The organism is Atlantibacter sp. MEI4A-1023 (genome assembly GCF_056155425.1).
Genome location: NZ_CM149568.1, coordinates 3278031 through 3334484, shown reverse-complemented (window position 1 = coordinate 3334484; position 56454 = coordinate 3278031). Strand labels below are relative to the sequence as shown.

The window sequence follows — 56454 nt, the reverse complement described above, 5'->3', positions numbered from 1 at the left end:
CACGCCGAGCATGCGGTTGGCTTCCTGTAAACTCAGGGTTTTTTCCCGCACGTTTTCTTCCAGCGAGCGATACAGCTTTTGCAGTTCGCCGGACATGCGGGTAAAGGAACGGCCCAGCAGGCCCAGTTCATTATCCAGTTCGGTATTGAGCGGCGGGTAATCAAACTGCTGCTGCTCTATGCTGCGGCTGGCGTGCACCAGGCTGTTCAGCGGTTCCACCACCTGCTGGCGAATGCGCCGCAGGGTAAAGAAGACCAGCGTGAAAATCGCCATAAAGCCAAACAGCGAGGTCAACACCACCAGGATTACTTTCCGCTCGGCATAGTGTTGCAGGGCCAGAACAAACAGATCGATTTGGTGCACGTAGCCGGAAATATTGTTGTGGTACCAGGTCAGATCCCGCGCCAGCAGGCGGTTGTTCATCTCCTGCCAGTTCTCGTGCAGCGCCGCATAGCGCTCCCGCACTTCGCCTGGCACATACCAGCGGTTCAGCAACATCAGCACCGGCGAATTCAGCGCGGTGTCATACTGCTGCCGATGGCTCTCAAGCTGCGGATCGTTGGCCTGCAACTCATAGCCGAGGCGGTAGCTTTGCATCCGTAGCGAACCAGCGATATTCACCGCTTCGGCATCGCGCAGGCTGCTGGCGAGGGTCAGCAGGGCGACGCCCGTCGACAAGAGCGACAGCAGCATGATGTAAAAAAAGGCGCGTGCAAGGCTTGTGGATACCGGACGTTGAACAATCACCGATCTGTTCCCTCACTGCAAAGGTGGTCGCAACCTACCAGAATCTAACGGGACGTGAAACAGCCTTTCAGGAAACTTTCGCGCCAGCTAGCAGCATTTTTCTATCTATAACCAGCCGCTAAAACACTGCTGACATCCTGATAACAAAAATTTCAGCAAAACGGGGTTTCAATTTCAGCAAAATAAATTGATCTGGTTCAGCATACCGGGCAATTTGTTCTCTTTTCGTGCAAACGCCCGTTGCGCCGCCGCCCCAGACTGGTTAAGAAATACCCCCTATAACAATACGAGTATCGACGGGGTGAGTATGATGAACCGGTTTGTGTTTGCAGATGCGTCGCGCTGCATTGGATGCCATGCATGTGAAGTGGCTTGCGTGATGGCACATAATAACGAGCAGCACGTGCTGACGGCATCAGCTTTTCGCCCGCGTATTACCGTGTTGAAACAAGGGAACCTGCGCAATGCGGTGACCTGCCATCATTGTGAATCCGCACCCTGCCTGCGCAGTTGCCCCAACGGCGCGCTGACCAAAACCCAGCAGAGCATCCTGCTTGATGAGCGCAAATGCATCGGCTGCAAATCCTGTATGCTGGCTTGCCCATTTGGCGTAATGCAGATGGTGGAAAGCGCGTGCGGCCCGCACGATACCGTTACGACTCACGCCCATAAATGCGATCTGTGCCATCAGCGCGACGCTGGTCCGGCCTGCGTGGAGCAGTGCCCGTCTAATGCCCTGCGCGTGGTGGGCGGCGAGTCGCTCCAGAGCCTGGCGCGCAGCCGCCGCGTGGACACCGCCTGTCGCGAAGCGCAGTCGCCCCACGGCGGGTTGGCATTACGCCGCGTGCCGGACGTGGGTGATAAAGTGCGTCAGATGGCGGCGACACCGCCACGCGGCGAGCCGGACAAACTGCCCCTCGCGCAGCGTAAAACCGGTTTCGATGAGATTTACCTGCCGTTCAGCGCACAACAGGCGGGCGCAGAGGCTGAACGCTGCCTGAGCTGCGGCGAACACAGCATCTGCGAATGGACATGCCCATTGCATAACCACATCCCGCAGTGGATTGAGCTGGTGAAGCAGGGCCGGGAAAGCGAAGCAGTCGAACTGTCCCATCAAACCAACTGCCTGCCGGAAATCACCGGGCGCGTCTGCCCGCAGGACCGTCTGTGCGAAGGGGCCTGTACGGTACGCGATGAGCACGGCGCGGTGACCATCGGTAATATCGAGCGCTATATTTCCGACCGCGCCTTTGCCCGCGGCTGGCGGCCCGATCTCTCTCACGTACAGCCGAAAGCGGGACGGGTGGCGATTATCGGTGCGGGCCCGGCGGGGCTGGCGTGCGCGGATTTACTGGCGCGCAGCGGCGTTCAAACCACGGTTTACGATCTGCACCCGGAAATCGGCGGCTTGCTGACCTTTGGCATTCCATCTTTCAAGCTGGATAAAAGCCTGATGCAGCGGCGGCGGGAAATCTTCACGTCGATGGGCATCACCTTCCAGTTGAACTGCGAAATCGGTAAAGACATTCCGCTCGCCGCGCTGGTGGAGGAGTACGACGCGGTATTTATCGGCGTTGGCACCTATCGTTCAATGAAAGCCGACTTGCCTAATGAAGACGCGCCGGGCGTGTATGATGCGCTGCCGTTCCTGATTGCCAACACCAAACAGGTGATGGGCCTGGCGGAACTGGATACCCAGCCGTATGTCGATATGGCGGGTAAAGCGGTGGTGGTGCTGGGCGGTGGCGATACCGCGATGGACTGCGTGCGCACCTCGCTGCGCCACGGGGCGGCGAAAGTGACCTGCGCCTACCGTCGCGATGAGAAAAACATGCCCGGCTCGCGCAAAGAGGTGAAAAACGCGCGGGAAGAAGGGGCGCAGTTTGAGTTTAACGTGCAGCCAGTGGACGTGGTGCTGGATGAATCTGGTAAGGCCTGCGGGGTACGGTTTTTGCGTACCGCGCTGGGTGAGCCAGACAGCCAGGGCCGCCGCCGCCCGCAACCGATCCCCGGCAGTGAATTTGTGATGCGCGCTGATGCGGTGGTGATGGCGTTCGGCTTCCATCCTCATGCGATGCCGTGGCTGGAAGCCCAGGGCGTGAGGCTTGACGACTGGGGTCGGATTCAGGCGAATGTGGAGAGCGAGTATCGGTATCAGACGACCAATCCGAAGATTTTCGCAGGGGGCGATGCGGTGCGCGGGGCGGATCTGGTGGTGACGGCGATGGCGGAAGGGCGCCATGCGGCGAGGGGGATTTTGAAGTATCTGGCGTTGGAGGAGCAGGTGGCCCATTGAGAACGTTCCGTTCGGTGGAATTGTTCCGTTCGCCTGGGCTTTTGAGTCAATCTTAAGCGCAGGTGTACGCGAGCGTCCCTGACACGTTCGCCGTCACTGAAGCTGCATAGTTGAACTTAGTTTGAGCGAACGGAACAATTCCACCTTACAAAAGAAACGGAACCCTTCCACCAAACAAATAAATACCTCTGGCTTCAACCAAAAAGCCGCCCCCAGCCCCAAACCCACCTCATCCTTGATCCAACAACAGGATTTACCCCCTTAGAGTGATGCCCCCTCTACCCCTTGTCACATATTGTTACCACACTCCTATAACCGCATCGTTAATGCGGACACCCTCTTTATAAGTACGACTGGATTGCAAGGATTGCCAATGGCAGAAGTGTCGAGACGACGTTTATTAACGGGCTGGCGTACCCACGCACCCGAATTTCGTCCGCCCTGGAGTGGCGGCGAAGATCATTTCGTCGAGCACTGCACCCGCTGCCAGCAATGCGTTACCGCCTGCCCGACCCGCGTCCTGACTATTGGCGCGGGCGGTTACCCGAAAATGGATTTCGACCAGGCGGAATGCACATTTTGCTACGCCTGCGCCGACCATTGCCCGGAAACGCTGTTTTTACCGCAAAGCGCAACGCCCTGGGATTACCAGTTATCTATTAGCGAACGCTGCCTGGCGCACCGCCGGGTGGAGTGCCGCTGTTGTCAGGACGCCTGTGAAATTCAGGCGATACGTTTTCGCCCAACGCTGAACGGCATCGCCCGTCCTGAACCTGATGTGTCTTCGTGTACCACTTGTGGGGCGTGTATTCCGGCCTGTCCGGTCTCAGCTATCACCCTAAGGAGTCGTCATGAGTAGTGAATGGCACGTATCCAGTTTATTCGTCCAGACGCGCCCTGACGCCACCGAAAGCGTGACGCAGTTGCTCAACGCCATGGCGAATACCGAGGTCGCAGCCAGTGAAGAAGCCACCGGGAAACTGGTGGTTGTGATGGAAGCCGCCAGTAGCGCGGCCTTAATCGAAAGAATTGAGTCGGCACGTAATCTCGCAGGCGTGCTGGCGGTGTCGCTGGTTTACCACCAGCAGGATGAGCAAGGTGAGGAAACACCATGAAACTCAGTCGTCGTAGCTTTATGAAAGCTAACGCCGTCGCCGCGGCCGCTGCGGCAGCGGGCATCACTGTACCGTCCGTGGCCCGGGCGGTCGTCGGACAACAAGATGCCATTAAATGGGATAAAGCCCCGTGCCGTTTCTGCGGTACCGGCTGCGGCGTATTAGTCGGTACCCAGAATGGCAAAATGGTAGCCTGCCAGGGCGACCCGGACGCACCGGTCAACCGTGGGCTGAACTGCATTAAAGGCTACTTCCTGCCGAAGATCATGTACGGCAAAGACCGGTTGACCCAGCCGCTGCTGCGCATGAAAGACGGCCAGTATAGTAAAGAGGGTGAGTTTACCCCGGTCAGTTGGGAACAAGCTTTTGATGTGATGGAACAAAAATTCAAAACCGCCATCAAGGAAAAAGGCCCGGATTCCGTGGGCATGTTCGGTTCCGGCCAGTGGACCGTGTGGGAAGGCTATGCGGCCTCGAAACTGTTCAAAGCCGGTCTGCGCACCAACAACATCGACCCGAACGCGCGTCACTGCATGGCGTCAGCGGTGGTTGGCTTTATGCGTACCTTTGGCATGGATGAGCCGATGGGCTGCTACGACGACATCGAGCAAACTGATGCATTCGTGTTGTGGGGCTCGAATATGGCGGAGATGCACCCGATCCTGTGGTCGCGCATCACCAACCGTCGTCTGTCCGATCCGAACGTGACCGTCGCGGTTCTCTCGACCTTCCAGCACCGCAGCTTCGAGCTGGCGGATAACGGCATGGTCTTTACCCCGCAGAGCGACCTGGCGATCCTTAACTACATCGCCAACTACATCATTCAAAATAACGCGGTTAACGAGTCGTTCTTCAAACAGCACGTCAACCTGCGCCGTGGCGCAACGGACATCGGTTACGGCCTGCGTCCGACCCACCCGCTGGAAAAAGCGGCTAAAAATCCGGGTTCTGATGCGTCTGAACCGATGACCTTTGACGAGTACAAAGCGTTCGTTGCGGAATATACCCTCGAAAAAACCGCCGAAATGACCAGCGTGCCGAAAGATCAACTGGAAGCGCTGGCGCAGCTGTATGCCGATCCGAAGAAGAAAGTGATTTCTTACTGGACTATGGGCTTCAACCAGCACACTCGCGGCGTGTGGGCCAACAACCTGGTGTACAACATCCACCTGCTGACCGGGAAAATCTCCCAGCCAGGCTGTGGACCGTTCTCCCTGACCGGCCAGCCATCCGCCTGCGGCACTGCGCGTGAAGTGGGTACTTTTGCTCACCGTCTGCCTGCCGACATGGTAGTGACGAACGAGAAACACCGCGATATCACCGAAAAAATGTGGCAGATCCCCACCGGTACCATTCCGGCGAAAATCGGTCTCCACGCGGTGGCGCAGGACCGCGCGCTGAAAGACGGCAAACTGAACGTCTACTGGGTGATGTGTAACAACAACATGCAGGCCGGGCCGAACATCAATGAAGAGCGTATGCCGGGCTGGCGCGATCCGCGCAACTTTATCATCGTCTCCGATCCGTACCCGACCGTGAGCGCGCTGGCAGCGGATTTGATCCTGCCGACCGCCATGTGGGTTGAGAAAGAAGGGGCCTTCGGCAACGCCGAACGCCGCACTCAGTTCTGGCGTCAGCAGGTTCAGGCACCGGGCGAAGCAAAATCCGACCTGTGGCAGTTAGTGACTTTCGCTAAGCGCTTCAAAGTCGAAGAAGTCTGGCCGGAAGAGCTGCTGGCCCAGAAGCCGGAATACCGTGGCAAAACCCTGTTTGACGTCCTGTTCGCGAACGATAACGTCAAGAAATTCCCGGTAAGCGAACTGGCGGAAGATCAACTGAACGATGAATCCCGCGAGCTGGGCTTCTATCTGCAAAAAGGTCTGTTCGAAGAGTACGCCGCTTTCGGACGCGGCCACGGTCACGACCTGGCGCCGTTCGACGATTACCACAAAGCGCGCGGTCTGCGCTGGCCGGTGGTTGACGGCAAAGAAACCCAGTGGCGCTACAGCGAAGGCCACGACCCGTACGTGAAAGCGGGCGAGGGCTACAAATTCTACGGCAAGCCGGATGGTAAAGCGGTGATCTTCGCGCTGCCGTTCGAGCCTGCGGCAGAAGCGCCGGATAAAGAATACGATCTGTGGTTGTCCACCGGCCGCGTGCTGGAGCACTGGCACACCGGCAGTATGACCCGCCGCGTGCCGGAACTGCACCGCGCGTTCCCGGAAGCCGTGCTGTTTATCCATCCGCTGGATGCGCAGTCTCGTGGCCTGCGTCGCGGCGACAAGGTGAAAGTCGTTTCCCGTCGCGGCGAGTTGGTTTCCATTGTGGAAACCCGTGGACGTAACCGTCCGCCGCAGGGACTGGTGTACATGCCGTTCTTCGACGCCGCACAGCTGGTTAACGTATTGACCCTCGACGCCACTGACCCGCTCTCGAAAGAGACGGACTTCAAGAAGTGCGCCGTGAAGGTTGAGAAGGTGTAACCACCGTGGCCAGGGAAAACGCACCACGACCGGCTCGCCGCCGCTTCCTGCGCGATATGGCGCGGGCGGCGAGCGGATTGACCGCCGTCGCCGTGGTGCTGGGGCTTGGGCAGCAGCGTAGCCACGCCACTGGGGTGCGGTTACGCCCGCCAGGCGCGCTGGGCGAGCCGGGGTTCTCCCGCGCCTGCGTGCGTTGCGGGCAATGCGTCCAGGCCTGTCCTTACGACACGCTCAAGCTGGCGACGCTGGCATCCGGCCCTGAGGCCGGAACGCCGTACTTCGTGGCGCGGGATATTCCGTGCGAAATGTGTGAAGACATTCCGTGTGCCAAAGCCTGCCCAAGCGGCGCGTTGGATAAAGAGATCGCCTCGATTGACGATGCGCGCATGGGGATCGCCGTCCTGCTCGATCAGGAAAACTGCCTTAACTTCCAGGGATTGCGTTGCGATGTCTGTTACCGGGTTTGCCCGTCGATAGACACCGCCATCACCCTGGAGCTGGAACGCAATACCCGTACCGGCAAACACGCGCGTTTTTTGCCGACGGTGCACAGCGATGCCTGTACCGGCTGCGGAAAATGCGAGAAAGCCTGCGTGCTGGAACAGGCCGCCATCAAGGTGCTGCCGCTGGATTTGGCGCGCGGCGAGCTGGGGCATCACTACCGTTTCGGTTGGCTGGAGGGAAACCATGGCAAATCGTAAACAGGACGCCGGGCGCGATGCGCTGGCGGTAAAAGGGGTGTTTGGCGCTTACGGCTGGCTGATGGCGCGCCGCGTGACGCAACTGCTGGTGCTGGCGCTGTTCCTGAGCGGTCCGTGGTTCGGGGTGTGGATCTTACGCGGCAACTACAGCAGCAGCCTGCTGCTGGATACGGTGCCGTTAAGCGATCCGCTGATGATTGCCCAGAGCCTGTTGAGCGGTCATCTGCCCGGCGTGCTGGCATTGCTTGGCGGCGTGCTGATTCTGGCGCTGTATGCCCTGGCGGGAAAACGGCTGTTTTGTAGCTGGATCTGCCCGGTGAATCCGTTGACCGATCTGGCTGCCTGGCTGCGCCGCCGCTTCGACATCACGCCGTCCGCCACGCTGCCGCGCTGGCTGCGTTATCTGATTCTGGCGATGGTGCTGTTAGCCAGTGCGCTCACCGGTTCGCTGCTGTGGGAATGGGTGAACCCGGTATCGCTGATGGGGCGCGGATTAATCTTCGGGTTTGGTGCGGGGATCTGGCTGCTGCTGGCGCTGTTTCTGTTCGATTTGCTGGTGGTGGAGCACGGCTGGTGCGGCCACGTGTGCCCGGTAGGCGCGATGTACGCGCTGGCGGGGCAGAAGGGTGTTTTTACGGTGAGTGCGGCGGGTCGTGAACGTTGTACGCGTTGTATGGATTGTTTTCACGTTTGCCCGGAGCCGCAGGTTTTACGGTCGCCGGTGCTGAATAAGGAAAGCCCGGTAGAGATTTCGGATCGCGATTGCATGACCTGCGGTCGTTGCGTCGATGTCTGTGCTGAAAAGGTTTTAAAAATGACAACAAGATGGAGTTCGGGAGCAAAATCATGAAAAGCCAAGTCCTGAAAAATGGATTCTTTCCCTGGATGACCGCATTGATGCTGTTAATAAGCGGTGCGGCGTGGGCGGCAGATTCGGTCGACTTTAAACAGTCGCCGGAAGTGTCGGGCACGCAGGAGGGCTCCATACGTATGCCTAAACAGCAAGAGAAAATGGCGCTGAACTACGTAAACCAGCCGCCAATGATCCCCCATAGCGTGGACGGGTATCAGGTCACCACCAATACTAACCGCTGCCTACAATGCCACGGTGTCGAGCATTATCGCACTACCGGCGCGCCGCGTATCAGCCCGACCCACTTTATGGACAGCGACGGCAAAGTGCTTTCTGGTGTAGCGCCGCGTCGTTATTTCTGCCTGCAATGCCATGTGCCGCAAACCGACGCGCCGGCAATCATTGAAAACACCTTCACGCCTTCGAAAGGCTTTGGTCAGTGAGGGATGATATGGAAAACAAACGTAAACCTGGCCTGATCCGCCGGATCTGGCAGTGGTGGCGACGTCCGAGCCGTCTGGCGCTGGGGACGCTGCTGCTTATCGGCTTCGCGGCGGGGATTATCTTCTGGGGCGGTTTTAACACCGGTATGGAAAAAGCCAACACCGAAGAGTTCTGTATTAGCTGCCACGAGATGCGCAATAACGTCTACCAGGAGTATATGGAGACGGTGCATTACAACAACCGCAGCGGCGTGCGCGCCACCTGTCCGGATTGCCACGTGCCGCACGAGTGGGGCCCGAAAATGATCCGTAAAATTCAGGCCAGTAAAGAGCTGTACGGCAAGATCTTCGGCATCATCGATACGCCTGCGAAGTTTGAAGATCACCGCTTACAAATGGCGCAGAGCGAGTGGCGGCGTATGCAGAACAACAACTCGCAAGAGTGCCGTAACTGCCATAACTTCGATTATATGGATTTCACCGCCCAGAAAACGGTCGCCGCCAAAATGCACGACCAGGCCATTAAGGAAGGGCAAACCTGTATCGACTGCCATAAAGGCATCGCCCATAAACTCCCGGATATGAGCGACGTGAAGCACGGCTTCTGATGCCGCTAAGCCGCCCGTAACGGGCGGCTTTTTTTCTGCGCTTTTCAACGTACACTAGACGCCTGTCTTCCCGACCTGGTGGTAAATGTGTCGCTTAAAATCAACGTTATTAAAGATAAAATCCTTTCCGATAATTATTTCATTCTGCGCAATGTGACCTACGACATCGCCAAAGGCGACGAACCGCCGGTACGCCATATCCGCGAAGTGTATGACCGGGGCAATGGCGCGACCATCCTGCTGTATAACCGCCACAAAAAAACCGTGGTGTTGACGCGCCAGTTCCGTATCGCCACATGGGTGAACGGCAATCAGGACGGAATGCTGATTGAAGCCTGCGCGGGGCTGCTGGATGATGACGAGCCGGAAGTGTGCGCCCGTAAAGAAGCCATCGAAGAGACCGGCTTCCAGGTGGGCGAGGTGGAAAAAGTCTACGAGCTGTATATGTCGCCAGGCGGCGTCACTGAGCTTATCTCGTTTTATTTTGCCGAATATGACGATTCACAGCGCGCCAGCGCAGGCGGCGGTATTGATGATGAAGATATTGAGGTGCTGGAAATCCCCTTCACTCGTGCAATGGAAATGATGAAAAACGGTCAAATTCGCGATGGAAAAACCGTGATTTTGTTACAGCTTCTGGCGATGCGTAACATTATGTCTTGATATACAGGCGGTTATGTTGCACAAAATTAGAATAAAGCTATCCGAAAAATCTGATTGAGTGATGGCCCCCCGGGAACGAAGATAGGCGCGGAGAGTATTCTCTGTTTCTTCTTTCTCGTCAGGGTATCTGTCCTCATGTTGCTACGCGTCTTAATGTTGGTCATAACGAGCCTGTTTTGGGCTACGCACGCTTTTGCCGCCCCGGTGCAAAAGCAATTCGATGACTGGCAGGTCACGTGTAACAATCAAAATTTCTGTAAAGCCCGCAATACCGGCAATCACGATGGGCTGGTGATGACCCTGAGCCGTAGCGCGGGCGCGCATACCGATGTTGAAATGCGTATCGAAAAGGGCAATTTTTCCCAGCCTGCCAGCGATGCGCAGCCTATCGCCCCGCGTCTACTGCTCGACGACAAACCGTTTTTCCCCACTGGCGCAAAATGGCAAATTACCCCGCGTCGGTTAATTAATAACGAGCCGCTCACCATCACCGCTTTCCTGGCCCAGATCCAGAACGCGAAACAAATTACCCTGGCGCAAGGCACCGGCAAGATCTCCCTCGCAGGACTGAAAGACGCGGTGACCTTTATCGATACCCAGCAAAAGCGCGTAGGCAATGAAACCGCGTGGGTGGCTAAAGGGGATGAACCGCCGCTCAACGTGCCTCCCGCGCCTGCGCTAAAAGCCGTGGCGGTGAAAAACCCTACGCCCACGCCGCTCGGGAAAGAAGAACTGAACGAGCTGCTGGATTACGGCGGCTGGCAGATGAACAACACCCAGTGTTCTCTCGACCCGATGCGCCGTGAAGTGCGGGTCTATGCGCTTACCGACGATAAAGCGCTGATGATTATCAGCTGTGAAATGGGCGCGTATAACGTGGTGGATTTAGCCTGGCTGGTGGATCGTAAAAAGCCGCTGAGCGCACGGGCAATTCGTCTGCGCCTGCCGTTTACCCCCGCCAATGACAGTACCGATGTCGAACTGATGAACGCCAGTTTTGATGAGCGCAACCGTGAACTGGTGACGCTGGCGAAAGGGCGAGGCAAAGGCGACTGCGGCGTATCCACGCGCTGGCGCTACGACGGGCAGCGTTTTCGGTTGGTGAAATATGCTGAAGAGCCGAGCTGCGACGACTGGAATACGCCAGACGCCTGGCCGACGCTGTGGGTCACTAAATAAAAAAAGCCTGCCCATGTGGGCAGGCTTTTTGGTTTATTTCCCCAGCACCTGTTTTGCTTTCTTCACCACGTTCTCGGTGGTAAAGCCGAAGAACGGGAACAGCTTCTCGGCGGGAGCCGATTCGCCATAGCTGGTCATCCCGACAATCGCGCCGTCGATGCCCACGTATTTGTACCAGTAGTCGGCAATTCCGGCTTCTACCGCCACGCGCGCGCGTACGTCACGCGGCAATACCGATTCTTTATAGCTTTCATCCTGGGCTTCAAACACATCAGTGGACGGCAGTGATACCACGCGCACCTTGTGGCCTTCGTCGGTCAGCGTTTTGGCTGCGTTAACGGTGATTTCCATCTCCGAACCGGTGGCAATCAGGATCAGCTCCGGCTGGCCGTCGCAGTCTTTCAGGACGTAACCCCCTTTCGCGATAGCGTCGATCTGTTCGGCGGAGCGATCCATTTGGGCGAGGTTCTGGCGCGACAGGATCAACGCCGTCGGCCCGTTATGGCGCTCAATTGCCGCTTTCCACGCCACGGCGGCTTCGACCTGATCGCACGGACGCCAGGTGCTGAAATTAGGCGTCAGGCGCAGGCTGGCCAGTTGTTCCACGGCCTGGTGCGTCGGACCATCTTCTCCAAGGCCGATGGAGTCATGGGTATACACCATGATCTGGCGCGCTTTCATCAGCGCCGCCATACGCGCCGCATTACGGGCGTACTCGACAAACATCAGGAAGGTGGCGGTGTAAGGCACAAATCCACCGTGGTGGGCGATGCCGTTGGCGATGGCGGTCATGCCGAATTCGCGCACGCCGTAGTGGATATAGTTACCCGCCAGATCCTCTTTCAGCGACCTGGAGCCTGACCAGATAGTGAGGTTACTCGGCGCCAGGTCAGCGGAGCCGCCCAGCAGTTCCGGCAGAATCGGGCCGTAGGTATTCAGCGCGTTTTGCGACGCCTTACGGGTAGCGATTTTCGCCGGTTCGGCCTGAAGCTTTTTAATGTATTCCGCCGTGGTTTCCTGCCAGTTTTCCGGCATACCGCCGCTCATCCGGCGCTCAAATTCCGCAGCCAGTTCCGGGTGGGCTTTTTTATAGGCGGCGAATTTCTCATTCCAGGCCTGTTCGGCTTTTTCGCCGGCTTCATGGGCGTCCCACTGCTGATAAATCTCTTTCGGGATCTCAAACGGCGGGTGATTCCAGCCCAGCTGTTTACGGGCCAGCGCCACTTCCTGCTCGCCCAGCGCCGCGCCGTGGGACTCTTCCTTACCGGCTTTGTTCGGCGAGCCGAAGCCGATAATGGTGCGGCACATAATCAGCGACGGCTTATCCGTCACCGCTTTGGCTTCTTCGATGGCTTTTTTCACCGCGTCCGGGTTATGGCCGTCGATATCCGGGATCACATGCCAGTGATAGGCCTCGAAGCGCTTCGCGGTATCGTCGGTAAACCAGCCTTCGGTTTCACCGTCAATCGAGATGCCGTTATGGTCGTAAAAACCGATGAGCTTGCCCAGCCCCAGCGTGCCTGCCAGCGAACACACTTCATGGGAGATCCCTTCCATTAAACAGCCGTCGCCCATAAACACCCAGGTGTAGTGGTCGACAATCTCATGATCCGGCTGGTTAAACTGCGCCGCCAGGGTACGCTCGGCAATCGCCAGCCCAACCGCATTCGCCAGGCCCTGGCCGAGCGGACCGGTGGTGGTTTCTACCCCTGGGGTATAGCCAATTTCCGGGTGGCCCGGCGTTTTTGAATGCAACTGGCGGAAGTTTTTTAACTCTTCGATCGGCAGGTCATAGCCGGACAGGTGCAACAGGCTGTACAGCAGCATTGAGGCGTGACCGTTGGAGAGAATAAATCGGTCGCGATCGTACCAGGCGGGGTTGCTGGGGTTGTGCTTCAGGAAATCGTTCCACAACACTTCCGCGATATCCGCCATCCCCATCGGGGCACCGGGATGCCCCGAGTTGGCTTTTTGTACGGCGTCCATACTGAGTGCGCGGATAGCGTTAGCGAGCGCTTGTCGAGACATAGAGTTCTCCATGGCTGATAAAGGGGGTAACCCGTTATTTTTCAATGTGAAAGCATTACGATTTTGCGGCGAGCAAATCCTCGAGTTTGCGTTGGTCGACGGCAAATGACCGGATGCCTTCCGCTAATTTTTCTACCGCCATCGCGTCCTGGTTATGTTCCCAACGGAATTCCGCTTCGGTCATCGGCGCAGGGCGTTTAAAGGTTTGCGGGGTGGGGATCAGTTTGCGGTGAACGGTCTCTTCGCTGGCCTGAAGCTGTTTAAGCAGATCGGGCGAGATAGTCAGACGGTCACAGCCCGCCAGCGCCAGAATTTGCTCAGTACGGCGGAAGCTCGCGCCCATCACAATGGTGTCGTAGCGGTGCTGTTTGTAATAGTCATAGATATTACGCACCGATTTCACGCCCGGATCTTCTTCCACCACGTAGGGGTCCATGGGTTTGCGGGCCTGATACCAGTCGTAAATACGCCCCACGAACGGCGACACCAGGTAAACGCCCGCTTCGGCGCAGGCGCGCGCCTGGGCGAAGGAAAACAGCAGTGTCAGGTTGCAGTTAATGCCTTCTTTTTCCAGCGCTTCCGCGGCGCGGATGCCTTCCCAGGTGGAGGCGAGCTTGATCAGAATGCGCGACTTATCAACACCCTGTTCGGCGTACAGCGCGACCAGGCGGCGGGCTTTTTCGATGCTTTTTTGCTTATCGAATGAGAGCCGCGCATCCACTTCGGTTGACACGCGCCCCGGAACGCTTTTGAGGATTTCCGCGCCAATGTTGACGGCCAGTTTGTCGCAGGCTTCGGCAATCTGCTGTTCCTGGGTATCACCACGGGATTTGCCGTAGCGTAAGGCGTCCTCGACCAACGGCTTATAGGCCTCAAGGGCGGCGGCTTTCAGTAACAGCGAGGGGTTGGTGGTGGCATCTTCCGGTTGATAATGGCGAATTGACTCAATATCGCCGCTGTCGGCCACGATGGTGGTGAACTGTTTGATACCTTCTAGCTGGTTCATGAAATTTACTCCTTTGTATACAAATACTTATCAGAGAGCTTCCCGGCGCTCCCTTAAACAAGAAACGATGTGCATAACAAAAAAGCATAGCAGACAGGCATGGCATTGCCTGGCACAGCAGGTAACATAGTCTCTATAAATTGCTAACAATCTTTGCCATACATTGATGATAGTTTGGCAACGTTCAAAGTTTGTTAGCCGTCGAAGGGCCATACTATGGCCCACTCAAAAAGGGCGCGGTACGCATTGCCCTCCAGTCACTTCCCAGAACGAAAGGTAAAGGACCAGAAAAATGGATGAACAGTTGAAACAAAGTGCCCTCGATTTCCACGAGTTTCCGGTACCAGGGAAAATTCAGGTTTCTCCAACCAAACCGCTCGCTACCCAGCGCGATCTGGCGCTGGCCTATTCGCCAGGCGTGGCCGCTCCCTGTCTTGAGATCGAAAAAGATCCGCTGGCGGCCTTTAAATACACGGCGCGTGGCAACCTGGTAGCGGTGATCTCCAACGGCACCGCAGTGCTGGGACTTGGCAATATTGGCGCGCTGGCCGGTAAACCGGTGATGGAAGGCAAGGGCGTCCTGTTCAAAAAATTTGCCGGTATCGACGTCTTCGATATTGAAGTGGATGAACTGGACCCGGATAAATTTATAAACGTTGTCGCCGCGCTGGAACCGACGTTTGGCGGCATCAACCTCGAAGATATCAAAGCGCCGGAATGTTTTTATATCGAGCAACAACTGCGTGAGCGCATGAATATTCCGGTATTCCACGACGACCAGCACGGCACGGCGATCATCAGTACTGCCGCTATCCTGAACGGCCTGCGCGTGGTGGAAAAGAATCTCTCTGATGTGCGCATGGTGGTATCAGGCGCAGGGGCGGCGGCGATTGCCTGTATGAACCTGCTGGTGGCGCTGGGCATGCAGAAACACAACATCGTGGTGTGCGACTCCAAAGGCGTCATCTATAAAGATCGTGAGCCGAACATGGCGGAAACCAAAGCGGCTTACGCGGTGGAAGATGACGGCAAACGCACCCTGGACGATGTGGTCGATGGCGCGGATATCTTCCTGGGCTGTTCTGGCCCGAAAGTGCTGACGCCAGAGATGGTCAAAAAAATGGCGCGCGCGCCGCTGATCCTGGCGCTGGCGAACCCGGAACCGGAAATTTTGCCTCCGCTGGCGAAAGAGGTGCGCCCGGACGCGATTATCTGTACCGGCCGCTCCGACTATCCGAACCAGGTCAACAACGTGCTGTGCTTCCCGTTCATCTTCCGCGGCGCGCTGGACGTGGGCGCAACCGCGATCAACGAAGAGATGAAACTGGCGGCGGTTCATGCTATTGCCGAGCTGGCCCATGCGGAGCAAAGCGAAGTGGTGGCCTCAGCGTATGGCGACCAGGACCTGAGCTTTGGCCCGGAATACATCATCCCAAAACCGTTTGACCCGCGCTTGATTGTGAAGATTGCCCCAGCGGTGGCGAAAGCGGCAATGGATTCCGGCGTAGCGACCCGCCCAATCGAAGATTTCGATGCCTACATCGATAAACTCACCGAGTTTGTATACAAAACTAACCTGTTTATGAAGCCGATTTTCTCCCAGGCGCGTAAAGATCCCAAACGCGTGGTGCTGACCGAAGGGGAAGATAACCGCGTACTGCACGCGACTCAGGAACTGATTACCCTGGGCCTGGCGAAGCCGATCCTGGTGGGCCGCCCGAGCGTGATCGAAATGCGTATCCAGAAACTGGGTCTGCAAATTAAAGCGGGCGTTGATTTCGAGATCGTCAATAACGAATCCGATCCGCGCTTCAAAGAGTACTGGAACGAGTACTACACCATCATGAAACGCCGGGGGATTACCCAGGAGCAGGCGCAGAAAGCGGTGATCGGCAACACTACCGTGATCGGCGCGATCATGGTGCATCGCGGTGAAGCGGATGCCATGATTTGCGGCACCATCGGCGATTACCACGAGCATTTCAGCGTGGTGCAGGAGATCTTCGGCTATCGCGAAGGCGTGAAAGCGGCGGGGGCAATGAACGCGCTGCTGCTGCCGAGCGGCAACACCTTTATCACCGATACCTACGTCAACGACGACCCGACGCCAGAGCAGTTGGCAGAAATCGCTATCATGGCGGCAGAAACCGTGCGTCGCTTCGGTATCGAGCCGAGAGTGGCGCTGCTGTCGCACTCTAACTTTGGTTCGTCCAACTCCCCGGCGGCGACCAAAATGCGCAAAACCCTGGAACTGGTACGCGAGCGCGCCCCGGACCTGATGATCGACGGCGAAATGCACGGCGATGCGGCGCTGATTGAAAGCATCCGCAATGAACGTATGCCGGACAGCCCGCTGAAAGGCTCTGCCAACATTCTGGTGATGCCGAACGTGGAAGCGGCGCGTATCAGCTACAACCTGCTGCGCGTTTCCAGTTCTGAAGGCGTGACCGTGGGGCCGGTGCTGATGGGCGTGGCGAAACCGGTACACGTATTGACGCAGATCGCGTCGGTGCGTCGTATCGTCAATATGGTGGCCCTGGCGGTGGTTGAAGCGCAAACCAATCCGCTGTAACCCTGCGTTGAAATGAAAATCAGACGCCGCGGCGTCTGATTTTTTTTATGGCTTCAGCCACTCTTTAACCTGAATAAAGTCGCTTAGCGCCGCTTCCGGGCTGCCCGCTTTGGGCTGGAAGTTGTATTCCCAGCGCACCAGCGGCGGCATCGACATCAATATCGACTCGGTACGCCCGCCGGTTTGCAAACCAAACAGCGTGCCGCGATCCCACACCAGGTTGAACTCCACATAGCGGCCCCGGCGATAAAGCTGGAAATCGCGCTCGCGCTCGCCCCAGGCCAGCGCTTTACGGCGCTCGACGATGGGCAGATACGCATCCAGATAACCCTGGCCTACCGCCTGAATAAAAGCGAAGCAGCGCGTAAAATCCGGGGCGTTGAGATCGTCGAAGAACAGGCCGCCGATGCCGCGCGGCTCGTTGCGGTGTTTCAGGAAGAAGTAGTCATCACACCATTTCTTGTAGCGCGGATAGACGTCCTCGCCGAACGGCGCGCACAGATCCCGGGCGGTACGGTGCCAGTGAACGGCGTCCTCTTCAAAGCCGTAATAGGGCGTTAAATCGAAACCGCCGCCGAACCACCACACCGGATCGGCATCGGGTTTGGTAGCGATAAAAAATCGCACGTTGGCATGGCTGGTGGGGATATACGGATTACGCGGATGCACCACCAGCGAAACGCCCATCGCCTCGAAGCTGCGTCCCGCCAGTTCCGGGCGGTGCGCGGTGGCCGAAGCGGGCAGGGCATCGCCATGAACGTGGGAAAAGTTAACCCCTGCCTGTTCGAATACGCCGCCGTCACGCAACACGCGGCTGCGCCCACCGCCGCCCGCGGCGCGCTGCCAGTTATCTTCAATGAAGACTGCGCCGTCGATGGCGCTGAGCTGTTGGCAAATCCGATCCTGTAGGTCCAGCAAAAACTGCTTAACCGCTGAAATATCCGGCGTCATGGCTTAGCCTCGTTTGGAATGGGCTTTGTGGTTATCAAACCAGTTGAAGTAGCTGATCACCCCACTGGCGATGGCGTTAGCGATTTTCTGGCGAAACGCCTGGGTGCCCAGCAGCCGCTCCTCTTCCGGATTGGTGATAAAGGAGGTTTCCACGAGTACCGACGGCACCGACGGAGATTTCAGCACCACAAACGCCGCCTGTTCGGTGGAGCGGCTGTGCAATCGGTGCACTGGCTTAATCTGGCGCAAAATATGCGAGCCGAGCGTCAGGCTATTTTTGATGGTGTCGGTTTGCACCAGATCGAACAACACCTGTTGCAGATACTGGTCTTTTTGCTTCACCTTGCTGCCCGCCACGTCATCCGCGGCGTTCTCACGCTCGGAAAGGTATTTTGCCATGGCGCTACTGGCTCCGCGGTTAGACAGGGCAAACACCGATGCCCCCGCCGCAGACGGGTTGGTAAAGCCGTCGGCGTGAATCGACATAAACAGATCCGCGCCGTGCTTATGGGCGATCTCCACGCGATCGTAAAGCGGAATAAAGGTGTCGCCGTTGCGGGTCAGCCGGGCGTCAATGCCTTTGCTCTTGAGAATGTTGCGCACGTTTTTGGCAATCGCCAGCACCACGTGTTTTTCTTTCGAACCGTTAGCGCCAATGGCGCCGGTATCAATCCCGCCGTGGCCTGGATCGAGCACCACGACGCGGCGCGCCCCGGATGTTTTCTTTTTCGCCGGGCTGTGTCCGTTGGAAGTTTTCAGCGCTTTGCTCTCTTCCCGGGCAAAGGCTTTGTTCACACCTGAGAGGGTCAGGGCGGCGAGGCCAGTTAACAGCATCTGGCGTCGGGTGAGTTTGGTAAATTTTATCGTGCTCATGCGGCCTGAGTTTCAGTTAGAACAAAAGAGTAGAGTTATAGCTTACCGTGGTTGTCCGTACGACCTTCTATGATAATAAAAGTTTTACGGCTCGTTTCAGACAAATACGGGGCCGTTATTATGCCATCAACCGGGAAGTTTTGACCTGGGATATTGGCTATTGATGCCGTTAACGCCATAATCACGGTTTTTATTCCATAAATAATGGGGAATACCATGGAGATACGCGTTTTTCGTCAGGACGATTTCGAGGAAGTGATCACCCTGTGGGAACGTTGCGACTTGCTTCGCCCCTGGAACGACCCGGAAATGGATATTGAGCGCAAAATCAACCATGACGTGTCGCTGTTCCTGGTAGCGGAAGTTGCCGGGGAGATCGTCGGCACGGTGATGGGCGGTTATGATGGGCATCGCGGCTCCGCGTATTATCTCGGCGTGCATCCTGAATTCCGCGGGCGCGGTATTGCCAATGCGCTGCTCAGCCGTCTGGAAAAGAAACTGATCGCACGCGGGTGCCCGAAGCTTCAACTGCTCATCCGTGAAGAAAATGATGTGGTACTCGGGATGTATGAACGTCTCGGCTACGAGCACCAGGATGTATTAAGCCTGGGTAAACGGCTTATCGAAGACGAAGAGTATTAAAAAACCCGCCGTGCGGCGGGTTTGTTTTTTTAACCTTTGGTCACTTTCTTAACGTCGATTTCTACCGAGTTCCAGTCTTTATCCACTTCACCTTCGAGACGCACTTTGTCGTTCGGGGTGATGGAGACGCCGCCCCAGTTATCGTCGTCGATATCGACATTCACGGTGCCGGTGCTGTCACGGAATTCGTAAAGCTCTTTACCCACCTTACGCACGATGTTGCCTTCCAGCACCACCCACGCGTCATCGCGCAGGCCTTTCGCTTGTTCGACCGTGGTGGTTGCGGCGTCCGGGCCGACGAAACCGCCTTTTTGGGTGTTTTGCGTGGTTTGGCTGTTTTGGGTTTTGGTGGTGTCCGGGCCGCTAAATCCGCCGGCCTGCTGGGCGAACGCGGTCACGCTGAATAACAAACCCGCAGCGATGGACGCTGCAACAAATGCTTTTTTCATATCAATCTCCATTTGTGATGAGGCAGAGAATTTTGTCATAAACGCAATGCCAGTGACATAATTCTCGCTCAGATGACTCATCTGTCCAGGACCTATACATGTTTTTACCAAACGACTATGACCAGCACGGGCGGTTGAAATTGCCCGCTTTTTTCTGGCTGGTGCTCCTGTTACAGGCCAGGACATGGGTGCTGTTTGTGGCGGCGGGCGCGTCCCGCGAGCAGGGTGAGGCGCTGTTACGGCTGTTTTACCCGGACAGCGAGATGTTCTGGCTGGGGCTGTTGCCGGGCATTCCGGCGGTGATAGCCTTTCTGCTGAGCGGCAGGCGCGGGCGCTGGCCGAGGCTCTGGACGGCGTGGCGCTGGGTATTGATTGCGGCGCAGATTGGACTGCTAATCTGGCAGATCGCGGTGGTGTTTGGCGAAGAGACATTAAATGGCATCACCCTGGCGCTGATGGTACTGGATGGGGTGGCACTGGCCTGGCTGTTGACGAATCCGCGCGTAAAAGCGTGTTTTTCACCTTCTGATGAGTAAACCTGGCACTTTTCGGCCCAGCGGCACTCCAACGTGGGTTGTTTTTTAAAAAAGGAATCGCGAATGAAACTGCGTTTGCTGGTGTGTGCGGCACCGCTCTTACTTTCCGGGTGTTCAACCCTTTCGGGGATGAACTGGGGCGCAATGAACCCCGTCAACTGGTTTAGCTCTTCTGTTGAAGTCAGTGAAAACGGCGTCGGTGATATCACCGCCAGCACGGCGATGGACGAGAAAGCCATCGCCGATAGCCTGGACGGTGACTACCGATTGCGCAGCGGGATGAAAACCGCCAACGGCAACATTGTGCGCTATTACGAAGCGCTGAAAGACGACAAGCTGGCGATGGTAATTAACGGCGAGAACGGCACCGTGAGCCGCATTGAGGTGCTGGATCCGGATGTGCAAACCGCCAGCGGAGTGAAAATCGGCGCTCAATTTAGCGCCCTGTACAGCAAAGCCTACGGCGCGTGCCAGAAGGGCAGCGGCGATGACGCCAGCGCCGTCGAATGCCAGGCCCCGGACAGCAAACACATCGCGTATCTCTTTACCGGCGAGTGGCGTGGGCCGGAAGGCCTGATGCCGTCTGATGATGCGTTAAAAAGCTGGAAACTCAGCAAAATCGTCTGGCGTCGTTAAGCACGGCGATCTTGCGCGTGGGCAAGGCGCGGCGCGAAAAATCAGGTAAAATGCCGGGCATCTCTGGTCACGTTCCGTGGCCTTGTTTTCAGGAGGAGAGATGTCTCAGGTTCAAAGTGGCATTCTGCCCGAACATTGCCGCGCCGCGATTTGGATTGAAGCGCGGGTATCCGACAATCTGGATGCGGTGCGCGAAGGTTGTAAAGCGTTTAACAGTAAGCTGTCCGAGCTACAGGCGGCCTTCCCCGACGCGCATTTGGGCGCGGTGGTGGCCTTCGGGCACGATGTCTGGCGCGATATCAGCGGCGGCGTGGGCGGCGAAGAACTGAAAAACTTCGCGCCGTTGGGCAAAGGCCTTGCGCCCGCCACTCAGCACGATTTACTGATCCATATCCTGTCACTGCGTCACGACGTGAATTTCTCCGTGGCTCAGGCGGCCATCGCCGCCTTTGGCGACGCGATTAGCGTGGTGGAAGAAACTCACGGCTTCCGCTGGGTGGAAGACCGCGATCTCAGCGGCTTTGTCGACGGCACCGAAAACCCGGCCGGGGATGAGGTGCGCCGCAGCGTCGCGGTGATTAACGACGGGGTGGACGCGGGCGGCAGCTACGTGTTTGTTCAGCGCTGGGAGCACAATCTCAAACAGTTGAACCGGATGAGCGTGCCGGATCAGGAGATGATGATTGGCCGCACCAAACAGGATAACGAAGAAATCGACGGCGATGCGCGCCCGGTGACTTCGCACCTGACCCGCGTCGATCTCAAAGAGAACGGCAAAGGGCTGAAGATTGTTCGCCAGAGCCTGCCGTACGGCACCGCCAGCGGCATCCACGGCCTTTATTTCTGCGCCTACTGCGCCACCCTGCGCAACATCGAACAGCAGTTACTGAGCATGTTCGGCGACCTGGACGGCAAACGCGACGCCATGCTGCGCTTCACTAAACCGGTGACCGGCGGCTACTATTTTGCGCCGTCGCTGGACCGCATCAACAGTTTGTAATCTCTGCACAGCGCGGTGTTCTGCCGCGCTTATTCTCTTTTCGACTTCCAAATCACCAAACGGTATATAAAAGCGTTACTGCTTTAACACGCGTTATAAATACACTGAGGCCAGGATCGACATCACATTTATAAGGGTGCGTAATGGCCGTTAAATCAGCGAAAAAAATTTGCAGTGCGCTTGCAGTCCTGGTGTTAGCTGGCCCTGCGCAGGCGACTGAATTACTGAACAGTTCTTACGATGTGTCTCGCGAGCTGTTTTCCGCGCTTAACCCGCCGTTCGAGGCGCAGTGGGCGAAGGAAAATAACGGCGATAAGCTGACCATCAAGCAATCTCACGCCGGCTCGTCGAAACAGGCGCTGGCGATTTTGCAGGGCTTAAAAGCAGACGTTGTAACTTATAACCAGGTCACCGACGTGCAGATCCTGCATGACAAAGGCAACCTGATCCCGGCGGACTGGCAGAGCCGTTTACCGAACAACAGCTCGCCGTTCTACTCGACCATGGCGTTCCTGGTGCGTAAAGGTAACCCTAAAAATATTCATGACTGGAATGACCTGGTGCGTTCTGACGTGAAGCTGATCTTCCCGAACCCGAAAACCTCCGGCAACGCGCGTTACACCTATCTCGCGGCCTGGGGCGCAGCCGATAAAGCAGACGGCGGCGATAAAGCCAAAACCACCCAGTTTATGACCCAGTTCCTGAAAAACGTTGAAGTGTTCGATACCGGCGGACGCGGCGCGACCACCACCTTTGTTGAGCGCGGCCTGGGCGACGTGCTGATTAGCTTTGAGTCAGAAGTGAACAACATCCGCAACCAGTACGCTAAAGAAGGCTTCGAAGTGGTGGTGCCGAAAGTCAACGTGCTGGCGGAATTCCCGGTGGCCTGGGTGGATAAAAACATCAAATCCAACGGCACTGAGAAAGCGGCGAAAGATTATCTGAACTATCTCTACAGCCCGAAAGCGCAGACCATCATCACTGATTATTACTACCGTGTGAATAACCCGGACGTGATGGCGAAACTGCAGGATAAATTCCCGCAGACCGAACTGTTCCGCGTGGAAGACCAGTTCGGTAGCTGGCCTGAGGTGATGAAAACCCATTTCAACAGCGGCGGCGAACTGGACAAGCTGTTAGCAGCGGGGCGTAAGTAATGTTTGCAGTTGCTACCCGCCGGGTGCTTCCGGGCTTTACGTTAAGCCTGGGCACCAGCCTGCTGTTTGTCTGCCTGATTTTGTTATTGCCGTTAAGCGCGTTAGTGATGCAGTTGGCCCAGATGAGCTGGGCGCAGTACTGGGACGTGGTGACCAACCCGCAGGTGGTCGCCGCCTATAAAGTCACGCTGCTGTCAGCGGGTGTCGCCTCCGTGTTTAACGGCGTGTTCGGCCTGCTGATGGCGTGGATTTTGACCCGCTACCGCTTTCCGGGGCGCACCATTCTTGATGCGCTGATGGATTTACCCTTTGCGCTGCCCACCGCCGTTGCGGGTCTGACCCTGGCGTCGCTGTTTTCAGTCAACGGCTTGTACGGCGAATGGCTGGCGATGCTGGATATTAAAGTCACATACACCTGGCTGGGTATCGCGGTGGCGATGGCGTTTACCAGTATCCCGTTTGTGGTGCGTACCGTGCAGCCGGTGCTGGAAGAGTTAGGCCCGGAATATGAAGAAGCGGCGGAAACCCTCGGTGCCAGCCGCTGGCAGAGCTTTACCCGCGTGGTATTGCCGGAGCTGTCTCCGGCGCTGATGGCGGGCGTAGCGCTGTCGTTTACCCGCAGCCTGGGCGAGTTCGGCGCGGTGATCTTTATTGCAGGTAACATCGCCTGGAAAACGGAAGTCACCTCGCTGATGATTTTCGTGCGTTTGCAGGAGTTTGATTACCCGGCTGCCAGCGCCATCGCCTCGGTGATCCTGGCGGCCTCGCTGCTGCTGCTGTTTGCTATCAATACATTGCAAAGTCGCTTTGGCCGACGCGTGGTAGGTCACTAATGGCGCAGGTTACAGAATTGAAAACGTACGGTAAGCCTGGCACCAACTGGGGAAAATGGTTTCTGATTGGCACCGGCGTGCTGGTAAGCGCGCTGATTCTGGTCGTACCGATGGCGTATATCTTCATCCAGGCCTTCAGCAAAGGGCTGATGCCGGTGCAGCAAAACCTGGCCGAGCCGGACATGCTGCACGCCATCTGGTTGACGGTGCTTATCGCGCTGATCACCGTGCCGGTTAACCTGGTATTCGGCACCTTACTGGCATGGCTGGTGACGCGCTTTAACTTTCCGGGCCGCCAGTTGCTGCTGACCCTGCTGGATATCCCGTTTGCGGTCTCCCCGGTGGTGGCTGGTCTGGTGTATCTGCTGTTCTACGGCTCGAACGGCCCGCTCGGCGGCTGGCTGGGCGATAACGATTTGCAGGTGATGTTTGCCTGGCCTGGCATGGTGCTGGTGACCATATTCGTGACCTGTCCATTTGTGGTGCGCGAGCTGGTGCCGGTGATGCTGAGCCAGGGCAGTAATGAAGACGAAGCCGCGATTTTGCTGGGCGCGTCCGGCTGGCAGATGTTCCGCCGCGTGACCCTGCCGAATATTCGCTGGGCACTGTTGTACGGCGTGGTGTTGACCAATGCCCGCGCCATCGGTGAATTTGGCGCGGTGTCGGTGGTTTCTGGCTCCATTCGCGGCGAGACGCTGTCGCTGCCGCTGCAAATCGAATTACTTGAGCAGGATTACAACGCGGTTGGCGCCTATACCGCCGCTGCGTTGCTGACGTTAATGGCAATTATGACCCTGTTTTTAAAGAGTGCGTTGCAATGGCGTTTGCACAATCAGGAAAAGCGCCAGCAACAGGAGAGCAATCATGAGCATTGAGATTTCCAGAATTAAAAAATCGTTTGGCCGCACCCAGGTGCTTAATGATATTTCTCTGGATATCCCATCCGGCCAGATGGTGGCACTGTTGGGGCCAAGCGGTTCCGGCAAAACCACGCTGCTGCGTATTATCGCAGGCCTGGAACACCAGACCAGCGGGCATATCCGCTTCCACGGTACTGACGTCAGCCGTTTACACGCCCGCGACCGTAAAGTGGGTTTTGTGTTCCAGCACTACGCGCTGTTCCGCCATATGACGGTGTTTGACAACATCGCGTTTGGCCTGAGCGTGCTGCCGAAGCGCGAGCGCCCGAGCGCCAGCGCCATCAAACAAAAAGTGACCCAGTTGCTGGAGATGGTGCAGTTAGCGCATTTAGCAGACCGCTTCCCGGCCCAGCTTTCCGGCGGCCAGAAACAGCGTGTCGCTCTGGCGCGCGCGCTGGCCGTTGAGCCGCAAATCCTGCTGCTGGATGAACCTTTCGGCGCGCTGGACGCCCAGGTGCGTAAAGAACTGCGCCGCTGGCTGCGTCAGTTGCATGAAGAACTGAAATTCACCAGCGTGTTCGTGACCCACGATCAGGAAGAAGCCATGGAAGTGGCGGACCGCGTAGTAGTGATGAGCCAGGGCCATATCGAACAGGCCGATGCGCCGGAGCGCGTGTGGCGCGAGCCGGAAACCCGCTTCGTGCTGGAATTCCTCGGCGAAGTGAACCGCCTACACGGCACCATTCGCGGCAGCCAGTTCCACGTTGGCGCGCACCGCTGGCCGCTGGGCTATGCGCCTGCGCATCAGGGGCCGGTCGATTTGTTCCTGCGCCCGTGGGAAGTCGACGTCAGCCGCCGCACCAGCCTGGATTCACCGCTGCCGGTGCAGGTGCTGGAGGTGAGCCCGCGCGGCCACTATATGCAATTGGTGGTACAGCCACTCGGCTGGTACGACGAAACCTTAACCGTTGTTTTACGGGAAGATTATGTTCCGCATCGCGGCGAGCGGCTGTTTGTTGGCCTGCAACATGCCCGCTTATATAACGGCAACGAGAAAATTGAGAGTATTGCTCTCGCTGAGACAGCTTGATAGTTTGTTGCGATCGACGATGTGAAAGCGGCTTCGCAGCCGCTTTTTTTATGCTCTGGAAAGACTGACGTGAATACATTAGAACAAACGATTGGCAATACGCCGCTGGTCAAACTGCAGCGTATGGGGCCGGATAACGGCAGTGAAATTTGGGTCAAGCTGGAAGGCAATAATCCTGCGGGGTCGGTAAAGGATCGGGCGGCGCTGTCGATGATCGTCGAAGCGGAAAAGCGCGGCGACATCAAACCCGGCGATACCTTAATCGAGGCCACCAGCGGCAATACCGGCATTGCGCTGGCGATGATTGCGGCGCTGAAAGGCTACCGGATGAAGCTGCTGATGCCGGACAACATGAGCATGGAGCGCCGCGCGGCGATGCGCGCGTACGGCGCGGATCTGGTGCTGGTTACTAAAGAGCAGGGCATGGAAGGCGCGCGCGATTTGGGCCAGGAAATGGCGGATCGCGGCGAAGGCTACATCCTCGACCAGTTCAACAATCCTGATAATCCTCTGGCGCATTACCGTACCACCGGCCCGGAAATCTGGCGTCAAACCGATGGGCGCATCACCCATTTCGTCTCCAGCATGGGCACTACCGGTACTATTACCGGCGTCAGCCGCTTTTTGCGCGAACAGGCAAAACCCGTGACGATTGTCGGCCTGCAACCGGAAGAGGGCAGCAGCATTCCGGGCATCAGACGCTGGCCGGAAGAATACATGCCGGGCATTTATAATGCTGACTTAGTGGATGCTGTGCTGGATATTCATCAGCGAGAAGCAGAAAATACTATGCGCGAGTTAGCCAGCCGCGAAGGCATCTTCTGCGGCGTGAGTTCCGGCGGGGCCGTGGCTGGCGCTTTGCGGGTGGCGCGTGAAAATCCAGGCGCAATTGTTGTAGCGATTATCTGCGATCGCGGTGACCGTTATCTCTCGACCGGCGTATTCGGTGAAGAGAGCTACGCGCAGGGAGCAGGCATTTAAGCCGCTTCTGTGTTCGCGGATAGCATGCCCTGATGACCAGGGAAGGATAAAAGGATGACCGCAATCTTATTTGGCGACGGGCAGCGTGCGCTGCGCACGGATATTATTTCCGTTCAGTCGCAGGTGGTGTACGGCAGCGTGGGCAACAGTATCGCCATTCCCACGCTGCAACAGGCAGGCTTCAGGGCTATGGCCGTTCCCACGGTACTGCTCAGCAACACGCCGCATTATCCCAGCCTGTACGGCGGAGCCATTCCTGACGAGTGGTTTAAAGGCTATCTTACCGGGCTGCTGGAACGCGATGCGGTGCGGCATGTGAAGGGGATTATTACCGGCTACCTCGGCAGCGTCGGGCAGGCGGAGATCCTCGCCGGCTGGCTTGAGCAGGTGCGCGAACGCTATCCGCATCTCTGGGTGATAATCGATCCGGTAATGGGTGATACCGACAGCGGCATCTATGTGAAGCAAGAATTGCCGCAGGCCTATCGCGAGCGGTTATTGCCGCTGGCGACCGGCATCACGCCTAACGCCTTTGAACTGGAGCGCCTGACGGGCCGCGCCAGCCCCACCTTAGCCCAGGCAGTAGACGCCGCCAGAACGCTGCTGACCGGGAACACAAAGTGGGTAGCGGTCACCAGCGCGCCAGGCGACGATCTGCCGTCTGACCGTATGCAGGTAGCTCTGGTGACAGCGCAAAATATCGAGGTGTTTGTTCATCCGCGCGTCAATGCGGAGCTGAAAGGGACGGGGGATCTGTTCTGTTCGGCGCTGGCGGGTAAACTGCTACAGGGCGTGAGCCTTCCCGAAGCAGTGAAAGGGGCGAGCGACCGGGTTGTCGACGTGATGCGCCACACGCTGGCGTTAGGGTTTGATGAACTGGCGCTGCCGGAACATCCCTGAGTGAGCAGGATAAAAAAATGGCGCCTTTCGGCGCCATTTTTACTAAAGCAGCATTACTTCTTGATGCGGATTACCGGCGTTTCGCCTACGGTCACGCTACCAGACAGCTTATTCAGCTCTTTGATTTCGTCCATATTGGAAATAACAACCGGCGTCAGCGTGGATTTGGCTTTCTCTTCCAGCAGCGGCAGATCGAATTCGATAACCGGATCGCCAACTTTCACGCGTTGACCTTCTTCAGCGATACGCTTGAAGCCTTCGCCTTTCAACTCAACGGTATCGATACCGAAGTGAACGAAAAGCTCAATGCCGCTATCGGACTCGATAGAGAAGGCGTGGTTGGTTTCAAAGATTTTACCGATGGTGCCGTCAACCGGTGCAACCATTTTGTTACCGGTTGGTTTGATAGCAATACCATCACCAACGATTTTTTCCGCGAACACTACATCCGGCACATCTTCAATATTAACGATTTCGCCAGACAGTGGAGCAACGATCTCAATGGTTCCGGTGTCGCTATTGCCTTTGTCACCGAACAGTTTACTAAATAACCCCATTAGCCTTCTCTCCTAAGCAGTAATTTGGGCCGCATCTCGTGGATTAGCAGATTGTTTTTTCTTCAATGAACTTGTTAACCAGCGTCATTAACTCGTCCGTTGTCGGTTGAGCAAGAGCCTGCTCTGCTAACACCTTCGCATCTTCGTAATTCGTATTACGAATTATCTTCTTGATACGCGGGATAGAAATGGCACTCATACTGAATTCATCCAGACCCATCCCCAACAACAGAAGTGTAGCACGTTCGTCGCCTGCAAGCTCACCACACATTCCGGTCCATTTACCTTCTGCATGAGATGCATCAATCACTTGCTTAATTAGAGTCAGTACAGACGGCGACATCGGCTGGTAAAGATGTGAAATCATATCATTACCGCGATCAACTGCCAGGGTGTACTGTGTTAAATCGTTCGTTCCGATACTAAAGAAGTCGACTTCTTTGGCCAAATGACGCGCAATTGTCGCCGCCGCCGGTGTTTCCACCATCACGCCAACTTCAATAGATTCGTCAAAGGCTTTGCCTTCATCGCGCAGTTCCTGCTTGAAGGTCTCGATCGCTGTTTTCAGCACACGGACTTCTTCAACGGAGATGATCATTGGGAACATGATGCGCAGTTTTCCGAAAGCGGAGGCACGCAGGATGGCACGCAGCTGATCGCGCAGGATCTCTTTGCGGTCCATGGCGATACGCACGGCACGCCAGCCCAGGAACGGGTTCTCTTCTTTCGGGAAGTTCATGTACGGCAGTTCTTTGTCGCCGCCGATGTCCATAGTCCGGACGATCACCGCCTGAGAACCGCAGGCTTCCGCCACGGCTTTGTAAGCAGCGAACTGCTCTTCTTCGGTTGGCAGCGCGTCGCGATCCATAAACAGGAATTCGGTACGGTACAGACCCACGCCTTCCGCGCCGTTGCGCTCAGCGCCTGCGACGTCGCGCACGGTGCCGATGTTGGCGCAAACTTCAACCTGGTGGCCGTCAAGGGTGATGGCCGGCAGGTCTTTCAGTTTCGCCAGTTCTGCTTTTTCTTCAGCAACCTGCGTTTGAATGTTGCGCAGGGTTTCGATCTCTTCATCGCTCGGGTTCACGTAAACTTTATTGTTTACCGCATCGAGGATCAGATAGTCGCCGTTTTTCACCTGAGAGGTGATGCTGCTGGTACCCACAATGGCAGGCAGTTCCAGGGAACGTGCCATGATAGAGGTGTGGGAAGTACGGCCACCGATATCGGTGATGAAACCCAGTACCTTTTTCAGGTTCAGCTGTGCGGTTTCAGACGGCGTCAGATCGACGGCAACCAGGATCACTTCGTCCTGAATCGCGCTTAAATCGATAATGGCGAGGCCAAGAATATTACGCAGCAGGCGTTTACCGATGTCGCGCACGTCAGCCGCACGCTCTTTCAGGTATTCGTCATCGAGCTCTTCCAGCGCAGTCGCCTGGCCTTCGATAACGTCATAAGCTGCCGCATCGGCAGTGATGAGCTTGTCCTTAATCAGGGCTATGATTTCCTGCTCTAGCTCCTCATCTTCCAGCAACATAATGTGGCCTTCGAAGATGGCTTCCTTTTCCTCACCGAAAGTTTCGCCGGCTTTGACTTTGATCGCTTCTAACTGCGTAGAGGCCTTGGCACGCCCACTCAGGAAACGCTCAACTTCCTGATCAACCTTATCGGCAGAAATCTTTTTCCGGTCGATGACAATCTCATCTTCTTTCAGCAGCAGTGCTTTGCCGAAAGCGATACCCGGGGATGCTAAAATGCCTGAAATCATAACCCTACCTTACTTGTGACTGATATTAATAAGAACCCGGAACTTACTCGAGTTCAGCCATCAGTTTTACTAAATGCTCAACAGCTTTCTGCTCGTCTTCGCCTTCCGCAGAGATGCTTACCACGGTGCCCTGGGTCAGACCCAGAGTTTGCAGTTTGAACAGGCTTTTTGCGCTGGCGCTTTTGCCGTTGGAGGTCACAGTGATATCAGACGTGAAGCCTTTCGCTTCTTTAACAAACTGAGCAGCAGGGCGGGTATGCAGGCCGTTCGGAGCGGTAATGGTAACTTCTTGCTGGAACATTATATTTCCCCAACTTATAGGTTTAGTGTTGTGGAACTAAAGTCTAGCCTGGCGGCCACACTTTAGCCTGAAAGTTGTGCCGGCGTTCGTTCAAGGCAACGCGACACAGAATGCCAGAACTGCGAAATCGCACGGCGCCGTGAAGCGACCCGCGTTTCGCTCGTCATCAATCATTATGCAGCTAATAACAAAGCTTAACCAAATCATTAAATCGATTCAGCCGATACTAATCCAATAATGATTAATTTCACGCATCGAAATAAATTGATGCTTAAATACCAGAGCCAGCGAGATGAGGCAATGCCAGGAGCGGTGAAAGTTTGAAGCAGGGCACAAAAAAGCACCCTAAAAGGTGCTTTTTTATTCACAATTAACAATCTGGCATCATTGTTGCAATTCTTTCTCAGTAAAGAGATCGGCAAACAAAGCGGTGCTCAGATAACGCTCACCTGAAGACGGAAGGATAACCACAATATTCTTGTTGGTAAAGGCTTCGTCTTCCTGAAGTTTGAGCGCGGCAGCAACGGCAGCGCCGGAAGAGATACCCGCCAGAATGCCTTCTTCTTCCATCAGGCGACGCGCGGTGGAGATGGCTTCGTCGTTAGTGATCGCGACGACTTTATCGATCAGTTTCAGATCCAGGTTGCCCGGGATAAAGCCTGCACCGATACCCTGAATTTTGTGCGGGCCTGGTTTCAGCTCTTCGCCAGCCAGCGCCTGGGCGATAACCGGGGAATCGGTCGGCTCGACCGCCACGGTGATCAGCTCGGATTTCCCTTTGGTGTTCTTGATATAACGGCTCACGCCGGTCAGCGTACCGCCCGTACCCACGCCGGAGATAAACACGTCTACCTGGCCATCGGTGTCTTCCCAGATTTCCGGGCCGGTGGTTTTTTCGTGGATTTCCGGGTTCGCCGGGTTGCTGAACTGCTGAAGCAGCAGGTATTTTGCCGGATCGCTGGCGACAATTTCTTCCGCTTTCTGAATTGCGCCTTTCATGCCTTTCGCGCCTTCAGTCAGCACCAGGTTCGCGCCCAGCGCTTTCAGCAGCTTGCGGCGTTCGATGCTCATGGTTTCCGGCATGGTCAGGGTCAGTTTGTAACCGCGTGCGGCGGCGACATACGCCAGCGCGATACCGGTGTTGCCGCTGGTGGGTTCAACCAGCTCTACGCCCGGTTTCAGTACGCCACGTTTTTCGGCATCCCAAATCATATTGGCACCGATGCGGCATTTGACGCTGAAGCTTGGGTTGCGTGATTCTACCTTCGCCAGGATGCGTCCGTTACCGATACGGTTCAGTCGAACCAGCGGCGTATGACCGATAGTCAGCGAGTTATCTTCATAAATCTTACTCATGGCCTGTCCTTAACTGTATGAAATTTGGGAAACAGAGTTAGCATACGCACTTCCCTACCAGGGGGAAGTAAGTAATTCGCATATCTATATGCTGATGAGAAATAATGATGACCATTATAGAATAAGAGACGGCATAAGCCGTCTCGTTTCAGTGCCTGACGGTTATTGCCACTGCGCATGGCGGCGGCGGTAGCAGTCCACCCACATCGCGGTAGCACCGCACACCGCTACCGGCATAATCACCAGATTTAAAAACGGAATCAGCGTAAACAGGCTGACCAGTGCGCCGAACTGCATATTGGTAAATTTGCGTTCGCGCAGGGCGATGCGCATCTCTTTAAAGGGCACTTTATGGTTATCGAAAGGATAGTCGCAATACTGAATGGCCAGCATCCAGGCGCTGAATAAAAACCACAGCACCGGTGCGACGGTCTGGCCGATGCCGGGGATAAAGTAGAGGAGCAGCAGGACGATGGCGCGCGGCAAATACCAGGCAAGCTTTTGCCATTCGCGCTTCATAATGCGCGGCACGTCTTTGATGATGCCGAACACGCCGGTATCCGGCGGGGTAGCGCCGGTTAAGCGCGCTTCGAGTTGTTCCGCCAGCAGGCCGTTAAACGGCGCGGCAATCCAGTTCGCCAGGGTAGAAAAGAAATAGCCGAAGATCAGCAGCACAGAAAGCACCACCAGCGGCCAGATGACATAGCTCAGCCATTGCAGCCAGTCAGGCACATAGGACATCAACTGCGGGATCCAGACATCAAACCGGGAAAACAGCCACCAGAACGCGCCGCCCATCAGCAAAATGTTGATCAGTAACGGCAGGATAACGAACCGGCGAATGCCTGGCAGAGTGACCAGTTTCCAGCCCTGAGAAAAGTAATACAGACCGCTACGCGGCGTGCCGCCGGATTGTGAAACCATATTGAGGCTTACTCCTTTAATATCAGCCAGGGTCAACGCAGGCTATCTTAACCGAGCCCGGAAATATCGCCAGTTCGGAAATGGTCGAAAAAACAGCAAAAAACACGTTTTATTTCATCTTTATGCGGAGAAAAACGTGAGTGGACTTGCACTTGAGCAGATGGGCAAATACTCTTAGTGAGTAAATGTTTGCCGCAGTGGCAAGGTGTTAGAACAACAGAGAATATAATGATGCAGGATTTGCGTCTGATATTAATCATTGTTGGCGCAATCGCCATAATAGCCTTACTGGTGCACGGCCTGTGGACCAGCCGTAAGGAACGCTCTTCTGTGTTCCGCGACCGTCCGATTAAACGGATGAAGTCGAGGCGTGATGACGATTCTGATGATGATGGCGACGACATGGAAGACGAAGGGGTCGGTGAAGTGCGTGTTCGCCGCGTTGCACCCGATCATGACAGCGTCTCCCGGGAACCTGAGCCGCCTCGCCAACCGGAAGCGCCGCAGCATAACTACCAGCCTCCTTACGCGTCTTCGCAGCCGCGCCAGCCTGTGGCTCGTCCTCAGGAACCTGAGCAACGCGCGCCGGTGCAGCCACAGCCTGTTCAGCAGGCCCCCGCTGCGCCGCAGCCAGCGCCAGTTCAGCCTGTAGCAAGGCCGCAGGAGCCGCAGCCAACTGCGCCGCAACAGCAGCCAGTGACCCATGCGCCTCAGCCAGAGCCTGTGGCACAGCCTGAACCCGCTCCCGCGCCGGCACCTGAAAAACCGCGCCTGAAAGAGACCGTTATCGTGATGAACGTTTCGGCTCACGCGGGTACTCAGCTTAACGGCGACGTATTGCTTAACAGCATCCAGCAGGCAGGTTTCACGTTTGGTGAAATGAACATTTTCCATCGTCACCTGAGCCCGGACGGCAGCGGCCCGGTACTGTTCAGCCTGGCGAATATGGTCAAGCCGGGGTCTTTCGATCCAGAAAATATGCATACGTTCGCGACGCCTGGCGTCACCATCTTTATGCAGGTGCCTTCCTACGGCGATGAGATCCAGAACTTCAAGCTGATGCTTCAGTCTGCGCAGCACATTGCCGATGAAGTCGGCGGCGTGGTGCTGGACGATCAGCGACGCATGATGACGCCGCAAAAACTGCGTGAATACCAGGATCGAATCCGCGAAGTGAAAGAAGCCAACGCATAACGTGTGTGCGGTGAACAACATTCTCTAAGCCCCCGCATCGTCGGGGGTTTTTTTCATTGGTGGTGTGATATGGACTCAATAGAACAAAAACTGACTGAACTTAGAACCACGCTTCGCCATCATGAATATTTGTATCATGTGATGGATGCGCCTGAGGTCCCGGACGCTGAATACGATCGGTTGATGAATGAATTGCGCGCCCTCGAAGCGGATAACCCCACATTAATTACTCCGGACTCGCCAACCCAGCGCGTTGGTGCCGCGCCACTGACGGCGTTCACCCAAATCCGCCATGAAGTGCCGATGCTGTCGCTGGATAACGTGTTCGATGAAAGCAGCTTTCTGGCCTTCAACAAGCGCGTGCAGGACCGGTTAAAAAGCAGCGAAGCCCTGATTTACTGCTGTGAGCTCAAGCTTGACGGCCTGGCAGTGAGCCTGCTGTACGAAAATGGTTTGCTGGTCCGCGCCGCTACCCGTGGTGACGGCACAACCGGGGAAGATATTACATCTAATATTCGTACCGTACGGGCGATCCCGTTGAAACTGCGCGGCGACGATATTCCGGCGCGTCTGGAAGTGCGCGGTGAGGTTTTCCTGCCTCAGGCCGGATTTGAAAAGATCAACGAAGAGGCCCGGCGCACCGGCGGTAAAGTCTTCGCCAACCCGCGCAACGCGGCGGCGGGATCGCTGCGCCAGCTCGATCCGCGCATTACGGCAAAACGTCCGCTGACTTTTAACTGCTACGGCATTGGCATTCTGGAAGGCGGCGAACTGCCAGCCAGCCACTATCAGCGCCTGCAACAGTTTGCCAAATGGGGCCTGCCGATAAGCCATCGCACCCGCCTTTGCCAGAGCCCGGAAGAGGTGCTGGCATTTTATCATCAGGTCGAGGCCGACCGACCGCAGCTGGGTTTTGATATCGACGGTGTAGTAATCAAAGTCGATTCACTGGATTTGCAGGAGCAACTGGGCTTTGTGGCGCGCGCCCCGCGCTGGGCGGTGGCCTTTAAATTCCCGGCTCAGGAGCAATTGACCTTTGTGCGTGATGTGGAGTTCCAGGTCGGGCGCACCGGTGCCATTACGCCAGTCGCGCGTCTTGAGCCGGTTCAGGTGGCGGGCGTGCTGGTCAGCAACGCCACGCTGCACAACGCAGACGAGATTGAACGGCTGGGGCTGCGTATAGGCGATAAAGTGGTGATCCGCCGCGCCGGAGATGTGATCCCGCAGGTGGTCAACGTGGTGCTCTCCGAGCGTCCGGAGGAGACCCGCGAAGTCGCCTTCCCGACGCACTGCCCGGTTTGCGGTTCCGATGTGGAGCGCGTCGAGGGCGAAGCGGTGGCGCGCTGTACCGGCGGCTTGATTTGCGGTGCGCAGCGTAAAGAATCCCTGAAGCATTTTGTTTCCCGCCGGGCGATGGACGTTGACGGCATGGGCGACAAAATCATCGATCAGCTGGTTGAGAAAGAGTACGTCCATACGCCAGCGGATCTGTTCCGGTTAACCGCCGGAAAACTCACCGGCCTGGATCGTATGGGGCCGAAATCGGCGCAGAACGTGGTCGACGCGCTGGAGAAAGCCAAATCCACCACGTTTGCGCGCTTCCTGTACGCGCTGGGCATCCGTGAAGTGGGTGAGGCCACGGCGGCAGGGCTGGCGTCTTACTTTGGCAACCTGGACGCGTTAACAAAGGCCAGCATTGAAGAGCTGCAAAAAGTCCCGGACGTAGGGATTGTGGTGGCGACACATGTGTTTAACTTCTTCGAGGAAGAGAGCAACCGTGAAGTCATCCGCCAGCTGGTAGAAGATATCGGTATCAGTTGGCCTGAACCGCTGGTGATCAAAGCCGAAGAGATCGACAGCCCGTTCGCAGGGAAAACGGTGGTGCTGACCGGCTCGCTGAGCCAGCTTTCGCGCGATGACGCCAAAGCGCGGCTGATAGCCCTCGGCGCGAAAGTGGCGGGCAGCGTGTCGAAAAAAACCGATCTGGTGATTGCCGGGGAAGCGGCGGGCTCAAAACTGGCGAAGGCGCAGGAACTGGGCATTGCAGTGATCGACGAAGACGAAATGATGCGCCTGCTGGGTGAATGACATGGAAAAAGAGCAGCTCATCGCTATCGCCAATACTGAGATGCCGTTTGGTAAATACAAAGGCCGCAGGCTAATTGATTTGCCGGAAGAGTATTTGCTGTGGTTCGCCCGCAAGGATCAATTCCCAGCCGGGCGGCTGGGCGAGCTACTGTCGATAACGTTACTGATCAAAACCGAGGGGCTGACGCATCTGGTTCAGCCCCTCAGGAAGTAGCCTCAGACTTTTGCGGCGCGGGCATTTTCCTGCGCCTGCAACTGCTCGGTCTGATGTTTATAATGCCGCGCCAGTACCGCGCAGACCATCAACTGGATTTGGTGAAAAATCATCAGCGGCAGCACCATCATCCCAATTACCGACGTCGGGAACAGAATGTTGGCCATCGGGATGCCGTTGGCCAGGCTTTTCTTCGAACCGCAGAACACAATGGTGATCTCATCAGCTTTGCTGAAGCCGCATTTGCGGGCGACCACCACGTTCACCACTAACACGATGGCTAACAGCACCAGGCTGACCACCACGATAAACAGTAACGAACCCAGGCCCACCTGGTGCCAGATGCCGTTAACGACGGCCTCGCTGAAGGCGGTATAGACCACCAGCAGGATAGAGGTCTGATCGGTGACCGAAATCAATTTTTTATGACGCGCCACCCAGCCACCAATCCACGGGCGCGACAGATGGCCCAGCACAAACGGCAGCAGCAGTTGCAGCATAATCTTGCCGACCTGCTCAAGGCTGCCTTCCGCGCCGTGCATATTCATCACCAGCCCGACCAGCAGCGGGGACAGGAAAATCCCCAGCAGGCTTGATGCCGAAGCCGAACAGACCGCCGCCGCAACGTTGCCGCCCGCCAGCGAGGTAAAGGCGATAGCAGACTGTACGGTAGCAGGCAAAATGCACAGATAGAGGAACCCGGTGTAGAGCTCCTGGCTGACGTTGACCGGTGCCCACCACGCGAACAGCACGCCAAGCACCGGGAAGAGAATGAAGGTACTGCACATCACCCAAAGATGTAACCGCCAGTGGCTGCCGCCCGCGATAATCGCTTCACGCGATAGCTTGGCGCCGTGCATAAAGAAGAGCAAGGCAATGGCCGCCGTGGTAAGCCCTTCGAAGAACGGAACGAATCCGCCGCGTGCCGGTAAGAACGAAGCCAGTAACACCACGGTAATCAGCGTGATGGTAAACGGATCGAGGATACGCAAAAGTTTCATAATCTCTCCTGAGTCGAGGTGTTATTTTGCGTTTTTCATTTTGAGAAATAAAATTGATTTATTGCATCCATTCATGAAGGAAATGTATGAATGTCTCACTGCGCCAGTTGCGCACCTTTGTTACCGTCGCGCAGGCCAAAAGTTTCAGCCGCGCCGGAGACATCATTGGCTTAAGTCAATCCGCCGTGAGCCACAGTGTAAAAGAGCTTGAGCGCCAGTGCGGCGTGCGGCTGTTCGATCGCACCACCCGGGAAGTCGTAATGACCGAGGCCGGGCATCAGCTTGCTGCGCGGTTGGAGCGCTTACTGGATGAGCTGAACAGTACCCTACGCGATGCCGGACGGGTAGGGCAGCAGCTATCGGGGACGGTGCGCGTTGCGGCCAGCCAGACGATATCCGCGCACTTAATTCCGCAGTGCATCGCGCAAAGCAATCGCGACTACCCGGAAATCGATTTTGTGCTGCACGACAGGCCGCAGCAGTGGGTACTGGAGAGTATTCGTCAGGGCGAGGTGGATTTCGGCATTGTGATTGACCCGGGCCCGGTAAGCGATCTGCAATGCGAGGCGGTGCTTTCAGAGCCGTTTTTATTATTATGCCGTGAGGATCACCCTTTCAGTCAGCAACGACATGTTCCCTGGCAGGCGCTGCAAGACCAGCCGCTGGTTTTACAGGATTATGCCTCAGGAAGCCGTCCATTGATCGACGCGGCGCTTCACCGCCAGCGTATTGAAGCCAGTATTGTCCAGGAGATTGGCCATCCGGCGACGCTGTTTCCTATGGTGGAGGCGGGGATTGGTATTAGCGTGCTGCCCGCGCTGGCGCTGCCTTTGCCGCAGGGCTGTCACCTGGTGGTCAAACCGCTAACGCCGGTTATCGAACGGCGACTGATGCTGGTGCAACGTAAGAAAAGATCGCTGTCCGGTGCGGCGCAGGCCATTTGGGACGTGGTACGCGCGCAGGCCCAGTGCCTGACCCAGGCGCGCATCCACGATCCGCTGTTTAACGTGCCGGGCGATCAGACGTAAACATCAACCTGGCGATCGCTGGCCGGCGCGTTAACGCTTGCGGTGCTGCTTTGCTGTTCTTGTTTCTTCTGGGCTTCTTCCACCTGCTGGCGCTGCAACTGCGCCAGCTGGGCTTGCAGCATTTTAATCTGCGTCTGGAGCAGCTCTTGCTGCTTTTGCTTCTGCTCAGCGCTGCCGCTGCTGTTGGGAATGTCTTTCAACTGTTGGGTGAGTTTGGTGATTTGCTGGGTAAGGCGGGTGATTTGCGCCGCCAGGCTGTTGCCCTGGGATGCGCTGCTTCCGCCGCTGCTGGTGGGTACTGAAGTGGTGGTAGATATCGTTGTCATTTGAGCCTCCTTTTCTTGCCAGTACGACTCTATCGGCCCGTTTTTTAATAACTTGAGTATCTGGCGCAGAACAATTGATATAAAAACGCTATTGATTGGTCGGGCAAAGTGTATTGGTTGTTAGCCGTGGTCTGTCGTTATAACTCAGAGACTTATTACTCTGAAGGAAATGTTATGACTGCGATTCTGCACTCTCATCCCGATCTCTGCGCTGAAATCATTCGCGCACATAAACCTGATTTTACTCCCCGCGTTGCGTTTATCTTCGGCTCCGGGCTGGGGGCGTTAGCCGACCAGATCACCGATGCGGTTGCCATCTCCTTTCAAAAATTGCCCGGTTTCCCGGTCAGCACCGTACACGGCCATGCCGGAGAGCTGGTGCTAGGCCAACTGGCGGGCATCAACGTTGCCTGTATGAAAGGGCGCGGTCATTTCTATGAAGGACGAGGAATGTCCGTGATGACCGGGGCCATCCGTACTTTCAAATTATTGGGATGCGAACTGTTGTTTTGCACCAACGCGGCGGGGTCGCTGCGCCCTGCGGTAGGGCCTGGCCAACTGGTCTCGCTAACGGATCATATCAATATGATGCCGGGCTCTCCGCTGGTGGGGCCGAATGATGAGCGGTTCGGTGAGCGCTTTTTCTCGCTGGCCAATGCCTATGACGCCGATTACCGTGCGCTGTTGCAACAGGCGGCCGCGCATCAGGGCTTCCCGCTCCACGAAGGTGTATTTGTGTCTTACCCCGGCCCCAACTTTGAGACCGCAGCGGAAATCCGCATGATGCAGATTATCGGTGGTGATGTGGTGGGGATGTCGGTGGTACCAGAGGTGATTTCCGCCCGCCATTGCGGCCTGAAAGTGGTCGCGGTAGCGGCGATAACGAATATGGCGGAAGGACTGAGTGACGTGACCTTATCCCACAGTCAAACCCTGGCGGCAGCGGAACTCTCCCGGCAAAACTTTATCGACTTAATTTGCGGTTTTCTGGGCAAATTACCCCGTATATAAGGGATTTACAGTGCTATAAGGACAATGATTATGGGCATTGCAGGCCGTTTAAAAATCATGTCGTTTATGCAGTATTTTATCTGGGGAAGCTGGCTGGTGACCCTGGGCTCGTACATGATTAACACCCTCCATTTCACCGGCGCAAATGTCGGAATGGTATACAGCTCAAAAGGCCTGGCGGCGATCATTATGCCAGCGCTGGTGGGAATTATTGCTGATAAATGGTTACGGGCTGAGCGTGCTTATTGCCTGTGCCATTTAATCTGCGCCGGCGCGTTGGGTTACGCCGCCTGTGTCAGTCAACCGGAGGTAATGTTCTGGGCGATGCTGGTTAACGCCATGGCGTTTATGCCGACTATCGCGCTGTCGAATAGTATTTCGTATTGCTGTCTTGAGAAGGCCGGGATGGACACGGTGACCTGTTTTCCACCCATTCGCGTCTACGGCACCCTGGGGTTTATTGTCGCCATGTGGACAATTAGCCTGCTGGGTTTTGAGCTGAGCCATGCCCAGTTAGTTATCGCTTCTGGAGCATCGCTATTACTGGCGCTGTATGCGTTAACCCTGCCGCCGGTTCCCTGTGCTAAAAAGAAAGCACAGCCTGGCCTGGCGGCAAAACTGGGTTTGAATGCGCTGGTGTTGTTTAAGCAGCCGCTGATGCTGGTATTCTTTTTGTTCGCCATGCTGCTGGGCGCGGTGCTGCAAATCACCAATACTTTTGGTAGCCCGTTCCTGCATGATTTCGCCCGCGATCCGCTATTCGCCGACAGCTTTATCGTCAAATACCCTTCGTTGTTGCTTTCCGTTTCGCAGATGTCCGAAGTGGGGTTTATTTTAACCATCCCATTCTTTCTCAAACGCTACGGTATCAAGGTCGTGATGCTGATGAGCATGGTAGCCTGGACGCTGCGCTTTGGCTTATTTGCTCTTGGGGATCCCTCCGCCAGCGGGACGATCTTTTTGCTGTTGTCGATGATTGTGTATGGATGCGCATTCGACTTTTTTAATATTTCCGGGTCGGTATTTGTAGAGCAGGAAGTTGATCCGTCGATCCGAGCCAGCGCGCAGGGGCTTTTTATGACCATGGTTAACGGTATCGGCGCGTGGGTGGGGTCGATTTTAAGCGGTATGGCGGTGGATTATTTCTCTGTCGATGGCGTAAAAGCGTGGCCGACGATATGGCTGGTGTTCGCCGCCTACGCGTTGGCGCTGGCCGTGCTGTTTTCGCTCAGTTTTCATTACCGACATCAGCCCGATAAAACTCTGCGTAAGTCACTGTCTCATTAATCCCCGAATGTTAAATAACAGGGTATGAAGCGGCAATGACAGGAGCGCGCAGAAATGGAACACGCGTATCGGACCGATCTTAAACTGCTGCGCTACTTTGTGGCGGTAGCTGAAGAGCTGCATTTTGGCCGCGCAGCGGCAAGGCTGAATATGTCTCAGCCGCCGTTAAGCCTGCATATTAAAGAGCTGGAAACCCAACTGGGCACGCCGCTGTTTGTTCGCCATTCCCGTAGCGTAGCGCTGACCCATGCGGGCAAAATCCTGATGGAGGAGTCGCGCCGCCTGCTGGCGATGGTCAATGCGTCGCTGGCGCGTGTGGAGCAAATTGGTCGGGGGGAGGGAGGGCGAATTGAGCTGGGCGTGGTGGGCACCGCGATGTGGGGCCGAATGAGACCGGTAATGCACGCATTTTTGCGCGACAACCCAAATGTGGACGTTCAGTTTCGCGAAAAATCACCGGGAATGCAGTTGGCGTTACTTGAGCGCCATGAGCTGGATGCCGGTATCTGGCGTATGGCGCTCGACCTGCCGCAGGGGATGGTTGGATTACGGCTGCATGAAGCCGCATTTCTGGTGGCTCTGCCGCAGGATAGCCCGCTGACACGCCAGCAAACTATTCCGCTTGAAGCGCTACGAAATGAATATTTCGTTACGTTGCCATCGGTTCATTCTGACTGGTCGTTTTTGCAGCGGGTATGCCAGAAGGCGGGATTTTCGCCAATGATAATTCGCGAAGCGGTAGAGCCGCAGACGGTACTGGCGATGATAAGTATGGGGTTGGGGGTGACGTTAATGGCGGACAGCTATGCACAGATGCAGTGGCCAGGAGTGGTATTTAGGCCGCTCAAAGAGCGCATACCGGCAGATTTATATATTGTCTATCAACCGGCGCATACCACACTGACGGTAATGAGGCTGGTAAAGGCGTTAACGCAGTAAACCGCAGATAGCAAAAAAGCGCCTTTAGGGCGCTTTTTTACATTGGTGGGTCGTGCAGGATGACTCGCTTCGCTCGCCCTTCGGGCCGTCGCCGCAAGCGGCTCCGTTGTCTCACTTCGTTCGACCCGAACCTGCTGCAGGTTCGAATCTTCTGTATCGCAGATAGCAAAAAAGCGCCTTTAGGGCGCTTTTTTACATTGGTGGGTCGTGCAGGATTCGAACCTGCGACCAATTGATTAAAAGTCAACTGCTCTACCAACTGAGCTAACGACCCGAAATGGTGGGTGATGACGGGCTCGAACCGCCGACCCCCTCCGTGTAAAGGAGATGCTCTACCAACTGAGCTAATCACCCATTTCGGTACTACCGGGTACTTCGCAATGCGCTTTTCGATATGGTGGGTGATGACGGGCTCGAACCGCCGACCCCCTCCGTGTAAAGGAGATGCTCTACCAACTGAGCTAATCACCCACATCGAAATCGCTGTCGTACTGCTTAACGGGAACCATCTTATTATGATGGTGGGTGATGACGGGCTCGAACCGCCGACCCCCTCCGTGTAAAGGAGATGCTCTACCAACTGAGCTAATCACCCCCGCTGTGTGGAGTCGCATTATAGGGAGAGTTGAAAATGAGTCAACGCATTTTCTTAAGTTTTTAATCGCTCGTCTTAAATTTAGCCAATGCGATCGTTTCTTCCCCGTTGACGCTTGATTTGTCGTCAGTTTATCGCATTAACGCTTAACAACAGGGTTCAACATTGAGGAATCGGTTGACGGTGGTAGAATATTGCCCACTTAGCATTCCCAGGCATTTGCCGTTTTCCGGCACCTTTACAAACGTAAGGCCAATTAATGAAAATCAAAACCCGCTTCGCACCGAGCCCAACCGGCTATCTGCACGTTGGTGGCGCTCGTACTGCTCTCTATTCCTGGCTTTTTGCTCGCAATCTCGGCGGTGAATTTGTCCTGCGCATTGAAGATACCGATCTGGAGCGTTCAACGCCGGAAGCCATCGAAGCTATTATGGACGGCATGAACTGGCTGAGCCTGCAGTGGGACGAAGGCCCGTACTACCAAACCAAACGCTTCGATCGCTATAACGCGGTGATTGATGAGATGCTGGAAGCGGGCACGGCGTATAAATGCTACTGCTCTAAAGAGCGTCTCGAGGCGCTGCGTGAAGAGCAGATGGCGAAAGGCGAAAAGCCACGCTACGACGGGCGTTGCCGTCACGGTCATGAACATCACGCCGCCGATGAGCCGTGCGTGGTGCGTTTTGCTAACCCGCAGGACGGTTCAGTAATTTTTGACGACCAGATCCGCGGCCCGATCGAATTCAGCAACCAGGAGCTGGACGATCTGATCATCCGCCGTACCGACGGTTCCCCGACCTATAATTTCTGCGTTGTGGTTGATGACTGGGACATGGAAATCACCCATGTGATTCGTGGCGAAGACCATATCAACAACACGCCGCGCCAGATCAACATTCTGAAAGCCCTGAACGCGCCGGTTCCGCTGTATGCCCACGTGTCGATGATCAACGGCGATGATGGTAAAAAACTCTCCAAACGCCACGGCGCGGTCAGCGTGATGCAATATCGTGATGACGGCTATCTACCGGAAGCGCTACTGAACTATCTGGTGCGCCTGGGCTGGTCTCACGGCGATCAGGAGATTTTCAGCCGCGAAGAGATGATCAAGCTGTTCGATCTGCATGCGGTCAGCAAATCCGCAAGCGCCTTCAACACGGAAAAACTGCAGTGGTTGAACCATCACTACATTAATACCTTAGCGCCGGAATATGTGGCGACCCATCTGCAATGGCATATCGAGCAGGAAAATATCGATACCCGCAACGGCCCGGAACTGGCGGCGCTGGTAAAACTGCTGGGCGAGCGCTGCAAGACGCTGAAAGAGATGGCCGCGACCTGCCGCTATTTCTATGAAGACTTCGCAGAATTTGACGCCGACGCGGCGAAAAAACACCTGCGTCCGGTAGCACGCCAACCGCTGGAAGTGGTGCGCGATAAATTAGCGGCTATCACCAACTGGACGGCGGAAAATGTCCACGAAGCCATTCAGGCCACGGCGGATGAGCTGGAAGTCGGTATGGGTAAAGTGGGGATGCCGCTGCGCGTGGCGGTTACCGGGGCAGGGCAGTCGCCAGGCCTGGATGTGACCGTGCATGCTATCGGCAAGAGCCGTTCGGTAGAACGCATTAATAAAGCGCTGGCGTTTATCGCCGAGCGTGAAAGCCAGCAGTAATATTGCGGTTAACAAATAAAGCCGGTGAATACCGGCTTTATTTTTGGCTGCTATTCATCTTTAATGCCGAGCCGCTTTAACAGCCCGCTGATGCCTTCACGCAGAATCAAGGCAGAAAGCTGCTGACGCTCATGGGGCGTTATGGCCTGGGCGACCTGCCGTAATTGATTTTCCAGCTGCGCGGCATCATCACCGTAAGCAATTACGGGTTCTGCGGCGTGGTAGCCTTCCGTTCTGGATTGCATTTTCCGCGTGCCAGAGACATATTCACGCACCCGGTCATCCACAATAATCAGATGCGCTTTTCCTCCCTTAACGCCTTTTAAAGGAACGGTTTGCCATTGCTGATCGGTTACCCAACGATTAATGGTTTGCGCTTTATAGCCCGTTAATTCGGCCAGTTCTGCCGGGGTCATCCTTGGTTTAAAAATCATCATAGGCTAGTCATCATGGCGAATACTGAGTCGTTGCAACATCCCGGAAATACCTTCTCGCAGTAAAAGAGAGGTCATCTGTTTTTGTTCGGACGGGGTCATCTCTTTCAATGAATTAATCAGCAAATTTTCGAGCGGCGTTTCGACTTGCGGGGCGATATAAGATGCGTGAGGTTCAGAGGCGCGCTGTGCGCTGCGAATAAAATGTCGAACTTGTTCATTCACGTGGATCAATCTGGCTTTACCGCCCTGCACGCCGGGCTTGGGTGAGGTTTCCCACCCCTCTTTGCGCACCCATTTATTTATCGTTTGCCGGCTGTAACCCGTTAGCAATGCCAATTCTTCAGGCGTCATTCGTTCCTTGAGCATGAGTACTCCAGTGATTTATAAGGTTATTAGCTGTTCATCTTATAGCACTATTTTACTGGAAACTGTGACGTGAATAACTAGCGGGTTCAGGAAAGTGCGAGACAGATGCCATGTTGCTGGCTTTTTCAGCGGTTGAATCCAATCGGTGAATTTCGCGTTGACAGTCCAGGGTGGAATTCATATTATTCGGGCCGTCAACACGACAACGATTTTGCGTCGGGGCTATAGCTCAGCTGGGAGAGCGCTTGCATGGCATGCAAGAGGTCAGCGGTTCGATCCCGCTTAGCTCCACCAAACTTCATCCCACAAGTTTGGTGCAAACAAAGAATCGTGGGGCTATAGCTCAGCTGGGAGAGCGCTTGCATGGCATGCAAGAGGTCAGCGGTTCGATCCCGCTTAGCTCCACCACTTTTCAAACCCTCGCTTCGGCGGGGGTTTTTCGTTTCTGCGTCCTGCCTCTTTCAGATTTCCCCGGTCAATGATTTAATTTTATTTATGTCAATTTGTAGTATTTCGTTAAAGCCTTGTTTATTGAGGGGAGATTAATCTGGTCGTCACTTGCGTCGGGTAAACATTAACCATATTATTGGTGTCGCTTATTTCACGTGTCAAATTAACAAGTAAAATATATATATCCATGTTAAATAGAATTAACGTAAAAAGATTTTTTGTAGCATTGGTGTTGTGTTTTTTACTGGTACCGGTGGCACGATATATATCCCCCAAAGCGATTATTGATGGGCAGGCGCTTTATCTCGCTTATTTACCGCTGAGCGTCATGGTGGCGATGTTGCTGTTATTTGGCCGTCATGCCATTGCCCCGCTGATAATTGTCTTAGCCATCTCCTATTCACATCGTTATCCCCTGAGCGTGTTTCAGCTTGGCGCCTTTCTTTTTTGCTTAATGGCACCGTTTATTCTGTGCGGCGCGATTTGCCAGGCCTTTCTGGGCCGCCGCTGGCGCTATAACCTGACGGGGAGAGGAGTAGGGCATCGGATTTTATGGATAGGGTTCGCTGCACCGCTGCTCAGTAAGATGATGCGCTATGTCCTTGGGCACTTTATGTCGTTCCCTGCCGCCGTCGAGCCCTTTTTCGGCCACAGTTCGACAATGTTTAATATCGTTGATGGTCAGAATACGGTGGCGGCGGCGCTGGTCTTTAGCGGGATGTTTTATTATCCGTTGCGAATGCTGTTAAGCCCGGCCTTTGCGCGCGCGTTCTTCCGGCGCTGTATTGTTCCCGTGTTTTCCCGCAGACGGCGCATATTTACTTTCTGCTGGTTGATGGTGGTGGTCGCCGTACTGGTTATTTGCTGCGGCCCCTATGAAACTGACTGGATATCGGGATACATCGTGCCCGTTGTCTTTGTGCTATTCACCATTGGCGTTTTCAAAATCGGACCACGGCTGATTAGCCTGTTATGGTCCCTATCCGCCTGGATGTTACTGAGCTGGAACGAAAGTTTTTTGTACGGCAATTCCGCGTATTCTCTGGCCTTCGTGTTATCGGTTTTTATTGCTTTTACGGTAGCCGTGCTGTTTATGACGGTAATATTTCAGCGCAATGAGAGAATGAAACGGCAATATTTCTCATTATCACAAACCGATCCGTTAACCCGGATGCCTAATTTACGCGCGCTGGAAAAAGTCATTGAAAGAGAACGCGCCGGTTCATTGTGCTGCCTGCGCCTCAATAATATGGATTTCCTGAGCCGCCATTACGGGCTAATGATGCGCGTTCACGTAAAGCAATTGATTTCCAGCATGCTTAAGCCTTGGCTTCAACAGGGCGAGATGGTATTCCAGTTGCCTGGCAGCGATCTTTTAATTTTCCTGAAAGGGCCGGAACCGGAGGCGCGCCTGCGTCATATGGTCGATCTGTTAAACAGTAAACGGCTTCCGTGGAATAACGTGCAGCTGGATATCGATTATGGTGCCACCTGGTCGACGATAAATTATCACGAAGATGAGCTTTACCGGGTGATCAGCCAGTTAAGTTATCTGGCGGAGCAGGTAACGGCGGACGAACCGGTATTGCCGCTTAATCAGAACAGTAAGGTCACTATCTCGGGCGAAACCACCGAGCGGATCATGCTGCTGAAACAAGTCAAGCAGGTGCTGGAAGAAGAACGCATTGAGCTGTACGCACAGCCTATTGTCGATGCGAACGGTAAGGGATATCACGAGATTCTGGCGCGCATGCGCTGTGAGGATGTCTTTCTCACGCCGGATAAATTTATCCCGGTGGTGGCCCATTTTAACCTCAGCGTGCGCTTTGATATGCAGGTATTGACCGGATTGCTGAAGTTCCTGCGCCAGCATCCCGTCACGAGCCAGTGCCCGCGTTTCTCGGTCAACTTAATGCCGTTAACCCTGATGCAAAAAGGTGTCGCCCGGCAAATTATTGCGCTGTTTGAAGAGTATGCCGTGCCGGTAAGCTGGGTGATTATCGAAGTTACGGAAGAACAGGCGTTTTCCGACTCGGAAACCACTACCCAAAATATTACGCTGTTACGTGAAAGCGGTTTTCGTATCGCGATTGATGATTTTGGCACCGGGTATGCGAACTTTGAACGCCTGAAGCGCCTGCAGGCGGATATTATCAAAATCGATGGCTGCTTTATCCAGGATATCCTGACCGACTCGCTGGATAACATGATTGTGAAATCGATCTGCGAACTGGCGAAGGCCAAATCCTTTTCAGTGGTGGCGGAGTACGTCGAAACCGAAGCGCAACGCGAACTGCTGCTGGAGTTGGGCGTGAATTATCTCCAGGGTTATCTCACCGGCAGACCGGTGCCCCTGCACACGCTGGTTCAGGCGTAAAAAAACCCGCTTCGGAAAGCGGGTTTTTTAATTCTGGTAACTCTTTACGGCAGCATCAGCGCCGCGATGGACGCCGACAGCACGCTCACCAGCGTGGAGCCGTATACCAGTTTCAAACCAAAGCGGGATACCACGTTGCCTTGCTCTTCGTTCAGGCCCTTGATCGCACCGGCGATAATACCGATAGACGAGAAGTTAGCAAACGATACCAGGAAGATAGACAGGATGCCTTCCGCACGCGCAGACAGCGGGGAAGCGGACTGGGCAATTTTCTGTAGATCCAGCATTGCTACGAATTCGTTGGAAACCAGTTTGGTCGCCATGATACTGCCCACCTGCAACGCTTCGCTTGCCGGTACGCCCATCACCCAGGCAATCGGGTAGAACACATAACCCAGAATGCCCTGGAAGGAGATGCCCAGTACCGCAGCGAACAGCGCGTTGAGGCCCGCGATCAGCGCGATAAAGCCAATCAGCATCGCCGCAACGATCACCGCCACTTTAAAACCGGCCAGGATGTATTCACCCAGCATCTCGAAGAAGCTTTGGCCTTCATGCAGACTGGACATCTGCAGGTTTTCGTCTTCTTGTTCAACGCGGTACGGGTTAATCAGCGACAGCACGATAAAGGTACTGAACATGTTGAGCACCAGCGCCGCCACCACGTATTGTGGCTTCAGCATGGTCATGTACGCGCCAACGATGGACATCGATACCGTGGACATTGCCGTGGCCGCCATGGTGTACATGCGGTTGCGGGACATTTTGCCGAGGATATCTTTGTAAGCGATGAAGTTTTCCGACTGGCCGAGGATTAGCGAGCTGACGGCGTTAAAGGATTCCAGTTTACCCATACCGTTCACTTTGGAGAGCACGGTACCGATAGCGCGGATCACAATCGGCAGAACGCGAATGTGCTGCAAAATACCGATCAGCGCGGAAATGAAGACGATAGGGCACAGAACCTGCAGGAAGAAGAATGCCAGGCCTTGATCGTTCATGCCGCCAAAGACGAAGTTTGTCCCTTCGCGCGCAAAGCCGAGCAGTTTGTCGAACATGCCTGCGAACGCCTTCACAAATCCGAGACCAATCTCAGAGTTAAGGAAGAACCAGGCAAGAAGCACTTCTATAACTAATAATTGAACAACAAAGCGAATACGAATTTCTTTGCGGTTACGACTGATCAGCAAAGCAAGCAGCGCAACAACGGCGAGCGCCAGAACAAAGTGCAGAACGCGGGACATATGTGCTCCGAATATGAGGCAGGTTTAATTTTCCTGCACATTCTATGCAACGAGGCGTAATAAAACGAGATCTACCGCTCACTATAGTAAGGTCTTGTGACGAACCGCAAAAATAGTGATCCACCAGACATTTCTGATATGTTACGTAAAGAACTGAAAGGTTACGTTCTCCGGCTATACTTTTAACACTTCGCCACGCTCCGTTGATAACCACGGCGCTACGCACGCGGCTCTTCCAACATCGTTTTTAGCTATCAAAGTAATCGTACGCTCCCCTTGTGAATGAACTTGATAATCATTCTCGTTTTGTTAGCATAAAACATAGCAAAGGCTATATCTTGAGGCAAAAAATGACCAGCAGTCGCGTTGATAACAGTAATGGCCGTACGGCGCGTAAACTCAGGCTGGCGTTAATGGGGCCCGCGTTTATCGCGGCGATTGGCTATATCGATCCCGGTAACTTCGCCACCAATATCCAGGCAGGGGCCAGCTTCGGCTACCAGCTGTTGTGGGTCGTGGTGTGGGCTAACCTGATGGCGATGCTGATTCAGGTGCTGTCCGCCAAACTGGGCATCGCCACCGGCAAAAATCTCGCCGAACAAATTCGCGACCACTATCCGCGCCCGCTGGTGTGGTTTTACTGGGTCCAGGCGGAAATTATCGCCATGGCGACCGATCTCGCGGAATTTATCGGCGCGGCCATCGGCTTCAAGCTGATCCTCGGCGTGTCGCTGTTACAGGGGGCGATACTCACCGGCGTGGCGACATTCCTGATCCTGATGCTGCAAAGCCGTGGCCAGAAGCCGCTGGAAAGGGTGATCGGCGGCCTGCTGTTGTTTGTGGCGGTGGCGTATATTGTCGAACTGATTTTTTCTCAGCCGGAGTTTGCAGAACTGGGCAAAGGGATGATTATCCCCAGCCTGCCGACCTCGGAAGCGGTGTTTCTCGCCGCAGGCGTGCTGGGCGCGACCATTATGCCGCACGTGATCTATCTGCACTCGTCACTGACCCAGAACCTGCATGAAGGTTCGCGGGCCGAACGCTATTCCGCCACCAAATGGGATGTGGCGATTGCCATGACCATCGCCGGTTTCGTGAACCTGGCGATGATGGCGACGGCGGCGGCGGCATTTCACTTTTCTGGTCATACCGGGGTCGCCGATCTCGACCAGGCTTACTTAACTCTCGAGCCGTTATTAAGCCATGCGGCGGCGACCATTTTTGGCCTGAGCCTGGTGGCGGCGGGCCTGTCATCCACCGTAGTCGGTACTCTGGCGGGGCAGGTGGTGATGCAGGGCTTCGTGCGTTTTCATATCCCGCTGTGGGTGCGCCGCAGTATCACTATGGCACCGTCGTTTATTGTGATCCTGATGGGCCTCGATCCGACGCACATTCTGGTGATGAGCCAGGTCCTGCTGAGCTTTGGTATCGCTCTGGCGTTAGTGCCGCTGCTGCGTTTTACCAGCGATGCCAAACTGATGGGGTCACTGGTCAATACCCCTCGGGTACGGATTATCGGCTGGGGGATTGTGGTGCTGGTGGTGGCGCTCAACCTGTGGCTACTGATCGGCACGCTTTTCGACCTGTAAGCAAGACCGTGACAGGCCATCTGTCACGGTTTTCTCAATCATTACCCGCTAAACTGGTTACCTTCTTTCAACGCCCGTTGGTCCGTATTTTCCATGAATGGATTTGATCTTGTTTTCGTGAAATATGTCCAGGAACACAGCCCGGTTGCCATTGGCGACGTGACCCAGCGTTTCGGCAAAACGCTCTCGACGTTAAAGCGCACCATGAAAGAGATTAATGCGCTGCTGCCTGAGCAATTTCATCTGCATATTGATAATCAGTTGATTACCACCACCATGGGCTACGGCGAATATATCGAGCTACTGGAGAAAATTAAGTTCAACCGCTATATCACCAGCCCGGAAGAGCGCACCCGCGATTTATTTGTCGCGCTGTGCCTGAATGACGTGGTGAATAAAAGCGAGTATTACGCCCGGTTTTTCGTTAGCGCCAGCACGTTAAAAAACGATGCGCCGGTTTTAAGCCAGTTCTTGCAGGATAATCAGTTAGCTCTGCAAAGTATTCACCGCAAAGGCTCGGCGCTGTCGGGTGACGAAATCGCGCTGCGTATCGCGGTGTGCTTAACCATTCTAAAGACCGTCGAAATTGGCGAAGACCACCGGTTAATTACCCATAAAGCCAACGATCCGGTAAACCGCTCGGTGGCGGAGCGTTTTCTCAGCCAGTGTCATGAGGAGATCGCTGCCGCCGCGCGGCTGTACACGCAACGTATCGAACCGACATTGCGCCTCGGTTATAACGGTAAAAAGTATTTTCTGGTTTACCTGAGCCTTGCCATGCATCGCCTGAAGCGTGGCCACGAAATTAACGATACATCAACGCTGGATTTTATTGCCACAGTCCCGTTCGGGTTGTTTGAATCGCAAAATGAAAACTGCTTTCTGGATCTGCTGGTATCGTCATTGAGCACCACCCGGCGCGCCTTCACGCTTTACGATCGGCCATTAGTCGAGGCGGTAGGGCAGTTTATTGAACGTATCGAACCGGCACTGGTCAGTACCCTTTATAATCGCCAGGCGTGTTTTGCCGAGGTATATCAGTTTATCTGTTTGGCGATTATTCAGAATAAATTTCACCTGTGGTTTGAAGATAAAAAATTACAGGGGGTGCGCGCCAGCTATCCGCAGCTCTGGGAAAGCGTAAAGCAGGCGCTGGCGTCAATGGAACAGCATTACGCGATCCAGTTTTCCGGCGTCCATCTGGCGACACTACTGCTGATACTCAAAAAATATGAGCTGCAAAACCGGCTGGTCAGTGAATCCCGCAAGCGGATTATTATCGTGACTAACTCGTCAGAAAGTAAAATTGGTTATTTTAAAGAGGTACTTCACGCCTGGTTTCATATCGATATTGTTGCCTGCGTGAATATTAATGAACTGCACCAGCTGAAAACCATTTCCTTTGATTTACTGATCACCTTCACCAATAAAATATCCAGCTATTTGAAGTATTATCAGCTCGATTATATCAAGGTGAATTTTCATCTTACCCAGGATGATATTACCCTGCTGCGCCAGCAGGGATTGTCGCGGGCGAAGAAAAAAATCCCGGCAGCGCAGTTTGCTCAACAGGCCGCCGGGATGAATGAACAGCAACTACGCGCGTTTGTGGCGCAACACTACCCAGGAATTTTTATTTAACGCAGCCGAGCGGCTGCTTAACGCCGCGACACCATACGGCGTTAAGATTTAACGCCTCGTCCAGCACCAGAAAATCGGCGTCTTTACCCGCTTCAAGGCTACCTTTGCGGTCAGCGACGCCCGCCAGCTGCGCCGGATTCAAACAGGCGATGTGCGCGGCGGAGACCAGACCGTTTTCCAGCCGGTCCACCACTGCTTTTATTGAATCCAGAAAACTCATCTCCAGTTGGCGCACGCCATGCCAGTCATCCGGCGCAATGCTGCGTGTCGCTCCGTCCTTACCACTAATTTGTAATTTCCCGGCGGAAATGCGGAATGTTTCCTGGCGCAGATAGTGATAAAACTCGTAGCCTTCCGGGAAATCCACGTAGCCGAGGCAGTCGCTCATCATCACCAGACGGCGGTCACCCTTGATGCGATACAGAATATCGAACACCTCCGGGCGCAGGGTAATGCCGGTCTGCTTCGCCACTTCAGCATACAGATCGCGGTAATACATCACCGCGCCCACCACGCCGGGCTCCCGGTGATGCAAACCGCGCATGGCGCTAAACGCGTGGGTCACGTGCGTGAGTCCCGCTTCGATGGCGGCGGTCATCTGGTCGAAGGTGGCGTCGGTATGCCCTGCGGAGGCGGTGATCCCCTGGCTATTCAGATAGCGGATCAGCGCCAATGCGTCATCCAGCTCCGGTGCCAGGGTCATCAGGCGGATATGCCCATTCGCCAGCCGGTTAAAATGCTGGAACCCGGCGACGGACGGTGGTTGCAGACTGTCTTTGCGCTGCATCCCCAAATACTTTTCATTGATGTAGGGGCCTTCCATATGGATGCCCACTGCTTCTGCGCCGTCGCCTGGCGCGGCGGTTTCGATATACGCCGCCGCCGCCTGCAATGAGCGTTCAAGAAAATCCTGCGGCATAGTCGCGCTGGTGGCGAGATACGCGGTGACGCCCGCCTGAACCAGATCCCGGCTCATGGCCTGCACAGATTCGCGGGTGCCTTTCCAGGCAAATGAACCGCGTCCCCAGCCGTGAACGTGAATGTCCACAAAGCCGGGCATTAAATAGTTATCGCCGTAATCCGTCGCCTCACCGCGATAGCCGTCAGTCACTGCGGTGATGGTGCCGTTTTCCACCACCAGTACGCCGCTCCGTAACCCTTCAGAGGTCACAATGCGCGTCGAGCGAAACGCGTTAATCGTCATCGATTTCGCTCCTTACCCGCTGCACCATCTCCTGGGCGATTTGCGCGCATAGCCCGGTGTAGCAGGCCGGGTCGAGCAGGGTTTCAATCTCATTGTCATCAAAACTGGCGCGGATCACCGGCTGTTCGCGCAGCACCTGCCCATATTCGATGCCTTCATGGGTGCTGCGCATCGCCATCTCGTAAACCAGCTCATGGGCCGGATCTTTGCCCAGCCGCTCCACCAGCGCCATCATGATTTTTTCGCTGTTAATCAGCCCGTGGGTAATGCCGACGTTCTGCTTCATCCGCTCAGGGTTAATCACCAGCGTGCGGCTTAACTCTTCGGCACGCATCACGATTTCCGCCATCAGCTCCATGCTCTCCTGCAAATTGGCGTCGAAAATGAAATAGGCGGAGCTGTCGGCCTCGAACGGGCGCGGGCACACGTAGAGTGACGACGTCAGCACCGAGTAAAGTTTTTGCGCGTTAGCGATAATCCCTTTTGCCAGCTTTGGGTTCACCTTTTGCGGCATGGTGCTGCTGCCGACGGTGCCTTTTTTGAAGGCTTCCGAGACTTCGCCGTACTCTTCGCCGGAGGTGAGATACACCTCTTCGGCCATTTTTTGCAGCGTGGTTGCCAGTAAACACAGGTTGCTGATGAACTCGGTGCGATACACCTGGGCGCTGCGCGACGGCACCCGCATCGAATGCATCCCCAGATGCCGCGCTACGCTCTCCTGTACCTGGCGTCCGGTTTCGCCAGTAGCGTGGAACGCCCCCACCGCGCCGCCCATCATCACGGTAAACACGCGGCTTTCCGCCTGTTTCATGCGTTCACGACTGTGCAACAGCTCATCAATCCACACCGCGACCTTATAGCCCCAGGTAATCGGCAGGGCGTGTTTGCCGTGGGTACGTCCGGCCATCAGTGTGTTTTTATGCTGTTCCGCCATGTCCGCCAGGTTGCGCAGCGTGTCATCTACAAACCCGTTGATGATTTGCTGGCATTGCCAGGCCAGGTGCAACTGCGCGGTTTGCTGAATATTCTGAGTGGTCACGCCGTAGTGCACGTATTTGCCGCTTTCCGGGGAGCAGGCTTTCACCAGCACTTTAATCATCGGTACAAAGCCGTGGCCGATTTCCCGCAGCAGGCGGTCCATTTCGTTCAGGTCGATGCGCGACAGCAGGCAGTTTTCGGCAATGTTTTGCGCCGCCGCCTGCGGGATCATCCCGGCTTGCGCCTGAGCCAGCGCCAGCGCAGCCTCCACATCCAGCCAGGACTGGATACGCGCTTCCTGGCTGAACAGCGCTTTCATGCCGCGATCGTCAAGGGTTTTACTTTTTGAATCATACAGGGCTCGCATCATGCTTCCTCTTAGTGGTGACCGGCTAAGGCGTCGTCAACGGCGTTACGGACAAACTCGACGTGTGGCCCGAACACCACATGGATATGGTTGCTGGAGGGGATAAACGTCCCCATTGATCCGGCATCTTTGAGAATGCCCATATCGAGCTTTTTCTGATCGTTTAAATCAATGCGCAGGCGCGACACGCAGTTTTCCACGCGTTTGATATTGGTTTTACCGCCCAGCCCTTCAATCACCAGTTCGGCGACTTTGTCGTACTCTTTGTTATTCAGCAGCGTACTGTCGGCAATATCTGCTTCACGGCCCGGCGTTTTAATATCGAATTTGCCGATGGCGTAGCGGAACACAAAATAGAACACCACGAAGTTGGCGATGCCTAAAAGGATCAGGTTCAGCCAGCGGGTGTGTTCGTACATCAGGCCGAAAATACCGAAGTCAAAAATCGTGCCGCGAATATAGCCAACGGAAATATCCAGCAGCTGCAACGGTATCGCCATCAGGCCGCACAGCACGGCATAAACGATGAACAGCTTCGGCGCAATAAACAGGAACGAGAACTCCAGCGGCTCGGTAATGTTCCCCAGCACCGCCGTCAGCACCACCGTCAGGATCATCCCTTTGGCGAACTTTTTATTTTTGAAATAGGCCATGTGATACATCGCCAGGCCAATTGCCGGAACGCGGAACAGGGTGGTCAGCATTTGGGTGGAGGCCAGATAGCTGGTCAGCGTCGGCATGTACTGATCCCACGCCGGATGGTTCGGCCCCAGCTCGAACAGGATTTTATTGATGGCGGGTAAAATGCCGACGTAGGTTTGGCCGTCAATTAAATAGGTGCCGCCTGCTTCGGTAAAACGCACCGTCGAACTCAACACGTGATGCAGACCAAAGGGGATCAGTAACCGGTTGAGGGTCATATAAATCCCGGCCCCGATATTTGGTGCCATCAGAATGGTCGAAATACTTTTCATCCCGGCGGTAAACAGATCCCAGATAAACGGAATAATTAACCCGATGGGAATTGCAAAGGCGATGGCCAATATCGCCACTGATTTTTTACCGCTGAAAAAAGCAAACGCCAGCGGCAATTGCAGCCGGTAATAGCGGTCGGTGACTTTGGCGGCAAGCAGCCCGGCTATTATCCCGCCGACGGCCTCAATTTTTAAGGTCTGCACCCCGAGCACCATGCCCTGGCCGACCAGCGCTAAATCACCTTTCGCCAGCTGTCCGGTTAATTTCAAATGCACGTGCATGGAAATCAACAGCGTTAAATAGGCGATGACCGAGGCAAATACCGCGATGCCTTTCTCTTTTTTCGACATCCCATACGCCACGCCCATGGCGAACAGCAGCGGGATATTCTGGAATACCACGCTGCTGATTAATCCCAGGGATGAAAGCACCGCTTTGAAACCGGCATTCCCCAGGAAAGGCAATTTTTCAATCATGTAATTTTGGCCCAGCGCGCTGCTGATGCCCATTACCATCCCAACCGGTGCTAATACAGCGATGGGCAATAATAACGAGCGGCCGAACGTCTGTATTTCGTTTTTAAAATTCGCGTTCATGACAATATCCCCGATAAGACATCGTATTATCAAACACGTTTGGGGGAGGGGAGCTCAAGGTCAAATAATGTCTGAAGCAGGGCGCAAAAATTGCCCGTAAGAAATTGCTGAGGCGATCACATTATTAACTTGACGAAAGGACAAGCGATCAAAAAAGGAGCCCGGAGGCTCCTTTTGCAAATTCATTAATGGCGGTGGTGATGTTTGCCGCGCCCGCGATGGTCGTCCCGGTCGCGCCAGCCTTCACGGTAGCCGCGTTCATAGGCGTTGCGATCTTTATACCAGCCGCGATGGTAGCCATTGTCGTGTTTACGCCAGTAGCCGCCGCGACGCTCATAATGGTTGTGCCAGTAATCACGAT

Annotated in this window: 52 protein-coding genes, 6 tRNA genes and 1 other RNA gene (2 of these 59 running past the window's edge); 34 read left to right on the top strand and 25 right to left on the bottom strand. The window is 55.3% G+C overall.

The window, feature by feature from the left end; all coding sequences use genetic code 11:
• A protein-coding gene (narQ, locus tag ACVV26_RS15905) for a nitrate/nitrite two-component system sensor histidine kinase NarQ (RefSeq protein WP_474798187.1) crosses the window boundary here: on the bottom strand, positions 1-747 show its start. 957 nt of this gene lie to the left of the window's left edge; 747 of the gene's 1704 nt are visible here — the first part of the coding sequence; it begins with the start codon at positions 745-747; the stop codon falls past the left edge of the window.
• A 310-nt stretch (positions 748-1057) separates the two neighbouring features.
• Between narQ and aegA the strand changes: the two genes are divergently transcribed.
• The 10 genes from aegA to ACVV26_RS15855 all read left to right on the top strand — a co-directional run bounded on the left by aegA (position 1058) and on the right by ACVV26_RS15855 (position 11088).
• Complete coding sequence (gene aegA, locus ACVV26_RS15900; RefSeq protein ID WP_474801878.1) at positions 1058-3043, top strand: formate-dependent uric acid utilization protein AegA; 1986 nt, start codon at positions 1058-1060, stop codon at positions 3041-3043.
• Positions 3044-3416: 373 nt separating this feature from the next.
• Positions 3417-3902: a ferredoxin-type protein NapF gene (gene napF, locus ACVV26_RS15895; protein WP_474798186.1), complete on the top strand. Its 486-nt coding sequence runs from the start codon at positions 3417-3419 to the stop codon at positions 3900-3902.
• Entirely contained in the window at positions 3895-4158 is a 264-nt protein-coding gene (gene napD / locus ACVV26_RS15890; RefSeq protein WP_002463611.1) for a chaperone NapD, read from the top strand. Before napF ends, napD begins: the two co-directional genes overlap by 8 nt.
• A complete protein-coding gene (gene napA / locus ACVV26_RS15885; RefSeq protein ID WP_474798185.1) occupies positions 4155-6641 on the top strand; it encodes a nitrate reductase catalytic subunit NapA in 2487 nt (828 codons plus the stop codon). Before napD ends, napA begins: the two co-directional genes overlap by 4 nt.
• 56 nt (positions 6642-6697) lie before the next feature.
• Entirely contained in the window at positions 6698-7342 is a 645-nt protein-coding gene (gene napG / locus ACVV26_RS15880) for a ferredoxin-type protein NapG (protein WP_474801876.1), read from the top strand.
• Positions 7329-8192, top strand: a complete 864-nt coding sequence (napH, locus tag ACVV26_RS15875; RefSeq protein WP_474798184.1) for a quinol dehydrogenase ferredoxin subunit NapH — start codon at positions 7329-7331, stop codon at positions 8190-8192. Before napG ends, napH begins: the two co-directional genes overlap by 14 nt.
• On the top strand, positions 8189-8638 hold the full coding sequence (gene napB / locus ACVV26_RS15870; protein ID WP_312982970.1) for a nitrate reductase cytochrome c-type subunit: 450 nt from the start codon (positions 8189-8191) through the stop codon (positions 8636-8638). Before napH ends, napB begins: the two co-directional genes overlap by 4 nt.
• An 8-nt stretch (positions 8639-8646) precedes the next feature.
• The gene (gene napC, locus ACVV26_RS15865) at positions 8647-9246 is read left to right on the top strand and encodes a cytochrome c-type protein NapC (RefSeq protein ID WP_312982971.1); all 600 of its coding nucleotides are present in this window, start codon (positions 8647-8649) and stop codon (positions 9244-9246) included.
• Positions 9247-9333: 87 nt separating this feature from the next.
• Entirely contained in the window at positions 9334-9909 is a 576-nt protein-coding gene (gene nudK / locus ACVV26_RS15860; RefSeq protein WP_474798183.1) for a GDP-mannose pyrophosphatase NudK, read from the top strand.
• A 135-nt stretch (positions 9910-10044) separates the two neighbouring features.
• Positions 10045-11088, top strand: coding sequence for a DUF1176 domain-containing protein (locus tag ACVV26_RS15855; protein ID WP_474798181.1), 1044 nt, complete (start codon positions 10045-10047; stop codon positions 11086-11088).
• Positions 11089-11121: 33 nt separating this feature from the next.
• Here ACVV26_RS15855 and tkt read toward each other — a convergent pair whose 3' ends face one another.
• A complete protein-coding gene (gene tkt / locus ACVV26_RS15850) occupies positions 11122-13116 on the bottom strand; it encodes a transketolase (protein WP_474798180.1) in 1995 nt (664 codons plus the stop codon).
• Between the two features lie 55 nt (positions 13117-13171).
• Entirely contained in the window at positions 13172-14122 is a 951-nt protein-coding gene (tal, locus tag ACVV26_RS15845) for a transaldolase (RefSeq protein WP_474798178.1), read from the bottom strand.
• A gap of 292 nt (positions 14123-14414) precedes the next feature.
• On the opposite strand from tal, the gene maeB reads away from it, so the two are divergent.
• Positions 14415-16694, top strand: a complete 2280-nt coding sequence (gene maeB / locus ACVV26_RS15840) for an NADP-dependent oxaloacetate-decarboxylating malate dehydrogenase (protein WP_474798177.1) — start codon at positions 14415-14417, stop codon at positions 16692-16694.
• A gap of 45 nt (positions 16695-16739) precedes the next feature.
• Here maeB and hemF read toward each other — a convergent pair whose 3' ends face one another.
• Both hemF and amiA read right to left on the bottom strand, forming a co-directional pair.
• Positions 16740-17645 carry an oxygen-dependent coproporphyrinogen oxidase gene (gene hemF / locus ACVV26_RS15835; protein ID WP_474798176.1) on the bottom strand — a complete coding sequence of 302 codons (906 nt, stop codon included), beginning with the start codon at positions 17643-17645 and terminating at the stop codon, positions 16740-16742.
• Between the two features lie 3 nt (positions 17646-17648).
• Positions 17649-18518: an N-acetylmuramoyl-L-alanine amidase AmiA gene (gene amiA / locus ACVV26_RS15830; protein WP_474798175.1), complete on the bottom strand. Its 870-nt coding sequence runs from the start codon at positions 18516-18518 to the stop codon at positions 17649-17651.
• A 216-nt stretch (positions 18519-18734) separates the two neighbouring features.
• On the opposite strand from amiA, the gene ACVV26_RS15825 reads away from it, so the two are divergent.
• Complete coding sequence (locus ACVV26_RS15825) at positions 18735-19160, top strand: GNAT family acetyltransferase (RefSeq protein ID WP_125295673.1); 426 nt, start codon at positions 18735-18737, stop codon at positions 19158-19160.
• Between the two features lie 29 nt (positions 19161-19189).
• Here ACVV26_RS15825 and ACVV26_RS15820 read toward each other — a convergent pair whose 3' ends face one another.
• Positions 19190-19609 (bottom strand): YgiW/YdeI family stress tolerance OB fold protein, encoded by a 420-nt coding sequence (locus tag ACVV26_RS15820; RefSeq protein WP_474798174.1) that lies wholly within the window; start codon positions 19607-19609, stop codon positions 19190-19192.
• 98 nt (positions 19610-19707) lie between these two features.
• Between ACVV26_RS15820 and ACVV26_RS15815 the strand changes: the two genes are divergently transcribed.
• The 9 genes from ACVV26_RS15815 to pdxK all read left to right on the top strand — a co-directional run bounded on the left by ACVV26_RS15815 (position 19708) and on the right by pdxK (position 27602).
• On the top strand, positions 19708-20145 hold the full coding sequence (locus ACVV26_RS15815) for a DUF2919 domain-containing protein (RefSeq protein WP_474798173.1): 438 nt from the start codon (positions 19708-19710) through the stop codon (positions 20143-20145).
• Positions 20146-20208: 63 nt separating this feature from the next.
• The gene (locus tag ACVV26_RS15810) at positions 20209-20781 is read left to right on the top strand and encodes an RpoE-regulated lipoprotein (protein ID WP_474798172.1); all 573 of its coding nucleotides are present in this window, start codon (positions 20209-20211) and stop codon (positions 20779-20781) included.
• 100 nt (positions 20782-20881) lie between these two features.
• Positions 20882-21781 carry a Dyp-type peroxidase gene (locus ACVV26_RS15805; protein ID WP_474798170.1) on the top strand — a complete coding sequence of 300 codons (900 nt, stop codon included), beginning with the start codon at positions 20882-20884 and terminating at the stop codon, positions 21779-21781.
• Between the two features lie 143 nt (positions 21782-21924).
• A complete protein-coding gene (locus ACVV26_RS15800; RefSeq protein ID WP_474798169.1) occupies positions 21925-22938 on the top strand; it encodes a sulfate ABC transporter substrate-binding protein in 1014 nt (337 codons plus the stop codon).
• Entirely contained in the window at positions 22938-23771 is an 834-nt protein-coding gene (cysT, locus tag ACVV26_RS15795) for a sulfate/thiosulfate ABC transporter permease CysT (RefSeq protein WP_312982984.1), read from the top strand. The genes ACVV26_RS15800 and cysT overlap by 1 nt, the downstream gene beginning before the upstream one ends.
• Positions 23771-24646, top strand: coding sequence for a sulfate/thiosulfate ABC transporter permease CysW (gene cysW / locus ACVV26_RS15790; RefSeq protein WP_474798168.1), 876 nt, complete (start codon positions 23771-23773; stop codon positions 24644-24646). Before cysT ends, cysW begins: the two co-directional genes overlap by 1 nt.
• Positions 24636-25721, top strand: coding sequence for a sulfate/thiosulfate ABC transporter ATP-binding protein CysA (gene cysA, locus ACVV26_RS15785; RefSeq protein ID WP_312982986.1), 1086 nt, complete (start codon positions 24636-24638; stop codon positions 25719-25721). Before cysW ends, cysA begins: the two co-directional genes overlap by 11 nt.
• Positions 25722-25790: 69 nt before the next feature.
• The gene (gene cysM, locus ACVV26_RS15780) at positions 25791-26702 is read left to right on the top strand and encodes a cysteine synthase CysM (protein WP_312982987.1); all 912 of its coding nucleotides are present in this window, start codon (positions 25791-25793) and stop codon (positions 26700-26702) included.
• 54 nt (positions 26703-26756) lie between these two features.
• On the top strand, positions 26757-27602 hold the full coding sequence (pdxK, locus tag ACVV26_RS15775) for a pyridoxine/pyridoxal/pyridoxamine kinase (RefSeq protein ID WP_474798167.1): 846 nt from the start codon (positions 26757-26759) through the stop codon (positions 27600-27602).
• A gap of 53 nt (positions 27603-27655) precedes the next feature.
• Here the strand turns inward: pdxK and crr are convergent, their stop codons facing one another.
• From crr to cysZ, 5 genes are all read right to left on the bottom strand, one after another.
• A complete protein-coding gene (crr, locus tag ACVV26_RS15770) occupies positions 27656-28159 on the bottom strand; it encodes a PTS glucose transporter subunit IIA (RefSeq protein WP_312982989.1) in 504 nt (167 codons plus the stop codon).
• A 43-nt stretch (positions 28160-28202) separates the two neighbouring features.
• Positions 28203-29930, bottom strand: a complete 1728-nt coding sequence (gene ptsI, locus ACVV26_RS15765; RefSeq protein ID WP_474798166.1) for a phosphoenolpyruvate-protein phosphotransferase PtsI — start codon at positions 29928-29930, stop codon at positions 28203-28205.
• A 43-nt stretch (positions 29931-29973) separates the two neighbouring features.
• Positions 29974-30231, bottom strand: a complete 258-nt coding sequence (gene ptsH, locus ACVV26_RS15760) for a phosphocarrier protein Hpr (protein ID WP_002463574.1) — start codon at positions 30229-30231, stop codon at positions 29974-29976.
• Positions 30232-30615: 384 nt separating this feature from the next.
• On the bottom strand, positions 30616-31587 hold the full coding sequence (gene cysK / locus ACVV26_RS15755) for a cysteine synthase A (protein ID WP_312982991.1): 972 nt from the start codon (positions 31585-31587) through the stop codon (positions 30616-30618).
• Between the two features lie 162 nt (positions 31588-31749).
• Positions 31750-32511 (bottom strand): sulfate transporter CysZ, encoded by a 762-nt coding sequence (cysZ, locus tag ACVV26_RS15750; protein WP_474798164.1) that lies wholly within the window; start codon positions 32509-32511, stop codon positions 31750-31752.
• A 228-nt stretch (positions 32512-32739) separates the two neighbouring features.
• Between cysZ and zipA the strand changes: the two genes are divergently transcribed.
• The 3 genes from zipA (at position 32740) to ACVV26_RS15735 (ending at position 36007) form a co-directional block, all read left to right on the top strand.
• Complete coding sequence (gene zipA, locus ACVV26_RS15745) at positions 32740-33705, top strand: cell division protein ZipA (protein ID WP_474798163.1); 966 nt, start codon at positions 32740-32742, stop codon at positions 33703-33705.
• A 69-nt stretch (positions 33706-33774) separates the two neighbouring features.
• Positions 33775-35793: an NAD-dependent DNA ligase LigA gene (gene ligA / locus ACVV26_RS15740; RefSeq protein WP_474798161.1), complete on the top strand. Its 2019-nt coding sequence runs from the start codon at positions 33775-33777 to the stop codon at positions 35791-35793.
• Position 35794: 1 nt separating this feature from the next.
• Positions 35795-36007 (top strand): DUF3820 family protein, encoded by a 213-nt coding sequence (locus ACVV26_RS15735; protein ID WP_312982995.1) that lies wholly within the window; start codon positions 35795-35797, stop codon positions 36005-36007.
• A gap of 2 nt (positions 36008-36009) precedes the next feature.
• On the opposite strand, the gene ACVV26_RS15730 is transcribed toward ACVV26_RS15735, so the two are convergent.
• Positions 36010-37008 carry a bile acid:sodium symporter family protein gene (locus ACVV26_RS15730; protein ID WP_474798160.1) on the bottom strand — a complete coding sequence of 333 codons (999 nt, stop codon included), beginning with the start codon at positions 37006-37008 and terminating at the stop codon, positions 36010-36012.
• An 86-nt stretch (positions 37009-37094) separates the two neighbouring features.
• Between ACVV26_RS15730 and ACVV26_RS15725 the strand changes: the two genes are divergently transcribed.
• Positions 37095-38036 (top strand): LysR family transcriptional regulator, encoded by a 942-nt coding sequence (locus ACVV26_RS15725; RefSeq protein ID WP_474798159.1) that lies wholly within the window; start codon positions 37095-37097, stop codon positions 38034-38036.
• Here the strand turns inward: ACVV26_RS15725 and ACVV26_RS15720 are convergent.
• Positions 38027-38362, bottom strand: coding sequence for a FlxA-like family protein (locus tag ACVV26_RS15720; RefSeq protein ID WP_474798158.1), 336 nt, complete (start codon positions 38360-38362; stop codon positions 38027-38029). The two genes, ACVV26_RS15725 and ACVV26_RS15720, sit on opposite strands and share 10 nt — an antisense overlap.
• A gap of 174 nt (positions 38363-38536) precedes the next feature.
• Here ACVV26_RS15720 and xapA point away from each other — a divergent pair, with 174 nt between their 5' ends.
• Genes xapA through ACVV26_RS15705 form a run of 3 tightly spaced genes read left to right on the top strand, consistent with a single transcriptional unit; the run spans position 38537 to position 41599 of the window.
• A complete protein-coding gene (gene xapA / locus ACVV26_RS15715) occupies positions 38537-39373 on the top strand; it encodes a xanthosine phosphorylase (RefSeq protein ID WP_474798157.1) in 837 nt (278 codons plus the stop codon).
• 30 nt (positions 39374-39403) lie between these two features.
• Positions 39404-40660, top strand: a complete 1257-nt coding sequence (locus tag ACVV26_RS15710; protein WP_474798156.1) for a nucleoside permease — start codon at positions 39404-39406, stop codon at positions 40658-40660.
• 54 nt (positions 40661-40714) lie between these two features.
• Positions 40715-41599, top strand: a complete 885-nt coding sequence (locus tag ACVV26_RS15705; protein ID WP_474798155.1) for a LysR family transcriptional regulator — start codon at positions 40715-40717, stop codon at positions 41597-41599.
• 43 nt (positions 41600-41642) lie between these two features.
• Here the strand turns inward: ACVV26_RS15705 and ACVV26_RS15700 are convergent.
• From ACVV26_RS15700 to ACVV26_RS15680, 5 genes are all read right to left on the bottom strand, one after another.
• A non-coding RNA gene (locus ACVV26_RS15700) (RtT sRNA) lies at positions 41643-41767 on the bottom strand.
• 30 nt (positions 41768-41797) lie between these two features.
• Positions 41798-41873: transfer RNA gene (locus ACVV26_RS15695), tRNA-Lys, on the bottom strand.
• Between the two features lie 4 nt (positions 41874-41877).
• Positions 41878-41953, bottom strand: a tRNA-Val gene (locus ACVV26_RS15690).
• A gap of 41 nt (positions 41954-41994) precedes the next feature.
• A tRNA-Val gene (locus tag ACVV26_RS15685) sits at positions 41995-42070 on the bottom strand.
• Positions 42071-42118: 48 nt separating this feature from the next.
• A tRNA-Val gene (locus ACVV26_RS15680) sits at positions 42119-42194 on the bottom strand.
• Positions 42195-42453: 259 nt separating this feature from the next.
• On the opposite strand from ACVV26_RS15680, the gene gltX reads away from it, so the two are divergent.
• Positions 42454-43869 (top strand): glutamate--tRNA ligase, encoded by a 1416-nt coding sequence (gene gltX / locus ACVV26_RS15675; RefSeq protein ID WP_312978069.1) that lies wholly within the window; start codon positions 42454-42456, stop codon positions 43867-43869.
• Between the two features lie 50 nt (positions 43870-43919).
• On the opposite strand, the gene ACVV26_RS15670 is transcribed toward gltX, so the two are convergent.
• Together ACVV26_RS15670 and ACVV26_RS15665 are read right to left on the bottom strand one after the other, a co-directional pair.
• The gene (locus ACVV26_RS15670; RefSeq protein ID WP_474798153.1) at positions 43920-44306 is read right to left on the bottom strand and encodes a YfeC-like transcriptional regulator; all 387 of its coding nucleotides are present in this window, start codon (positions 44304-44306) and stop codon (positions 43920-43922) included.
• Positions 44307-44309: 3 nt separating this feature from the next.
• A complete protein-coding gene (locus tag ACVV26_RS15665; protein WP_474798152.1) occupies positions 44310-44672 on the bottom strand; it encodes a YfeC-like transcriptional regulator in 363 nt (120 codons plus the stop codon).
• A 218-nt stretch (positions 44673-44890) separates the two neighbouring features.
• On the opposite strand from ACVV26_RS15665, the gene ACVV26_RS15660 reads away from it, so the two are divergent.
• From ACVV26_RS15660 to ACVV26_RS15650, 3 genes are all read left to right on the top strand, one after another.
• A tRNA-Ala gene (locus tag ACVV26_RS15660) sits at positions 44891-44966 on the top strand.
• Positions 44967-45004: 38 nt separating this feature from the next.
• A tRNA-Ala gene (locus ACVV26_RS15655) sits at positions 45005-45080 on the top strand.
• A 229-nt stretch (positions 45081-45309) separates the two neighbouring features.
• Positions 45310-47499, top strand: coding sequence for a sensor domain-containing phosphodiesterase (locus ACVV26_RS15650; protein ID WP_474798150.1), 2190 nt, complete (start codon positions 45310-45312; stop codon positions 47497-47499).
• A 44-nt stretch (positions 47500-47543) separates the two neighbouring features.
• Here ACVV26_RS15650 and ACVV26_RS15645 read toward each other — a convergent pair whose 3' ends face one another.
• Positions 47544-48743, bottom strand: a complete 1200-nt coding sequence (locus ACVV26_RS15645; protein WP_312978077.1) for a NupC/NupG family nucleoside CNT transporter — start codon at positions 48741-48743, stop codon at positions 47544-47546.
• Positions 48744-49093: 350 nt separating this feature from the next.
• On the opposite strand from ACVV26_RS15645, the gene ACVV26_RS15640 reads away from it, so the two are divergent.
• Positions 49094-50332 (top strand): Nramp family divalent metal transporter, encoded by a 1239-nt coding sequence (locus tag ACVV26_RS15640; protein WP_474798149.1) that lies wholly within the window; start codon positions 49094-49096, stop codon positions 50330-50332.
• A gap of 93 nt (positions 50333-50425) precedes the next feature.
• Entirely contained in the window at positions 50426-51973 is a 1548-nt protein-coding gene (locus ACVV26_RS15635) for a BglG family transcription antiterminator (RefSeq protein ID WP_474798148.1), read from the top strand.
• Here the strand turns inward: ACVV26_RS15635 and nagA are convergent.
• From nagA to ACVV26_RS15615, 4 genes are all read right to left on the bottom strand, one after another.
• Positions 51966-53177, bottom strand: coding sequence for an N-acetylglucosamine-6-phosphate deacetylase (gene nagA / locus ACVV26_RS15630; RefSeq protein ID WP_474798146.1), 1212 nt, complete (start codon positions 53175-53177; stop codon positions 51966-51968). The two genes, ACVV26_RS15635 and nagA, sit on opposite strands and share 8 nt — an antisense overlap.
• Complete coding sequence (locus ACVV26_RS15625; protein WP_474801874.1) at positions 53167-54522, bottom strand: class-II fumarase/aspartase family protein; 1356 nt, start codon at positions 54520-54522, stop codon at positions 53167-53169. The genes nagA and ACVV26_RS15625 overlap by 11 nt, the downstream gene beginning before the upstream one ends.
• A gap of 11 nt (positions 54523-54533) precedes the next feature.
• Positions 54534-56093, bottom strand: coding sequence for a PTS transporter subunit EIIC (locus ACVV26_RS15620; RefSeq protein ID WP_474798144.1), 1560 nt, complete (start codon positions 56091-56093; stop codon positions 54534-54536).
• A gap of 185 nt (positions 56094-56278) precedes the next feature.
• Positions 56279-56454 carry the 3' portion of a DUF2502 domain-containing protein gene (locus tag ACVV26_RS15615; protein ID WP_312978086.1) on the bottom strand. Its footprint extends 151 nt past the window's final position, so 176 of the gene's 327 nt are visible here — the last part of the coding sequence; its start codon lies beyond the right edge, outside the window; its stop codon occupies positions 56279-56281.

Bases quoted from the DNA above. Each gene is read 5' to 3' on its own strand.
- zipA (WP_474798163.1), top strand. From the start codon at position 32,740: ATGATGCAGGATTTGCGTCTGATATTAATCATTGTTGGCGCAATCGCC.
- cysT (WP_312982984.1), top strand. From the start codon at position 22,938: ATGTTTGCAGTTGCTACCCGCCGGGTGCTTCCGGGCTTTACGTTAAGC.
- cysW (WP_474798168.1), top strand. From the start codon at position 23,771: ATGGCGCAGGTTACAGAATTGAAAACGTACGGTAAGCCTGGCACCAAC.
- ACVV26_RS15810 (WP_474798172.1), top strand. From the start codon at position 20,209: ATGAAACTGCGTTTGCTGGTGTGTGCGGCACCGCTCTTACTTTCCGGG.
- ACVV26_RS15710 (WP_474798156.1), top strand. From the start codon at position 39,404: ATGGGCATTGCAGGCCGTTTAAAAATCATGTCGTTTATGCAGTATTTT.
- ACVV26_RS15720 (WP_474798158.1), bottom strand. From the start codon at position 38,362: ATGACAACGATATCTACCACCACTTCAGTACCCACCAGCAGCGGCGGA.
- ACVV26_RS15735 (WP_312982995.1), top strand. From the start codon at position 35,795: ATGGAAAAAGAGCAGCTCATCGCTATCGCCAATACTGAGATGCCGTTT.
- napA (WP_474798185.1), top strand. From the start codon at position 4,155: ATGAAACTCAGTCGTCGTAGCTTTATGAAAGCTAACGCCGTCGCCGCG.
- ACVV26_RS15620 (WP_474798144.1), bottom strand. From the start codon at position 56,093: ATGAACGCGAATTTTAAAAACGAAATACAGACGTTCGGCCGCTCGTTA.
- napD (WP_002463611.1), top strand. From the start codon at position 3,895: ATGAGTAGTGAATGGCACGTATCCAGTTTATTCGTCCAGACGCGCCCT.
- ACVV26_RS15800 (WP_474798169.1), top strand. From the start codon at position 21,925: ATGGCCGTTAAATCAGCGAAAAAAATTTGCAGTGCGCTTGCAGTCCTG.
- napF (WP_474798186.1), top strand. From the start codon at position 3,417: ATGGCAGAAGTGTCGAGACGACGTTTATTAACGGGCTGGCGTACCCAC.
- cysZ (WP_474798164.1), bottom strand. From the start codon at position 32,511: ATGGTTTCACAATCCGGCGGCACGCCGCGTAGCGGTCTGTATTACTTT.
- nagA (WP_474798146.1), bottom strand. From the start codon at position 53,177: ATGACGATTAACGCGTTTCGCTCGACGCGCATTGTGACCTCTGAAGGG.
- napH (WP_474798184.1), top strand. From the start codon at position 7,329: ATGGCAAATCGTAAACAGGACGCCGGGCGCGATGCGCTGGCGGTAAAA.
- ACVV26_RS15645 (WP_312978077.1), bottom strand. From the start codon at position 48,743: ATGTCCCGCGTTCTGCACTTTGTTCTGGCGCTCGCCGTTGTTGCGCTG.
- ACVV26_RS15805 (WP_474798170.1), top strand. From the start codon at position 20,882: ATGTCTCAGGTTCAAAGTGGCATTCTGCCCGAACATTGCCGCGCCGCG.
- tal (WP_474798178.1), bottom strand. From the start codon at position 14,122: ATGAACCAGCTAGAAGGTATCAAACAGTTCACCACCATCGTGGCCGAC.
- hemF (WP_474798176.1), bottom strand. From the start codon at position 17,645: ATGACGCCGGATATTTCAGCGGTTAAGCAGTTTTTGCTGGACCTACAG.
- ACVV26_RS15725 (WP_474798159.1), top strand. From the start codon at position 37,095: ATGAATGTCTCACTGCGCCAGTTGCGCACCTTTGTTACCGTCGCGCAG.
- ACVV26_RS15815 (WP_474798173.1), top strand. From the start codon at position 19,708: ATGTTTTTACCAAACGACTATGACCAGCACGGGCGGTTGAAATTGCCC.
- ACVV26_RS15730 (WP_474798160.1), bottom strand. From the start codon at position 37,008: ATGAAACTTTTGCGTATCCTCGATCCGTTTACCATCACGCTGATTACC.
- aegA (WP_474801878.1), top strand. From the start codon at position 1,058: ATGAACCGGTTTGTGTTTGCAGATGCGTCGCGCTGCATTGGATGCCAT.
- ACVV26_RS15635 (WP_474798148.1), top strand. From the start codon at position 50,426: ATGAATGGATTTGATCTTGTTTTCGTGAAATATGTCCAGGAACACAGC.
- gltX (WP_312978069.1), top strand. From the start codon at position 42,454: ATGAAAATCAAAACCCGCTTCGCACCGAGCCCAACCGGCTATCTGCAC.
- ptsH (WP_002463574.1), bottom strand. From the start codon at position 30,231: ATGTTCCAGCAAGAAGTTACCATTACCGCTCCGAACGGCCTGCATACC.
- ACVV26_RS15705 (WP_474798155.1), top strand. From the start codon at position 40,715: ATGGAACACGCGTATCGGACCGATCTTAAACTGCTGCGCTACTTTGTG.
- napG (WP_474801876.1), top strand. From the start codon at position 6,698: ATGGCGCGGGCGGCGAGCGGATTGACCGCCGTCGCCGTGGTGCTGGGG.
- ACVV26_RS15650 (WP_474798150.1), top strand. From the start codon at position 45,310: ATGTTAAATAGAATTAACGTAAAAAGATTTTTTGTAGCATTGGTGTTG.
- crr (WP_312982989.1), bottom strand. From the start codon at position 28,159: ATGGGGTTATTTAGTAAACTGTTCGGTGACAAAGGCAATAGCGACACC.
- cysK (WP_312982991.1), bottom strand. From the start codon at position 31,587: ATGAGTAAGATTTATGAAGATAACTCGCTGACTATCGGTCATACGCCG.
- amiA (WP_474798175.1), bottom strand. From the start codon at position 18,518: ATGAGCACGATAAAATTTACCAAACTCACCCGACGCCAGATGCTGTTA.
- maeB (WP_474798177.1), top strand. From the start codon at position 14,415: ATGGATGAACAGTTGAAACAAAGTGCCCTCGATTTCCACGAGTTTCCG.
- ACVV26_RS15625 (WP_474801874.1), bottom strand. From the start codon at position 54,522: ATGCGAGCCCTGTATGATTCAAAAAGTAAAACCCTTGACGATCGCGGC.
- tkt (WP_474798180.1), bottom strand. From the start codon at position 13,116: ATGTCTCGACAAGCGCTCGCTAACGCTATCCGCGCACTCAGTATGGAC.
- ptsI (WP_474798166.1), bottom strand. From the start codon at position 29,930: ATGATTTCAGGCATTTTAGCATCCCCGGGTATCGCTTTCGGCAAAGCA.
- ACVV26_RS15640 (WP_474798149.1), top strand. From the start codon at position 49,094: ATGACCAGCAGTCGCGTTGATAACAGTAATGGCCGTACGGCGCGTAAA.
- pdxK (WP_474798167.1), top strand. From the start codon at position 26,757: ATGACCGCAATCTTATTTGGCGACGGGCAGCGTGCGCTGCGCACGGAT.
- napC (WP_312982971.1), top strand. From the start codon at position 8,647: ATGGAAAACAAACGTAAACCTGGCCTGATCCGCCGGATCTGGCAGTGG.
- ACVV26_RS15665 (WP_474798152.1), bottom strand. From the start codon at position 44,672: ATGCTCAAGGAACGAATGACGCCTGAAGAATTGGCATTGCTAACGGGT.
- ACVV26_RS15820 (WP_474798174.1), bottom strand. From the start codon at position 19,609: ATGAAAAAAGCATTTGTTGCAGCGTCCATCGCTGCGGGTTTGTTATTC.
- napB (WP_312982970.1), top strand. From the start codon at position 8,189: ATGAAAAGCCAAGTCCTGAAAAATGGATTCTTTCCCTGGATGACCGCA.
- xapA (WP_474798157.1), top strand. From the start codon at position 38,537: ATGACTGCGATTCTGCACTCTCATCCCGATCTCTGCGCTGAAATCATT.
- ACVV26_RS15670 (WP_474798153.1), bottom strand. From the start codon at position 44,306: ATGATGATTTTTAAACCAAGGATGACCCCGGCAGAACTGGCCGAATTA.
- ligA (WP_474798161.1), top strand. From the start codon at position 33,775: ATGGACTCAATAGAACAAAAACTGACTGAACTTAGAACCACGCTTCGC.
- cysA (WP_312982986.1), top strand. From the start codon at position 24,636: ATGAGCATTGAGATTTCCAGAATTAAAAAATCGTTTGGCCGCACCCAG.
- ACVV26_RS15825 (WP_125295673.1), top strand. From the start codon at position 18,735: ATGGAGATACGCGTTTTTCGTCAGGACGATTTCGAGGAAGTGATCACC.
- ACVV26_RS15855 (WP_474798181.1), top strand. From the start codon at position 10,045: ATGTTGCTACGCGTCTTAATGTTGGTCATAACGAGCCTGTTTTGGGCT.